The organism is Bacteroidales bacterium (assembly GCA_035299085.1).
Taxonomy (GTDB): domain Bacteria; phylum Bacteroidota; class Bacteroidia; order Bacteroidales; family UBA10428; genus UBA5072.
In genome coordinates this window covers 1-57,671 of sequence record DATGXG010000038.1, presented here as the reverse complement: position 1 = coordinate 57,671, position 57,671 = coordinate 1, and the positions used below count along the sequence as shown (strand labels likewise).

General features: G+C 41.9%; 51 protein-coding genes (1 of these 51 running past the window's edge). 23 read left to right on the top strand and 28 right to left on the bottom strand.

Translation table 11 applies throughout. The features are described from left to right. On the top strand, nucleotides 1–168 hold the end of the coding sequence (locus tag VK179_12440; GenBank protein ID HLO59546.1) for a nuclear transport factor 2 family protein. It extends 297 nt beyond the left edge of the window; the window shows 168 of its 465 coding nt (coding positions 298–465); its start codon lies off the left edge, out of view; its stop codon occupies nucleotides 166–168. A gap of 217 nt (nucleotides 169–385) precedes the next feature. Here the strand turns inward: VK179_12440 and VK179_12435 are convergent, their stop codons facing one another. Beyond that, a complete protein-coding gene (locus tag VK179_12435) occupies nucleotides 386–790 on the bottom strand; it encodes a phage portal protein (protein ID HLO59545.1) in 405 nt (134 codons plus the stop codon). A gap of 107 nt (nucleotides 791–897) precedes the next feature. Here VK179_12435 and VK179_12430 point away from each other — a divergent pair, with 107 nt between their 5' ends. Further along, entirely contained in the window at nucleotides 898–1,479 is a 582-nt protein-coding gene (locus VK179_12430; protein ID HLO59544.1) for a cupin domain-containing protein, read from the top strand. 1,065 nt (nucleotides 1,480–2,544) lie between these two features. Here the strand turns inward: VK179_12430 and VK179_12425 are convergent. From VK179_12425 to VK179_12395, 7 genes are all read right to left on the bottom strand, one after another. Then, nucleotides 2,545–3,711: a S41 family peptidase gene (locus VK179_12425; GenBank protein HLO59543.1), complete on the bottom strand. Its 1,167-nt coding sequence runs from the start codon at nucleotides 3,709–3,711 to the stop codon at nucleotides 2,545–2,547. A 3-nt stretch (nucleotides 3,712–3,714) separates the two neighbouring features. Continuing rightward, nucleotides 3,715–4,536, bottom strand: a complete 822-nt coding sequence (locus tag VK179_12420) for a hypothetical protein (GenBank protein HLO59542.1) — start codon at nucleotides 4,534–4,536, stop codon at nucleotides 3,715–3,717. A 180-nt stretch (nucleotides 4,537–4,716) separates the two neighbouring features. Continuing rightward, entirely contained in the window at nucleotides 4,717–4,866 is a 150-nt protein-coding gene (locus VK179_12415; protein HLO59541.1) for a hypothetical protein, read from the bottom strand. Nucleotides 4,867–4,991: 125 nt separating this feature from the next. Further along, nucleotides 4,992–5,339 carry a hypothetical protein gene (locus tag VK179_12410; GenBank protein ID HLO59540.1) on the bottom strand — a complete coding sequence of 116 codons (348 nt, stop codon included), beginning with the start codon at nucleotides 5,337–5,339 and terminating at the stop codon, nucleotides 4,992–4,994. 48 nt (nucleotides 5,340–5,387) lie between these two features. Then, complete coding sequence (locus VK179_12405; protein HLO59539.1) at nucleotides 5,388–5,846, bottom strand: RES family NAD+ phosphorylase; 459 nt, start codon at nucleotides 5,844–5,846, stop codon at nucleotides 5,388–5,390. Nucleotides 5,847–5,857: 11 nt separating this feature from the next. Next, nucleotides 5,858–6,352, bottom strand: coding sequence for an antitoxin Xre/MbcA/ParS toxin-binding domain-containing protein (locus VK179_12400; protein HLO59538.1), 495 nt, complete (start codon nucleotides 6,350–6,352; stop codon nucleotides 5,858–5,860). A gap of 67 nt (nucleotides 6,353–6,419) precedes the next feature. Continuing rightward, nucleotides 6,420–7,340, bottom strand: a complete 921-nt coding sequence (locus VK179_12395; GenBank protein HLO59537.1) for an EamA family transporter — start codon at nucleotides 7,338–7,340, stop codon at nucleotides 6,420–6,422. Between the two features lie 162 nt (nucleotides 7,341–7,502). On the opposite strand from VK179_12395, the gene VK179_12390 reads away from it, so the two are divergent. The 5 genes from VK179_12390 (at nucleotide 7,503) to VK179_12370 (ending at nucleotide 12,561) form a co-directional block, all read left to right on the top strand. Beyond that, nucleotides 7,503–9,026: a carboxypeptidase-like regulatory domain-containing protein gene (locus tag VK179_12390; GenBank protein ID HLO59536.1), complete on the top strand. Its 1,524-nt coding sequence runs from the start codon at nucleotides 7,503–7,505 to the stop codon at nucleotides 9,024–9,026. Between the two features lie 41 nt (nucleotides 9,027–9,067). Next, on the top strand, nucleotides 9,068–9,625 hold the full coding sequence (locus VK179_12385; GenBank protein HLO59535.1) for a zinc ribbon domain-containing protein: 558 nt from the start codon (nucleotides 9,068–9,070) through the stop codon (nucleotides 9,623–9,625). A 287-nt stretch (nucleotides 9,626–9,912) separates the two neighbouring features. Then, complete coding sequence (locus VK179_12380; protein HLO59534.1) at nucleotides 9,913–10,362, top strand: Rrf2 family transcriptional regulator; 450 nt, start codon at nucleotides 9,913–9,915, stop codon at nucleotides 10,360–10,362. A gap of 4 nt (nucleotides 10,363–10,366) precedes the next feature. Beyond that, entirely contained in the window at nucleotides 10,367–10,915 is a 549-nt protein-coding gene (locus VK179_12375; protein HLO59533.1) for a hypothetical protein, read from the top strand. A gap of 17 nt (nucleotides 10,916–10,932) precedes the next feature. Then, on the top strand, nucleotides 10,933–12,561 hold the full coding sequence (locus VK179_12370) for a cbb3-type cytochrome c oxidase subunit I (protein ID HLO59532.1): 1,629 nt from the start codon (nucleotides 10,933–10,935) through the stop codon (nucleotides 12,559–12,561). 42 nt (nucleotides 12,562–12,603) lie between these two features. Here the strand turns inward: VK179_12370 and VK179_12365 are convergent, their stop codons facing one another. The 3 genes from VK179_12365 to VK179_12355 all read right to left on the bottom strand — a co-directional run bounded on the left by VK179_12365 (nucleotide 12,604) and on the right by VK179_12355 (nucleotide 14,955). Continuing rightward, nucleotides 12,604–13,509, bottom strand: coding sequence for an alpha/beta hydrolase (locus VK179_12365; protein ID HLO59531.1), 906 nt, complete (start codon nucleotides 13,507–13,509; stop codon nucleotides 12,604–12,606). A gap of 18 nt (nucleotides 13,510–13,527) precedes the next feature. Further along, nucleotides 13,528–13,875: a hypothetical protein gene (locus VK179_12360; protein ID HLO59530.1), complete on the bottom strand. Its 348-nt coding sequence runs from the start codon at nucleotides 13,873–13,875 to the stop codon at nucleotides 13,528–13,530. 225 nt (nucleotides 13,876–14,100) lie between these two features. After that, nucleotides 14,101–14,955, bottom strand: coding sequence for an N-acetylmuramoyl-L-alanine amidase-like domain-containing protein (locus VK179_12355; GenBank protein ID HLO59529.1), 855 nt, complete (start codon nucleotides 14,953–14,955; stop codon nucleotides 14,101–14,103). 275 nt (nucleotides 14,956–15,230) lie between these two features. Between VK179_12355 and VK179_12350 the strand changes: the two genes are divergently transcribed. Then, nucleotides 15,231–17,144: a CocE/NonD family hydrolase gene (locus tag VK179_12350; GenBank protein HLO59528.1), complete on the top strand. Its 1,914-nt coding sequence runs from the start codon at nucleotides 15,231–15,233 to the stop codon at nucleotides 17,142–17,144. Between the two features lie 335 nt (nucleotides 17,145–17,479). Here the strand turns inward: VK179_12350 and VK179_12345 are convergent, their stop codons facing one another. The 4 genes from VK179_12345 to tnpA all read right to left on the bottom strand — a co-directional run bounded on the left by VK179_12345 (nucleotide 17,480) and on the right by tnpA (nucleotide 20,972). Further along, nucleotides 17,480–18,745 carry an Nramp family divalent metal transporter gene (locus VK179_12345; protein ID HLO59527.1) on the bottom strand — a complete coding sequence of 422 codons (1,266 nt, stop codon included), beginning with the start codon at nucleotides 18,743–18,745 and terminating at the stop codon, nucleotides 17,480–17,482. Nucleotides 18,746–18,835: 90 nt separating this feature from the next. Beyond that, entirely contained in the window at nucleotides 18,836–19,360 is a 525-nt protein-coding gene (locus tag VK179_12340; protein HLO59526.1) for a hypothetical protein, read from the bottom strand. Nucleotides 19,361–19,408: 48 nt separating this feature from the next. Beyond that, nucleotides 19,409–20,182, bottom strand: a complete 774-nt coding sequence (locus VK179_12335) for a hypothetical protein (GenBank protein ID HLO59525.1) — start codon at nucleotides 20,180–20,182, stop codon at nucleotides 19,409–19,411. Nucleotides 20,183–20,510: 328 nt separating this feature from the next. After that, the gene (gene tnpA, locus VK179_12330; protein HLO59524.1) at nucleotides 20,511–20,972 is read right to left on the bottom strand and encodes an IS200/IS605 family transposase; all 462 of its coding nucleotides are present in this window, start codon (nucleotides 20,970–20,972) and stop codon (nucleotides 20,511–20,513) included. Nucleotides 20,973–21,388: 416 nt separating this feature from the next. On the opposite strand from tnpA, the gene VK179_12325 reads away from it, so the two are divergent. After that, the gene (locus tag VK179_12325) at nucleotides 21,389–22,342 is read left to right on the top strand and encodes an NADP-dependent oxidoreductase (protein HLO59523.1); all 954 of its coding nucleotides are present in this window, start codon (nucleotides 21,389–21,391) and stop codon (nucleotides 22,340–22,342) included. 60 nt (nucleotides 22,343–22,402) lie between these two features. Here the strand turns inward: VK179_12325 and VK179_12320 are convergent, their stop codons facing one another. Both VK179_12320 and VK179_12315 read right to left on the bottom strand, forming a co-directional pair. Next, nucleotides 22,403–23,026, bottom strand: coding sequence for a hypothetical protein (locus tag VK179_12320; protein HLO59522.1), 624 nt, complete (start codon nucleotides 23,024–23,026; stop codon nucleotides 22,403–22,405). A gap of 10 nt (nucleotides 23,027–23,036) precedes the next feature. After that, nucleotides 23,037–24,170, bottom strand: a complete 1,134-nt coding sequence (locus VK179_12315; GenBank protein ID HLO59521.1) for a zinc-dependent alcohol dehydrogenase — start codon at nucleotides 24,168–24,170, stop codon at nucleotides 23,037–23,039. A 126-nt stretch (nucleotides 24,171–24,296) separates the two neighbouring features. On the opposite strand from VK179_12315, the gene VK179_12310 reads away from it, so the two are divergent. Together VK179_12310 and VK179_12305 are read left to right on the top strand one after the other, a co-directional pair. Further along, a complete protein-coding gene (locus VK179_12310) occupies nucleotides 24,297–25,109 on the top strand; it encodes an ion transporter (GenBank protein HLO59520.1) in 813 nt (270 codons plus the stop codon). An 11-nt stretch (nucleotides 25,110–25,120) separates the two neighbouring features. Then, nucleotides 25,121–25,963: a DUF1338 domain-containing protein gene (locus VK179_12305; GenBank protein HLO59519.1), complete on the top strand. Its 843-nt coding sequence runs from the start codon at nucleotides 25,121–25,123 to the stop codon at nucleotides 25,961–25,963. On the opposite strand, the gene VK179_12300 is transcribed toward VK179_12305, so the two are convergent. Next, on the bottom strand, nucleotides 25,964–26,584 hold the full coding sequence (locus VK179_12300) for a hypothetical protein (protein ID HLO59518.1): 621 nt from the start codon (nucleotides 26,582–26,584) through the stop codon (nucleotides 25,964–25,966). It abuts the gene before it with no gap. Between the two features lie 249 nt (nucleotides 26,585–26,833). Here VK179_12300 and VK179_12295 point away from each other — a divergent pair, with 249 nt between their 5' ends. From VK179_12295 to VK179_12285, 3 genes are all read left to right on the top strand, one after another. Next, nucleotides 26,834–27,550 carry an SRPBCC family protein gene (locus tag VK179_12295; protein HLO59517.1) on the top strand — a complete coding sequence of 239 codons (717 nt, stop codon included), beginning with the start codon at nucleotides 26,834–26,836 and terminating at the stop codon, nucleotides 27,548–27,550. Between the two features lie 347 nt (nucleotides 27,551–27,897). Beyond that, on the top strand, nucleotides 27,898–29,124 hold the full coding sequence (locus tag VK179_12290) for an SBBP repeat-containing protein (GenBank protein HLO59516.1): 1,227 nt from the start codon (nucleotides 27,898–27,900) through the stop codon (nucleotides 29,122–29,124). A 600-nt stretch (nucleotides 29,125–29,724) separates the two neighbouring features. Further along, entirely contained in the window at nucleotides 29,725–30,360 is a 636-nt protein-coding gene (locus VK179_12285; protein ID HLO59515.1) for a hypothetical protein, read from the top strand. 201 nt (nucleotides 30,361–30,561) lie between these two features. Here the strand turns inward: VK179_12285 and VK179_12280 are convergent, their stop codons facing one another. Further along, nucleotides 30,562–31,821: a glycosyl hydrolase family 8 gene (locus VK179_12280; GenBank protein HLO59514.1), complete on the bottom strand. Its 1,260-nt coding sequence runs from the start codon at nucleotides 31,819–31,821 to the stop codon at nucleotides 30,562–30,564. A 106-nt stretch (nucleotides 31,822–31,927) separates the two neighbouring features. Here VK179_12280 and VK179_12275 point away from each other — a divergent pair, with 106 nt between their 5' ends. After that, nucleotides 31,928–34,903, top strand: a complete 2,976-nt coding sequence (locus tag VK179_12275; protein HLO59513.1) for an insulinase family protein — start codon at nucleotides 31,928–31,930, stop codon at nucleotides 34,901–34,903. A 57-nt stretch (nucleotides 34,904–34,960) separates the two neighbouring features. Here VK179_12275 and VK179_12270 read toward each other — a convergent pair whose 3' ends face one another. The 3 genes from VK179_12270 to VK179_12260 all read right to left on the bottom strand — a co-directional run bounded on the left by VK179_12270 (nucleotide 34,961) and on the right by VK179_12260 (nucleotide 40,025). After that, nucleotides 34,961–35,578: a hypothetical protein gene (locus VK179_12270; protein HLO59512.1), complete on the bottom strand. Its 618-nt coding sequence runs from the start codon at nucleotides 35,576–35,578 to the stop codon at nucleotides 34,961–34,963. A gap of 54 nt (nucleotides 35,579–35,632) precedes the next feature. Continuing rightward, the gene (locus tag VK179_12265; protein ID HLO59511.1) at nucleotides 35,633–36,763 is read right to left on the bottom strand and encodes a carbohydrate porin; all 1,131 of its coding nucleotides are present in this window, start codon (nucleotides 36,761–36,763) and stop codon (nucleotides 35,633–35,635) included. An 85-nt stretch (nucleotides 36,764–36,848) separates the two neighbouring features. Further along, entirely contained in the window at nucleotides 36,849–40,025 is a 3,177-nt protein-coding gene (locus VK179_12260; GenBank protein HLO59510.1) for a two-component regulator propeller domain-containing protein, read from the bottom strand. 66 nt (nucleotides 40,026–40,091) lie between these two features. On the opposite strand from VK179_12260, the gene mnmH reads away from it, so the two are divergent. Further along, entirely contained in the window at nucleotides 40,092–41,138 is a 1,047-nt protein-coding gene (mnmH, locus tag VK179_12255) for a tRNA 2-selenouridine(34) synthase MnmH (protein ID HLO59509.1), read from the top strand. An 11-nt stretch (nucleotides 41,139–41,149) separates the two neighbouring features. Next, nucleotides 41,150–42,172, top strand: coding sequence for a selenide, water dikinase SelD (gene selD / locus VK179_12250; protein ID HLO59508.1), 1,023 nt, complete (start codon nucleotides 41,150–41,152; stop codon nucleotides 42,170–42,172). Between the two features lie 103 nt (nucleotides 42,173–42,275). Here selD and VK179_12245 read toward each other — a convergent pair whose 3' ends face one another. The 5 genes from VK179_12245 to larC all read right to left on the bottom strand — a co-directional run bounded on the left by VK179_12245 (nucleotide 42,276) and on the right by larC (nucleotide 46,376). Continuing rightward, a complete protein-coding gene (locus VK179_12245) occupies nucleotides 42,276–42,656 on the bottom strand; it encodes an Hsp20/alpha crystallin family protein (protein ID HLO59507.1) in 381 nt (126 codons plus the stop codon). Between the two features lie 316 nt (nucleotides 42,657–42,972). Next, a complete protein-coding gene (locus VK179_12240; GenBank protein ID HLO59506.1) occupies nucleotides 42,973–43,593 on the bottom strand; it encodes a WbqC family protein in 621 nt (206 codons plus the stop codon). After that, nucleotides 43,593–44,339 carry a nickel pincer cofactor biosynthesis protein LarB gene (gene larB, locus VK179_12235; GenBank protein ID HLO59505.1) on the bottom strand — a complete coding sequence of 249 codons (747 nt, stop codon included), beginning with the start codon at nucleotides 44,337–44,339 and terminating at the stop codon, nucleotides 43,593–43,595. Before larB ends, VK179_12240 begins: the two co-directional genes overlap by 1 nt. Next, the gene (gene larE / locus VK179_12230; protein HLO59504.1) at nucleotides 44,336–45,154 is read right to left on the bottom strand and encodes an ATP-dependent sacrificial sulfur transferase LarE; all 819 of its coding nucleotides are present in this window, start codon (nucleotides 45,152–45,154) and stop codon (nucleotides 44,336–44,338) included. Before larE ends, larB begins: the two co-directional genes overlap by 4 nt. Then, the gene (gene larC, locus VK179_12225) at nucleotides 45,135–46,376 is read right to left on the bottom strand and encodes a nickel pincer cofactor biosynthesis protein LarC (GenBank protein HLO59503.1); all 1,242 of its coding nucleotides are present in this window, start codon (nucleotides 46,374–46,376) and stop codon (nucleotides 45,135–45,137) included. The genes larE and larC overlap by 20 nt, the downstream gene beginning before the upstream one ends. Before the next feature lie 199 nt (nucleotides 46,377–46,575). On the opposite strand from larC, the gene VK179_12220 reads away from it, so the two are divergent. The 3 genes from VK179_12220 (at nucleotide 46,576) to rplS (ending at nucleotide 49,635) form a co-directional block, all read left to right on the top strand. Further along, nucleotides 46,576–47,505 carry a DUF362 domain-containing protein gene (locus tag VK179_12220; protein HLO59502.1) on the top strand — a complete coding sequence of 310 codons (930 nt, stop codon included), beginning with the start codon at nucleotides 46,576–46,578 and terminating at the stop codon, nucleotides 47,503–47,505. Further along, nucleotides 47,502–49,076 carry a 4Fe-4S binding protein gene (locus tag VK179_12215; GenBank protein HLO59501.1) on the top strand — a complete coding sequence of 525 codons (1,575 nt, stop codon included), beginning with the start codon at nucleotides 47,502–47,504 and terminating at the stop codon, nucleotides 49,074–49,076. Before VK179_12220 ends, VK179_12215 begins: the two co-directional genes overlap by 4 nt. A 175-nt stretch (nucleotides 49,077–49,251) precedes the next feature. Further along, the gene (gene rplS / locus VK179_12210) at nucleotides 49,252–49,635 is read left to right on the top strand and encodes a 50S ribosomal protein L19 (protein HLO59500.1); all 384 of its coding nucleotides are present in this window, start codon (nucleotides 49,252–49,254) and stop codon (nucleotides 49,633–49,635) included. 244 nt (nucleotides 49,636–49,879) lie between these two features. Here rplS and VK179_12205 read toward each other — a convergent pair whose 3' ends face one another. Further along, complete coding sequence (locus VK179_12205; protein ID HLO59499.1) at nucleotides 49,880–52,657, bottom strand: AsmA-like C-terminal region-containing protein; 2,778 nt, start codon at nucleotides 52,655–52,657, stop codon at nucleotides 49,880–49,882. Nucleotides 52,658–52,837: 180 nt separating this feature from the next. Between VK179_12205 and VK179_12200 the strand changes: the two genes are divergently transcribed. The 3 genes from VK179_12200 to VK179_12190 are packed head-to-tail and all read left to right on the top strand — an operon-like array spanning nucleotide 52,838 to nucleotide 57,534. Further along, nucleotides 52,838–53,665 carry an ROK family protein gene (locus tag VK179_12200; GenBank protein HLO59498.1) on the top strand — a complete coding sequence of 276 codons (828 nt, stop codon included), beginning with the start codon at nucleotides 52,838–52,840 and terminating at the stop codon, nucleotides 53,663–53,665. A gap of 12 nt (nucleotides 53,666–53,677) precedes the next feature. Next, a complete protein-coding gene (locus VK179_12195) occupies nucleotides 53,678–56,293 on the top strand; it encodes a beta galactosidase jelly roll domain-containing protein (protein HLO59497.1) in 2,616 nt (871 codons plus the stop codon). After that, nucleotides 56,290–57,534, top strand: coding sequence for an MFS transporter (locus tag VK179_12190; protein HLO59496.1), 1,245 nt, complete (start codon nucleotides 56,290–56,292; stop codon nucleotides 57,532–57,534). The genes VK179_12195 and VK179_12190 overlap by 4 nt, the downstream gene beginning before the upstream one ends. Nucleotides 57,535–57,671 lie beyond the last annotated feature (137 nt).

Below are 57,671 nucleotides of genomic sequence, written 5' to 3'. Positions count from 1 at the left end.
ATCGCTGCCGACGGCGACCTGGTTTACCTGCACGTCAGAAGCAAAATGGGAAATAAAACAGTGGCCGTGGTGGATATCTTCAGGATCGAAAATGGCAAAATCGCTGAACACTGGGATGTAATCCAGGAAGTCCCTGAGAAGTCAGCCAATCCGCATCCGATGTTTTAAAAGGGCCGGATTAACTTATCGGATTGAAATGCATTCAATAACCAAACAGATCTACGAATATTATAGGGGATTGATTGCACAATTTAGAAATGATGGTGGAATCTATTCTCCAACTCCTTCATCTCCACCATCGAATATAAGCAGTGGTGCCCTTGGTTTTTTCAGAGCTTCTTGTGTTCAATTTGTTGAAGTAACTTTACCTTATCCACCCAATTAATTAGCTATTCTTGAAATTGTTATAATCATAGTAGTCGCCTTTTGGTAGCATGGATTCTTGTTCCTCTTGTATTTCCTTTTCTAACTGTACCAATTCTTCCTTTGGATCATCAATAATTGGATTCAGTTCGACAGCCCTTTTGCGGCTCATTGACGCCTTACCTTCCGTTGCTTTGGATAAGTTGTCAAGCATTTCACGAATGTTTTTAGGCCTGATATCTTGAAATTCATAGGTTACCTCCAAATCATTGAATCTCGGATCTATCCTTGCTTTTTGACCTATTTCAGCATCGACAGTTTTATTCATTTCTTTGAGTAGATTAATGCGATGCAGCAGGCCTTCTGTTAAAACGCAGCCTAACAAGCGGTCATAGCCAATAACATTTGTTTTTCTTCCATCACCCATCACAGTTTGATTGCCTTTCGAGCTTTTATTCGGAATTTATAGATTGTCGTGTAACTTTCTTTTCCATAGATTGTTTCACTTGGCATACAATTAAATTTCACAAAAAAATGAAACGCAGGCTATTTCTTCAATTTCCCGTTCTTGCAACAGTATTGATTTCTACAAATCAAATCTATGCAAAGGACAAACCCAATAAAACCTATTCTAAAGAAAGACCAAAAAAAGGCTTTAAAGTAAGTTCTGGAAAAGACAGGTTTCAGAAGGAACTTAATATTATGGGTGGTCAATTTAACCGTATTGTATCTTCCCAAGATACCGATGGTGATTTGTTAATTTACAATACTTTTCGACAAGAAAAGGGCGGCCCGGCATTTCATCTTCATCATGAACAAGACGAATGGTTCTATGTGATCAAAGGAGAATTCACCGTAAAAGTTGGTGAGGACACTTTTACTATAAAACCTGGAGACTCTGCATTTGCACCAAGGACGATACCTCATGCTTTTGCCAAAATTAATGAAGGCGAAGGACAACTTTTAGTGTTGTTTCAACCGGCCGGTTCAATGGAGGATTTTTTTGAACAAATAAGTAAGCTCGGTAGTAACATTCCAAAAGATCAGGAACAAGTGCTTAAGAATTTGTATGAAACACATGGAATGCAAGTTGTGGGACCACCTCTTAAATTCTAAGTAAATAGCCTTTCCTCAAACCGCTCATTCACCAGTTAAAAGGCACATATCGCAAAACCTCAGGCATTGTGCTTTCATAACCAAGACAGAAAATCCATAACAACGATGACAAGCAATTACAGCGACAAATCATTTATGAAGTCAATTGCATCTTTATTTTTTGTTATTATCTCTGCAAATACTTTTCCTGATTAATACGGATCTTCGATATGCGATTCTTGAATACCTGATTGTGTCTTTTCTTATGATCGCGATGATGAAAACAGTGATCCGCTGTACAATGCGCTGAAAGTATGGTTTAAAGACGCCCCGAAAGAAAAAGTCGATTTTCAGCGGATTGCAGCCGACGGCGATTTGGTATACCTTCACGTCAGAAGCAAAATGGGAAATAAAACGGTGGCGGTTGTCGATATCTTCAGAGTTGAAAATGGCAAAATCGTCGAACACTGGGATGTAATCCAGGAAGTTCCAGATAAATCAGCGAATCCGCATCCGATGTTTTGATCAGAAGAGGTTTTATCTGACGATTTTTCGTAAACCACTGATATCCTGTTTTTAGCCACGAATTCACGAATTGAAGACAAATAAAAATTAATAACAAATGGACTCGAATGGCTGAAGGCTTTGCCTTCAGGCGACAATATAGAAAATGGAGTACTACCTGATATACTGTCCGTCCCCATACCATAAGTACAACGCCTACTGACCCTGATGCCCGCCTCTGAAAAAACGCGTTAAGAAAATTAATTCACGAAGCGTTAAGAAAGAAAAGCTGTCTGATCCCGATCTAGAATCTGTAGGATTTCAGGACACTGAAATTCACAGAATTCTTGATCGGGAGAGTTCTTTTCTTTTAGCGCAGTGAATTAATTTTTAGCGATTTTTTCAGCAGCGGCGGCATTTTTTGGTCACTTTTTTTTGCTGCAGAAAAAAAGTGACTCAGGGTTCGGGGCGGATAGCCCCGATAGAATAAATCCAGATATTAACAACTGATCGTCTTATCATTGGGTGATCCTTTAAAAGGTGTTCTTACTATTAATGACGGCGCCTGATGCAGGCAGTGCTTCAATCAAAGCACCGTGGGTTGGCCAGGACAAAACGGGATGCCATTGAGCGGTGGCAGAGCGGGGAGGAAGGAGAAAATGATATGCACCTGTCTAACTCATAAATGGCCCTGTCCAAGGGATTGTCATGACCATCTTTTGCCCTCTGCAGATTATCGGGCACATAATAATCCGGAACAATACCATGCCCTTCGATATATTTTCCATCAGCAGTTGTGTATAATAAACCTTCAGGAGTATAAACCACCTGCGAACCTATCCGGAATGTCCATCCGTTTGGCAAAATCCGGCTATGTACCTGCGAAAACGCCCCGCATGTCGTATCGCCAATTAAAACCACTTTTTTCTGTGATTGTAAGCCTTTAATAAAAAATTCCGATGAACTCGAAGAATAACTGTTGGCAATAATGGCTACAGGCTTATTCTTGCACCCAATTGATGACGGATGTGTATAATGGTCAAACATCTCAGATAAATCACTGTGACGCTTACCATTGCGAAATCTCGACTTCAGGTAAAGCTTCTTCTCGGTACAAAACAGATCTAAAGCATGCTGGAAATTTTTAGTGGTGCCACCCCCGTTAAACCTGATGTCAATGACAACAGCATCACAATCATTGAATTCCCGGGCCGCCTGCTCAACAAAACTTCTTAAGTATGCTGTTGAAAACGTGGGAATATGAAGATATCCGATAACAAGTGAATCATATAAAATCCTTCCTTTTAAAAATCTGTCCCCGGGTTCGCCACTACTGGCTCCTTGTTCCAGATAATTGTCTTTAATGCAATCAAAAATGTAGTGAGTTAAGCGAGTGTCCTGGGTACAGGTATCTCTAAAGAAAGATTTACTTCTTCGGTTCCATGATCTGTATTTCCTTCCCTCAGCATTAATATCGGCATGTCCGTCATTTAAGGCATCCAGAAGTTTACAAATAGACTTAAACAACTGGTCATTATCGGAAGCGGCATTGAGATTTTCACCACAAACCACTTTCAGCGAGTCCCAATTAATCCGTTTTGCATTAAACGCTCCATAAAAACAGTCAAATTCAGTCCAGAATGCATCAAATACCTCCGGCGGTGAATCATTGAACTCTTCCTGAATCATATTGCTCTCGCATGAAATACAAATAATTATAAGTGAAATAAAAGCCAGAAAATTCCTCATGAACTAAAAAATAAATGTGAGACCGGCACTGTAAATGCCACTTACTGATCTTAAAGGTCTTGGTACCCGGTCCGAAATATAACGGTACTGATACCTTGCATCAAAAGCAACTTGTTGTGAAAACCGGTATTGATAATGAACTAAACTATTCAGAACTTTCAGGCTACCAAAGGATTGAACTTTAAGATTGTCTTCAATATGCTCCATTTGGCTGATATGATCACCTGTCTGGGGATTGGAAATATAATAAGGTTCGCGTAAAGCAAGAGATATTACAGGAATTGTGATATCCAATCCAAAATAATGCTTCTTCTTTCTATATTGCAATTCAACACCGGGAGCAACAGAGCTTAGAAATATCTCGGGATCATCTTCCTTTAAAGTGTAATTACTTGCATTCATACAATTCATTAAAACATACACTGATAAATTACCTTGTAAAACCAGGCGTTGATAGGAGTAATCAACATCAACCAGTAAACTTTTCATTTGCTTATACCTTTGTTCTACCAATCCTTCGGTATAAATGAAATTTTCAGGTCTTCTTGTTATTTCAGAATACTGAACGGTAATCAAATGCCTGTGTCTGGTAGAAGTTAATGCAAACGAAAGGCCCCAAAACATATGATCACCGTAAAATTTCTGGAAGGAATACATCTCATCTATGGATGCAAGGTTCCAGAGGCCGCCAAAAACCGAAATTTCCACTGGTGACTTTACAGAATCATTTAAAGATTGATTGGCATAGCATGAGCATCCAAAAGCAAACAGAACAAACAGGAAAACCAGAGTATTTTTGCAGACATTCTCTGACGTATATTTCATTGCGAGGGAAATGGAATCAAATTCGTTCACAAGATGAGCATTAATAACGGTTAGGGTGAATTAAAACAGGTAATATTCCTCAACATCACGTTTGATATATGATTCCTATATATCCTGGTTGCGGAAGTAAAAAAAGGCTGCCTGGTCAGGCAGCCTTTTAAATATTTGAAAGATCTAAAATTACTTCAATAATATATTCATCAGCCAGGCCGCCAATGCTAAACCGACCAATAGCCCTATGAACATTAATGCATTTTTTACTTTGCTTCCGTTTTCAGGCACAGAAGGATCATTGGTAACGTTAGTGTTGTCCGAATCATTATTTTTCATACTGATTGAAATTAAATGTTGTGAAATAATCGGGATAAATACCCTTCGACTCCCTTCGACTCCCATCGACAAGCTCAGGGTAAACGCTCAGGGTGACGTCGTAAAAAGACGCCCGGGGACAACATCTAAATCAGCAGAACACAAATAAGATCAAGACAAGGGTAAATGGTGTGTTTTGTTTCAGGAGTTTGATTTTTGCAAAAATAATAGTGAAGAGGCAGGTTGCTGTATAAGGGTGATTGATGCTGGTAGCCGTGACCCTTAACAAGGTTCAGAACGGAATGAGACAGAGTTCTCTCGTTCGGATTAGTTGAATTAAAATCAGCATTGAAATGATTGTTTTCAAAACACAGGTTTTTCAGGTTGGCCGATTTATCGGAAATTTCCTGGGAATAAGCGGGTCTGAAAGACAGAGGAATGATAACCAGGATAAAAAAAATACGCAGTAATATGCTGTTTCTGAACCTTTCCATACAGCCGCAATATTACAATTATTTTTTATACCAAATGCCTGTATGTGATCAGATTAATTTAATCCGTACATCATATATAAAATCCTCTGTCGATACTATTCTAAAGCTTTTGCTGTCAGGATGTAAAGGATTCAATATGTAGTTGAATTCATTTAGAATAATAGTAGAAGGTATTTTAAGAACCGGTTTGATCTGACTTTTAAGGAAACGGGTTCCGAATTCTTTTGTCGACGATGGAGCAGGCACTTTCATCCAGTCACCGGGCAGATCTTTCAAGTTCACATCATGAATCCCTTCATCAGGAATTTCAATGGAAGTGATAGCTAATCCCCTTGGAATATCTTCTATATTTACATTAACCGTATATTCAAGAAGCGCAAGGGCACGGCTTTCGGATGTATACACACAGGGCGTCAAAATCTCATTCCATCTTCCGCCAAACAGGCGGGCTCCTTCACCGGACAAATCCCGTGAAAACCTGGTCTTGCTTATTCTGTATACAATCATGTGATGCAAGACTAGGAATAAACGCCTTGTTCAATCCTGCCGATCAGGCTCCTTACTTCCTCTCTGCCAAACTGATTATCAATTACATCATAGGGAGTTTTTCCGCCAAGAGCCCTGACAGGTCTGAACATCCAGTTTTTGAATTTCTCTTCATCCTCAAAAACTGTAAACCCATAGGAATATATATCAGCCAGACTGATCATTCTCTCACTGATGGCCGGACTGTATTTCTGGTCCCCTTTTTTCCTGATAAGCGTTGCTTTAGTTACGGCAAGGGCTTTTGAAAGCTTTTCATAATCCAGGTCCGTTCTTTCCTTCAGCCTGTTTAACTCGTTTTTTCCCAATCCCGATTTCGCCCTTTCCATTTTCTCAAAAGCCGTCATCTGCATTTCAGGTTTTTCATTTCTTTCAATAAACATGATGGTACTCAGATGCTGTTGTTTTTTGCGTTTAAAAGTGACAGCGCCCTGTTCTTCAGTTTGTTTGATTACTTTTACCTTGCGCATAGTATAATATTTACCTGATTACGGTATAAAATTATACTTTTTTTACCTGTTTTCCGAATTAACCGTACTAAATTTGACGAGCTTTCTTCTTTTCCCTATATTGATCGTGAAGCACCAGGTAAACCGATACAATGATGATAGCTGAAGCGATCACCAGGGCGGCTGTTATTTTCTCATCGGCAATGAGCCAGCCAAGGATCACTGCAATGATTGGATTCACGAAGGTATGGGTTGATATGCGGGTGACCGACGTATGCCTGAGTAGCCATATGTAGGCACTGAATGCGATCACAGAACCGAAAATGACCAGGTATAACAAACCAAGCACTGATTTTAACGATACCTGGCTGAAGTGAAAGCGGGAAGGTTCACCGATAATAAAACTGGCGATCAGTACAAGAATGCCTCCGAAGATTAATTCCATTCCTGAGGATAAAAGAGGAGATTTCGGAACGTTGGCAACTCTTGAATAAACAGCGCCCGAACTCCATGAAAAGGCACTCATCAGGATGAAAGCAGAATACAGGAGGTTGTTATTGGAAGTGCTGATGTCATTGGTGGCCGTAATGAGATAAATAATGCCTGCAAAACCGAGAAACAACCCGAACACTCCTGTGCGTCTGACCCGTATATCTTTGAGGAAAAACCATTCAATACCGATAACCCACAGGGGTTCAGAAGCAATAAGCACAGCAGCCGTACCCGAAGGAACAAATTTCTGAGCATAGGAAAGCAATCCATGCCCGATTAAGAAGAACAAGGCACCGATTGTAAATAACGGAATAATTTGTTCCCGCTTAATTTTCTCCTTGTTCTTTAAACGGTTGATACTGAAAAGGATGATTCCGGCTGTCAATGATCTTGCGGCAATCATCATCAGGGGTGGAATGGTCTCTACTGCATAGCGGATAGCCAGGTAAGTGGAACCCCAGATAACATAAATGGCTGTAAAAGCCAGTAGGTTTTTAAGATTGGGTGTTTTCATCATCCACCGAAATTATTAAATATTCTTCAGATTGTTTTTAACAAAACCTGACAGCGTCGGAGACCTGTCAGCGTTTAAACGGAAGGTATGGAATAACGTATCGGTTAATTTATTAGATTTGATTCACCCACAAGTTCCACGCACTTAAAATGAACAACTGATGCAATGAATCAGTATTTTTTTATTTGTTTGATCCTTGTTGTTTTTTGGTGTAACCGGTTAAATGCTCAGACATCTGATTATATTGAAGGGAAAGTTATTAACGGATACACCTCAGAGCCAATTCCCTTTGCATGCATTCTTTTGATAAAAAACAAATTGGGAATATACGCCAATGCAGAGGGTGACTTCAGAATATCACAAAAAACACAGCTCCGGTCCGATAGCCTTCTCTTGACATGTATAGGATATAAAAGCCTGTCGATCTCATTGGCCTCATTAAATGTAAATGAGGTAAATATCATTCCTTTAATTCCATTGGCTCATATTTTTGATGATGTAACGGTTGTTGCACACAGCAAAATTCTTGGTTCAACAACAATCATAAGCAGGGCGATCAAAAATATAAGAAAGAATTTTCCAGAAACTTCTTATTCATATATTTCTTATTACAGAGATTATCAGAAAAGCGAAAAGGAATATTTCAATCTTAATGAAGCCATAGTTCAAACATTGGATAATGGTTTTAAAACAAGTTCAAAAGCGAATATGTATCGTTTATTGGATTATAAAAAAAATACCAATTTAACACGGTTGAATATATCTCCTTATTATGATACAATAGGACAGTTCAATAAAACTATTCCAAAGGCAAGACTAGGTGATCAATATGGAAATGAATTATTTGTTCTAATGGTTCATGATGCGATACGAAATTATAATGCAAGATCATTTTCTTTTATAAACATTTTTTCAAAGGATTTTCTGGATAATCATGATTTCTCAAAACCCGAACTAACCTTTAGTAATGATGTTAAACTATACAAAATACAATTTACGGCAAAGCATTTCATTTTAGGTGATTCTTTAAGTGCTAATGGTACAATTTTTATCCAACCAAGCGATTACTCAATTCATAAACTTGAATACGCATGCCAGTATCTTAAGCCCCCAAAAGTGAAAAAGGACATTTTTCATATTACAATTGAATATGGATATGAAAGCGCTATAAATAAAATAATGCATTTGAAATATATCTCCTTTAATAATTCTTTTTCAATTACCGATCAGGATGATACAACGTATTTCAGAATTAAGGATTCAAAATGGAATAGTCAGTCTGTTTCATCAGTAATAATCCTGACTTTTAATAAACTGATCGATTCAAAGACAGCATTAAATAAAGATAATTATACAATTCTAACCGGAAATAAGAAAGCCGAAATAAAAAATATAGTGGTCAATAGGGCAATGCTTTTCATTACTTTAAAAGGAAGCAACCTGAAGTTGAGTTCTGCTTCAATAACTTTAAAAAATCTGAAGGATATAAACGGTAATATTCTTAATAAAAAGAAAGAAATTGAGTTTAATCAGTTCAGAGAATTGTTTGTACAGGAATATAACCGAAAATTAGCTTTCAGAGATAGCTGTTTCATGGAGCAGTTACCTATTGAAGATAACTGCATATCCCATGAAAGCGTTCCTGGTAAGTATTGGATGAATACTCCAAAATACTTCACAATAAAATAGATTCAAAATAATTACTAACTTGGAATCGATAAACAAAGCTTATGGATAAATTGTATTGCAATAAATGCGGGGCTGAAAACAAAGCCAATGCGAGATACTGTTTTCAGTGTGGTTATGAACTTCCCAAAACAGAGCCGTTAAAAGAAGAATCCGGTATGATTGAGAATAAACAGCGTTCATTTAAAAACAAAAAAATACTGGGCGGTGCGCTTGGTGTTGTTCTGGCGGTTGTATCCTCTTTTGCAGTACAACAGATATTTTTCAGGGTTCCCTCATACGATAAAATAATGATGAAGGAGGCCAGCGAATTGAACAAATCATGTCCGGTAATGGTGGACAAGATCACCCGCCTTGATAATGCATTAGCCTTACCCAACAAGACGTTTCAGTACAATTATACGTTAATCGGAATTGATAAATCGCAGCTCAGTGTTGACACCCTTAAGAAATATCTTGTGCCGCAAATTCTGAATAATGTGAGAACCAGCCCGGATATGAAAAAACAACGGGAAAATAAAGTTTCACTTGTCTATTATTATAAGGACGAAAAAGGGCAGTTTATTTACAAATATGTTGTAACGCCGGATATGTATAAGTAGCAGCTCCGCTAGGAGCGAAATTATGGTAGATAATAGAATGATTAAATAATCAAAAAGCTCCGCTAGGAGCGACGCCCTAACGGGCCTGTTGCTTAAACCTTCGGTTTAAGCCTGCTTTCGGCGAAATTTAATTTATAATATTGCGTTTATAACTAGCAACTTAAGTTAACAGCCTAATCGCCTAACAGGCCAACAGACTACAGACTACAGACTTCAGACTTCAGACTATTTTTTGCTTTTCTCAAAAAAATCCATACTTTTATATAATACATCAAGGTATTATTAGAATGCTGTTTAATAAAACTACCGAATACGCCTTCCGGATTTTTGCTTTTATGGCAATGGACCGCGAAAAACTATACCGTGCCGATGAAATCTATGAACAATTGAATATTCCCGAAAGATACCTCAAGCGGCTTCTTACCGGTTTATCAAAAACCGGGTTGATGGAAAGTGTCCAGGGAAACAAGGGTGGATTCCGGTTAAACAAAAATCCTGAAACTATTTCATTGCTTGATATTGCAAATGCCACAGATTCTTACCAGGATAAAAGCCTTTGTTTTTTCGGTTTCAAAGAATGCAGATTCGGCAAAACCAAGTGCTATATGCATGAAAAATGGATTGGTATAATTGAGGGAATTGAAAACCTGCTGAGATCAACAAAACTTTCGGATCTGACCGATCATGAAACCCAAAAATATATCACTGAGAAAATGCAATTACTTAATAAAAATTAAAATTATGGTTAATTCTGAATTAGTTCTTAACGGGCAGACGTATGCATATACAATCTATGCCATCGTCGTCATTCTGTTTATTCTTGGGTTCGCCTACCAGGTTACAAAACCCGGGAAAGCGGGAGTGCTCAAAACAAGCCTGTTTGTCGTGCTTGTCGTATGCCTTACCGTATTGGGCGTTTCGCTGCACATTACTACCAGTAAAACAATCCCCTGGGTGCCAATGGATTTGAATCGCGCTGATATTAAGCCCGACAAGGTTTTTAATATCACCGTTGTAAAGCATCAGTTTCAGCTTCCTTCCGACAAACTCGAAATGAAGAAGGGTGACATTGTTGTCTTTGATGTGACTTCAAATGACCTGACTTACGGATTCGGAATTTTCAGGCAGAATAAAACCATGGTATGCCAGATGCAGGTGGTGCCGGGACATAAAAATGACCTCATGTGGAAATTCGAGGAATCAGGTACCTACACCATCCGGTCGACCGAATATTCAGGTCCCGAAGGACACCAGATGATTTTGAAAGATGTGGTAATTGTAAACGAATAATTTAATATTTCAAGCTTATGAATTTTAAAGATACTTTGTTAAACGGGAATGAAGGCCTGTTCAAACCTGCCAGCCTCACTCCGATGCAAAAGCTTGCACTCCGGTTTGTTGTCACAGGTATTCTCTTTTATGGCCTTACTGCCCTTGAAGGTATGATTATGAGGGTATACCAGGTAAAACCGATACCCACGTTCAACAGTGAACATTATTTTTCACTGCTGACGGCTCATCCTCTGGTCGGGATATTCGGATCATCCTATTCCATAGTTTTCGGGGCTTTCTTATTCCTTGTCCCGTTCTTTATGAAGAAACCTTTGTGGAGCATTAAAATGGGCAACTGGACTTTTATCCTGGTGGCCGGTGGAACCTTTGTTTTCTGGTTTTCTGATTTTCTAACCCATTTTGCCCCGTTGTACACTTTATATTGGCCATTACCCGCCGATTTTACCCAGTTCAACCCTTTAAGCGGATCCTTTTTTATTCTGGGAATTGCCATTGTAATGGTGGGAACCTTATTGTTCGTATTCAATATTTTTAAAACCATAACCTACACACCTGAAGGCTATGAAAAGGTTCCTGGTTGTGCCATGCTTGCATCGGCAACGGGTTTCTCATGGAAGGAAAGCATATTCAGAAGGAAAAGCAAAAGAAGGGAAAACCTGGTTTCACTACCGGTTGCCGCTGTAGCCAGGGGCACTGTGGATACCCTGCTGAATGCACTGATCATTACATTCACCGGCGTCCTGATCCTTGTTTACATGATTGCAGCGGTTATGGGATTTAATCTTGAACACAGCGCCATTGATGCCTTACTTTATAAGAACTGGTTCTGGTGGGGCCTGGACCTGATCGCTGACGGGTTGGTTCTGATTTTTGTTGCCGGTACCTGGTATATCCTTGCCACAATGATTTCGGGCAAAGAACTCTATATGGCAAGAATTGCAAGGCTGGCTTTATGGGTAGAGCTGGTAGTTTCATGGACCGTGTGGTCGCATCATTTGCTTTCGGACCAGGCGCAGCCCGGTTATCTGAAAGTGGTATCCGGTGAACTGGTTACCGCATTTGAATTAATCACACAAGGATTGGCTTTCTTTATCACATTAATCACACTCTGGAGCGCGAGACCGTTAAAAATGACAAATCCCCTGAAATTCTTACTTGGAGGATTACTCGGATTCGGACTGGCTGTTCCTGCAGGCATCATACAGGCAGATATCGGGCTGAACCGCATCCTGCACAATACACAATGGATTGTCGGGCCCCATGTTCATGTTGCTATACTGGTCGGCTTGACAATGACCCTGTATTCGGCAATCTATTTACTCCTTCCTATACTTACCAATGGCGCTAAACTTTACAGCCAGAAGCTTGCCAATTTCCATTTCTGGGCCCATCTGACCGGCGGTATCGGAATGGGGGCTTTTATGGGAATGGCCGGTTTAAAGGGAATGTTGCGCAGGACCATTTATTATGAAGGGGAATACAGGATATACATGATCCTTGCCGGAATTTGCGGAGCTTTGCTTTTCCTGGCGTTTTTAGCTTTCCTGTATAACATCATCATGACCGTAGGTATTAAAGGTGTGTTTGGTATTTTCACACCCGCAGAATCAGACACAAAAGAACTTTTACCGGAAAATAAGTAAAAACCGGACTTTTAAGAGAAACCGCAGGGAGATCGTTATTCATCACTCTGCGGTTTTTGTTGCTGCATTATTCACATGATCAGCAATGAGATCTGTGAAGTGAGACCAAAGTTCCCGGGGAAATCCATGTCCCATACCTTCAAAAAGTTCAAGCCTGGCGCCGGGAATAGCTTCAGCGGTCGCTATTCCACCGCTTACATGAATCATTTTGTCGGCTTTGCCATGAATAACAAGGGTTGGAACCTTTAACTTCCGAAGCCGTTCTGTGCGGTCTCCTGTTTTTATAACCGACACGGCCTGCCTAAGCATACCCAAAGGATCATGATCCCTCTCCCAGGCAATGTTAAAACGTTCACGGGCTCCTTCTTCATCAAAAGGATAAACAGGTGAACCTACCGCTTTAACTCCTTTTATCTGCCATTCAATATATTCTTCCCTGTTATTGGGATCGGGCGGAGTACCGACAGACGATAAGGTGGCAAAATCGGTCTGGCCCACACCGGAGGCTCCTGTTGTGGACATCATGGAGGTAAGCGATTTTACACGTTGCGGATATTCAATGGCCACTGTTTGTGCGATCATTCCGCCCATGGATGCCCCCACAAGGTGAACACTATCAAACCCGAGAGCTCGTATAAGGCCAATAGTATCCGCTGCCATATCAGAAAGACTGTATGAAACAGTTGAAAAATCACCCCGCATCGTTGCAGCAAAATCGGGTACCGGAGCATTATTGAAGTGGGTTGACAACCCTGCATCGCGATTATCGAAACGGATTACCTGCAAACCATGGTTTGCCAGTTGCCTGCAGAATTCATCAGGCCAGGTGATCATTTGGGCCCCCCCACCCATAATAAGGAATACAGGAGTTGCAGACAGATCACCAAATCGCTCATATGCCATATTTATCCCCGAAGGACCTACATTCTTTGCTATATCAACGCTCATAATTAATTTCAGAATCAGTTATAATGTTTTCTTCCGGAAATATGCCCCGGATGAAGGCAGGAACAACAATAATGAGACAGCGATTAAAAAGGCAATATGCACAAGAAGTTCCGAAGTACTATGGAATGCACTCAGAATTACATGATATAAAAGCCAGGCAACGGCCAGCCAACGCGACCAGTTAAACCGGAGTAGTAAAAGAATTCCGCAAATTACAGCCAGAACCCGGATTGCCACTGCGAGAAGAGATTCGTTTAGTCCCATTTGAGGATCGTTGAAATCCCGCCAGTGATAAACAACACCCATTATACCGGCGAATATAAAAAGTACGGCAACAAGGAGAACAGGAACGGGAGGTTTTTTCATTTTATTGTTTTTTTTACAATAACAAATAACTTAAATAATTGTAAATAAGTTAAACAAATAAACGGTGTGCCTGTGCGGGGATGCACCACGGAGCAGGCACAGAGAACCACTGAGAGAATATATTTTTGCTCTGTGAAACTCTGTGGTACCTCTGTGAACCTCTGTGTAAATGTGTTGTCATTTCACCGGGTTATCCTTTAAAAGGTGTTCTTACTTGTAATGACTTTATAATTGAGGCCGCTGTATCCTTGCTACGATGATACCGAGATACGATGCCTTTTTAAAAGCGAATTCTGATAACGTGATATCTGAAATTTCAACCTTTTTATCCAATGAGGAGGCATGCATCAGGTGCAGTTCATTGTTTAAATGAATTGCGATTCCTACATGGGCTACTTCCATCCCTTGAAGCGTGGTTGCAAAAGCTACCAGGTCTCCGTCATGAATTTTTGATTCTGCCTTTTTTATTTCTTCTTTAGGAATAAAATATTTATCCATTAAAGTCAGCTCCTCCTCGGCCTTCCTGATTGCACGAAAAGCGCTGTCATTCTTAAGATGCGGATTTTTGTCCCTTTGAGCCGACATGGCTTCAATCTTCTTGTCAAAAGATATTCCCCCGATTTCCTTTGTAATATTCTCAAGAATTCCTTTTTGTTCATTATCCCTGATCCAATCGTAAAAATAATGCAACCGCGATCCGTAACCGTTCATTATCCCGTTTCTGTAACGAATATATTTCAATTCCCTGCAAAAATCACTGAAGCCGGCTTTATCGGATTTGATTATTATGGCGAGAGCCAGGGTGCTTTCAAGGAAAGTGACACAATCCAGTCCAGTTAAGTTAATAACCAGATTTTCATTTTCCGGTTCGTCGAGAACGCCACCCACATAAGGAGTGCCCAGGAATTGCTTTCCTGTTTCAAGGATTATTCGGTCAATTGAGGAATCTGAAAGATGTGTTTGTTTGGAAAAATTAATGATGGAATTAAATATTTTTATGTCACCCGGGGAGCAAATTTCCTGAGATATCAGCTGAAAATGCATAATGGTAATAAGCAGGAAAAACAGGAATAGTTTCATGAAAACAGGATGAACATACCTACAAATTTACAATACTGGTTGGCATTTCAATGAAAAGTTGGGGAAAAATGAAGATATCCGTCAACACCTCACCCCCGGCCCCTCTCCTTGGAGGAGAGGGGAGAAGGAACACAGAATGATTTATCTGATTATACCAAAATTAATCTTAAACCGTTCTTTCCCTTCTCTCTGCAAGGAGAGCGGCAGGGGTGAGGTATTGAATAAGACCAACAGATCAACCGATAAATTATTATCTTTATTTAAAATATTCACCTGTGAAAAAAATTATTCCAAGCATCCTTTTCCTTGCCTGCATTACTGCGGTGCAGGCCCAAAATGCTGACAGTATTTGGGCTGTAACGCATTATGCCAAAATGGAAAAATACATTACCATGCGTGACGGGGTAAAGTTATTTACCTCGATCTATTATCCGAAAGATAATACGGAGAATCACCCGATACTTATAACACGAACCCCTTATTCATGCTCGCCCTATGGAGAAGATAAGATGAACAATGCCTGGAACAGTTACATGATTGCTTATATGCATGAGGGATACATCCTGGTAACGCAGGATGTACGGGGCCGATGGATGAGTGAAGGGCAGTTTGTGAATGTCAGGCCGTTTATTCCGGTTAAAAAAGAAGGCGATACGGATGAGTCAACCGATTCATGGGATACAATTGATTGGCTTATTAAAAACATACCCCATAATAATGGGAAAGTCGGTGTTTTTGGCATTTCCTATCCCGGATTCTTTTCCACGATGGCTGCAGCCTCCAACCATCCTGCACTTGTTGCCGTAAGTCCCCAGGCGCCGGTTACCAACTGGTTCATTGGCGATGATTTTCACCATAACGGTGCATTTTTTCTTATGGATGCCTTTAATTTTTATTCACCGCAGGGAGGTGGCTTCGGTCTGCCGCATCCGTACCCGACCGATTCAGCTCCTGCATCACTGGGTGTACCTGTACATGATAATTATAAGTATTTTCTTGAAACCGGTCCATTACCTGAGTTCGCAAAGCTTTGCGGTGATTCGGTTCAATTCTGGAAAGATTTATATGCACATGCCGATTATGACGACTGGTGGAAAGCCCGTGATGCCAGGAATGCAACCAAAGAACTACATCCTGCCATGCTTTGGGTAGGAGGTTTATTTGATGCCGAGGATAACTGGGGTGCCTGGAACTCATATAAAGCGGCTGAAAAAAGCAACCCGGGTAAAGAATTCAACCGGATTGTGATGGGCCCCTGGTACCATAATCAATGGGCTTTTAACGACGGAACCCACCTGGGGAATATACCGTTTGACCAGAATACTTCGACCTGGTACCAGCAGAACATCGAAATACCGTTTTTCAATTATTACCTGAAAGGGAAGGGCAGTGTTTCATCGATTGCCGAGGCCAACATTTTTATTACAGGCGAAAACAAATGGCAACAATTTAATGAATGGCCACCGGCAGATGCCAGAGAAACAGAAGTTTTCTTTCAAAGCCAAGGCGGTCTCGGGGTAAACTTCCCATGGACGAGTGATGAGTTTGAAGAGTATGTTAGTGACCCTTCAAAACCGGTGCCTTATACCGAAGATGTACATTTTAACCGGACAAGGAATTACATGACTGATGACCAGCGGTTTGCAGAAAGGCGACCTGATGTAATCGCTTTTCAAAGTGATATTCTTTCAGAAGACCTGACTGTGACCGGTGTGGTAAAGGCGGATCTCTTTGTGTCAATCACAGGTACCGACGCTGATTTTGTTGTAAAGCTCATTGACGTGTTTCCCGACAGCCTTTCGTATAATGATGTGAACATCTATGATCCTGTCGATCATCCGCAGGTTTACCCGATGGGAGGTTATGAAATGCTCGTTCATGGAGAAATTTTCAGGGGAAGGTACCGTCACAGTTATGAAGTTCCTGAAGCTTTTACTCCCGGTAAAATTGAAGAGGTGGCATTTTCTATTGCTGATGTGGCGCATTGTTTTAAAAAAGGGCACAGGGTTATGGTTCAGGTTCAGAGTAGCTGGTTTCCGCTTGCTGACAGGAATCCCCAGACTTTTGTAAATATTTACGAAGCCACACCGGAAGACTTTCAGAAGTGCTTCATCCGAATTTACCATGATGCTGAGCATCCGAGTAAAGTAGTGCTGCCGGTTTTATCGGGGTTTCACCCCGAACCCTGAGTTACTTTTTTTCAGCAGCAATTTTTTTAACGCGTTTTTTCAGAGGCGGACGGAACGGTCCTCAGGCGTTATCTCTATGTTCAATGAAGCGGATAGTCAATAACACCATCTCACTGCTTTGTTATAAATTGCAAACGGTAATCGAAGCACCGTGGGTGGGCCAGGACAAAACGGGGAGCCGTCGTGGCTGTGAATGCTGCAAGGCTGGAATTTCTTAGAAACGAGCTTGCAACCGTTTGTTAGAAATTCCTGCCTTGCAGCAGAGCGCGTTGGGAGTCGTTTTGTCTGGTCTTTTCTTTGTTCCTTTCTTTTTGACAGGAAAAAGAAAGGAAAATCTACCGCACCAAACTCACCAGCAGCGCGATATTGAATGCAGTCACAATCACACCCAGGCCGTAAAGTATGATCTTTGCAGAAGTTGAATTTTTATGTTTACCCATCACCTTTTCCGACGAGGTAAGGTAAACCTGCAGAAAGATGGTAAACGGCAATTGTATGCTCAGACACATTTGTGAAATAATGAGTCCTTTAAACGGGTTCGAAATAACCAGAATAATAAGGAGAGCAAGGATCAGGGATATTAAAACCCCCAGTCGTGAATGGTTATCCTTAATATCGTAAGGTTCCTTGTACATGCCAGCGAATATGGTACCAGCTGCCATTCCCGATGTGATGCTTGAAGACAGGCCTGAAAACAACAGGGCTACTGCAAATATTACAGCGGCATGATTGTTTAACAGGGGGGCCAGAAGGGCATTTGCCTGCTCAAGATGAGTAACCGGCGTTTTGCTTTTAAAAAATGCAGCTGCAGCCAGGATGATCATGGCGCTGTTGATGGCCCAGCCAATAATCATGGATATCAGCGTATCGAGGTATTCATACCTGAGCTGTCTTTTAATAACAGTGTCGTTTTCAAGGTTCCACTGCCTGCTCTGGATAATTTCTGAATGCAGGTAAAGGTTATGAGGCATGACCACCGCACCCAGCACGCTCATGATGATGATGATGGATCCCGAAGGAAAAGAAGGAACAACCCAGCCTCTTATAGCGGAATCCCAGTCGACATTAACAAGCGAAAGCTCATATAAAAACGACAATCCGATCACCGAGACAAAAGCGATGATCCATTTCTCAATCATTTTATATGAATTCGTAAACAGCATTACGAAAACGAATAGGGTTACAAGCAATGCACCGGCTCTGACAGGAACGTTGAACAGCATCTTCAGGGCAATTGCTCCTCCGAGAATTTCGGCAAGAGAGGTGGAAACAGAGGCGAGCATTGCCGATGAAAGAAGAAAACGGGCAAAACGCCTTTTTACATAGATGGCTGCTGCTTCTGAAAGGCATAGTCCGGTTGCAATCCCCAGGTGCGCTACGTTATGTTGCAACAAAATGAGCATGATGGTGGAAAGAGTTACCATCCACAGAAGCGCGTATCCATAGTTCGATCCTGCAGCCAGGTTGGAAGCCCAGTTTCCGGGATCAATGAAACCGACGGTAACCAGTAAACCCGGGCCTATGAATTTGAGTATCTCAAGCGCCTGGAAGCGTGCCTTGTAGTCTTTGCGATCAATATTTCGTAGGAGACTGCCGAACATTGTGTAGCTGTTTAGGGGTTTAGGGGTTTAGATGTTTTAAGGGTTTAAAAGTTTAGAAGTTCAGAGGTTGGATATTCAAAGAACCAGTAATCAGGGCAGGGATAGGGTTTTTCGGTCGAGGTTAACGATAAAAAACCGCTGGTTTTTTGCATAGAAATCTCCTTCTCCAACGCTCATTACGCGGTCGAAGCAATTGAAATATTGTTTGCCCTCCTTTCGACGAGACAGCAAAACAAGCGCTGAGCGTTCACCCTGAAGATTGAAGAACCCGAGATACTGCCTGTCAAACTCCTTCAGATAAGCTGATAAATGATCGACAGGCTGGTAGGTCCTTGATACCCGGGAATCATTTTTGAACGCCTCGTTGTATTGCTGAAGAAGGATTTTTTCAACCCTGTTAACCTGGTCTATCGTGAGCCTGAACGTTTTAATACTGTAATCGACGATGTCGCCGTGGTAGCCTCCGGGGAATATATATCCCACGTATCCTTTATACCGGATAAGATAGGATGTATCGGCTGTAACAGATGAATCTGCATTACACTGCGGAAAAGTCGGTTGAAAACATGATAATGGACCAAAAAATAAAATGAAAATCCGAATTTTTATCCTCATGGCCGGATTGAATTTATTGAGGAGGTTAAGTTAGGAAAAAGCACTTCCTTATGCACGCCTGGGGATATAGTTTTTATTGAACGTGTAGGTGAGGCTGATATTCCATACAAAATCATCGCTGCCTTTAATGTGAGTTTCAATGGCTTTGTTTATCAGCGATGAAACAGAGAATGGCAGTTTATTATGAGCCAGGGTGAGGGTATAAGTGAAGTAATAGCCATAGGTATTCGCGGTGTTTAAATAATATAGCTGGGGGTAAAATTTCAGGTAAAAGTTTGTTCCTGTTCCGATATGGTTAAAGCCGGCGTTGATAGTAAGGAAGTGTGTGTTGTTCACCGCATGTTTATCGATGCCATGGGAATATAGGTAATAGATTCCGATGCTTGTATTTTTTGAAATGAAATAATTGGGAACGATTTCTCCGGCAAGGTAGCGCCTGACGGTCATAACCTCTTCAGTGGTTTCGCCGGATGTGACTTTTACCGGCTTAAATGAAAAGGCAGGATGGATACCGCCTGTAAACTGAAATTTACTCTTAAGCGGAACTTTATACCGCAACCAGAATACAAAAGACCATGGTTTCCCTTCCATCGATATCCGAAACTGCGGATCAAAGGAAATATTCCGGCCCATTGACATTTCAATAAGAGCTGCGGGTTTACCAAGGGTGAAGGTTGGAATCATAGAAATCCCTTTTGTGGTTGCTGAAACCGATGTCCGAAAATGGCTTACCCGTGGAATGGTATCATTTGATTCGGAAAAAGCGGAGAGAGAAGTGCAAAAAAAAGAAATGAATATAAGCAGGATCGTAATTTTATTCATTCAGGTAATAAATGGTTGAAAGTGCAAAGGAAATATTTTTAGTCGAATTTGTCACGCAATTTTATATGTATTAATTTGGTTTCTACCATAATGCCGGTCCTACGGACCTGTCAGCTCCGGAGGAGCGGCATTATGGTAGATAATGTTTATTTAGCACCTCACAAGCTCCATCGGAGCGGCATTATGGTAAAATAGTAATTCTGTGTATGATTACATCGGTTTCAACCATAATGCCGGTCCTGTCAGCTCCGGAGGAGCGGCATTATGGTAGAATAATGTTTATTTAGCCCCTCACAAGCTCCATCGGAGAGGCATTATAGTTAAATTCTCAATCATAAAATTCAAATACATATTTCATATCATATTCTTTTTCAAATATTTCAAGCAATTTCAAATACTCTTCTTTGAATGAAGTCAATCGATGATGCTGTTCCTGATTGACGATATATTGAATTACATTATGACGTTGTGATCTCGAATAAGAAAATGCTGCATAACCTGTTTGCCAGGCAAATTTTCCTCGGAACCATTTTTGTTCATTAACCCATTTTGATGAATTTGTTTTTATTGTATTTATCAAATCAGAAATTGAAATGACCGGGTTTAATTCAAAAAATATGTGAACATGATCAGAAAAGCCATTAATTGCCAGTGAATAATTTTTTTCGTTTTTTAATATTCCTGATATATATGCGTAGAGTTCATTACGCATGTTCGAATTCAGGAGATTTTCCCTGCCTTTTACTGAGAAGATGGCATGGACGTTTATTTGAGTATAAGTGTTTGCCATGGTTTTGGATGTTTAGTTTTTAATTTGTTAATTACCATAATGCCGGTCCTACGGACCTGGTGGTTGTTGTGCGAATTGGTTACTACCATAATGCCGGTCCTACGGACCTGGTGGTTGTTGTGCGAATTGGTTTCTACCATAATACCGGTCCTACGGACCTGGTGGGTTATTAATTACATTGGTTACTACCATAATGCCGGTCCTACGGACCTGCCAGCTCCGGAGGAGCGACATTATGGTAGAAGAGAGTTAATTTAACACCTCACCAAGCTCCGGAGGAGCGGCATTATGGTAAAAATATTCACAGTTTCTTAAAACAGAACCTAACTTTTATTCAATAAAACTTAATAAAAATAATCATTAATCTAATTTCGATCAATTTTGTATCCATAATTGTTCTCATAAAAAGTACCCAAATGAAAGCTATACTACTGCAAAAAAACGGGGGAGTTGAAAACCTGATATTGTCGGAGGTGACTGATCCTGTGCTGAAGCCCGGAGAAGTTATGATCCAGGTAAAAGCAATCGGAATTAACCCCATCGACGCTACTGTCCGAAGGGATAACCAGCGTATGACGGCGGTGTTAAAGCCCGTAGAAGATCAGAAAGAGATTATCCTCGGATGGGATGTCTCCGGAACAATCGTTGAAACAGGAAATGAATTGCATAAATGGCAAGGCAAAGATGTTTTTGGCATGGTCAATTTTCCGGGGCAGGGTAAGGCTTATGCGGAACTGGTTGCAGCACCCGTAAGTCAATTGGCTGAAAAACCCGCGAACATTGCGCATGAGGAAGCTGCCGCCGCATCCCTGGCTGCTCTTACAGCCTGGCAGGCACTAGTTAGTAATGCGGGTGTCACAAAAGGCGACAAGGTTCTTATCCACGCCGCTGCAGGCGGAGTTGGGCATTACGCCGTGCAGATAGCTAAAAGCTTCGGAGCCTATGTTATAGGTACTGCCTCCGGGGCCAACCGTGATTTTGTTCTTGGAATCGGCGCTGATGAATTTATCGATTACAATAAACAGCGGTTTGAAGAGACAATAACCGATGCCGACGTAGTACTGGATTCCATCGATGACAGAAACCACCTGCTCAGATCAATACAGGCGCTAAAAAGCGGTGGCCGACTGGTAAGCATTAAAACCAATTTTGATGATGAAATCAATCGCTGGTTCAGTGAAAAGAAAATATCTCCTTACCGGATACTTGTGAAATCAAACGGTGATGATATGCGCCAGATAGCTTCATTGCTAGCCGATGGTCGCATTAAATCACATATTTCGGCCATTTTTCGTTTTGAAGAATTGCCAAAGGCACATGAACAAATTGAATCACAAAGAACGAGGGGTAAGATAGTGGTGAAGGTCTGAAAATACATAGAGACGCACAATTGTGCGTCTCTACAACCTCTCTTCAGATGAAATCTTTGATCAGGTCTTCGACAATTTCCTCTTTCTCGAGAAATATATTATCGCTGCCGTTGTAATGACTGCGCCGGTAAACACCTTCGCTGCAAACCCTTTCCGGTTGTGCTTCCATTCGGCTTTACCTCCGAGTTCAGCAAAAACATTGGGAACTTTGAGACGGCTCAAATCGTGAAATACTCCTTCAACGGCATTAACCCTGTCAGCCAGGATCAGCGGTAACCAATGATAATAACTGGATTCACTGAATCTGAAAGCCAGTCGCCTCAGTAAACCACTTAAACCCGACGGGGGAACTGAAGTACCGTAAACAGCGCTTAATCCCGGCCTTTCAATGGAATGCAATACTTCAATGTCCGATTCCTGCATGGGCGGTTTCTCATAATTAAGCCGGTTATGATCATCACCCGTATATTTTTTCATCGGGTAATTCGGTTCATTCCGGGGATCGGCATCAATGCCCCATCCTTTAATGTGGGCATATTTCTGAGCAAGCTTATCTTTTTCCGAAAGCTCTTTGTTTCCTTCGTTTCCTGGCTTGTTCTGAGTCTGCTTGTTCTGAGTCTGCTTGTTTTGATCCTGCTTATTCTGATTCTGCCTGTTTTCTGTAATTATATCGTTGTTTTTCATATCGCTTTATTTAAGATGCTAATAGAACTGGTTTAATACACTGGTCGAGCTTGGCTGAAAAAATGTGATAGGCATCTGAAATTTCCTGAAGCGGTATCCTGTGTGTGATGATACCCTTCGGGTTCAGCCTCCCTTCCTTAACATGATTGATCAGTTTCGGGAGTAACCTTTTAACCGAGGCCTGGTCGGCCCTAATAGTCAGACCTTTATTCACCACATTGCCAATAGGTATCAGGTTATCGGTAGGACCATATACTCCTACAATGGATACGATGCCTCCTTTTTTTACCGAGTTAATGGCCCAGTGAAGAGCTGTAGCTGAACCGGCCTGTAACATCAGCTTTCTGCCGGTTATTGTTTGCATAGCATTTCCGGCTGCTTCACAACCCACTGCGTCGATACATACATCAGCTCCAAACCAGTAGGTTGTTTTTTTTACAAACATCACCACGTCGCCCAGCGATTTGAAGTTATATGCCTCACATTGGGCATAATTTTTCACAAATTCAAGCCGGTAATCCAGGTGATCAATCACTATAACCCTTCCTGCACCAAAAAGCCATGAACATTTGGCAGCCATAATACCCACAGGGCCCGCACCGAAAACAACCACAGTATCTCCGGGTTTTATTCCGCCCATCTCCGCGGCCTGGTAACCGGTCGGAACCACGTCAGTTAACAAAACGGCATCATCATAATCCATTCCTTTGGGAATGACAACCGGTCCCACATCGGCATACGGCACCCTGGCATATTCAGCCTGTCCTCCGTCATATCCTCCTGCAGTATGCGAATACCCAAAGATACCTCCCACAGCAGTAGCTTCAGGGTTTGACTCATGGCAGTTGCCGAATAATTCCTGCCTGCAGAATGCACACGAACCGCATGCAATATTGAATGGTACAATCACCGCATCGCCCACTTTGAGCTTTTTTACTGAACTTCCTGTCTCTTCTACAATTCCGATGAATTCATGGCCGAATGTTGATCCGACGCGTGTATCCGGCACGAGTCCGTGATACAGGTGCAAATCAGAGCCGCAAATACAGGTGCGGACTACGCGTACGATAGCGTCATTCGGATGTTGAATTTCAGGAACCGGTTTCTGGTCAACGCGTACCCTGTAAGGGCCGCGATAATTCATAGCTAGCATATAACTGTTTTTAAGTTTTTACCGATCTTTCTATAAAATGGCGGATTTTCAAAAAGTGTGCCGTGAACAGGATACAACATTCTATTAGCTCCGATGTTAGAGTGCAAAGAACTGATCATGGAAATGAGGGATCATAAAAAACCGCATAAAAAGCAGGTTCATGATGAAAGGATGCGGTTGCTAAACACGATCAGCAGGCTTACGGATACACCGCTTCTGATTCTCGGGATTATTTGGCTTGTACTGCTTATACTTGAGCTGCTTAATAAAACAACTCCGCTGATAAAGGGACTGGGTATTGTAATCTGGATCATTTTCATAATTGATTTCGTTATCCGTTTTACCCTTTCACCCCTGAAAACGGCTTTTCTTAAGAAAAACGTGGTAACTGCAATTTCACTTATAGTTCCTGCATTGAGAATACTGCGGTTTGCCAGGATTTTGCGGCTGATCCGGTTAAGCCGGGGTATCAGTCTTGTGAAAGTGCTTGGCAGCCTGAACAGGGGAATGAATGCGCTGGCCGGAATCATGAAACGCAGGGCCTTTGGATATGTGGTTGTTTTTACTCTGATCGTAATGTTTGTTGGCGCTGCAGGTGTATATGCTTTTGAAAAGGACCAGGACAAAGCGTTTGCATCGTACAGCAGCTCATTATGGCATACGGCTATGCTCATCATGAACATGGGAACCGATTGGCCTAAAACGCCCGAGGGAAGAGCATTATATCTTGTTATAGCGATCTTCAGTATGGCGGTTCTGGGTTATATAACCGCAACACTGGCCACGTTTTTTATTGATCGTGATGCCGGGAAATCGAAAGATTCTTCAAAACAAATAGAAGAGCTGAAGAAACAGGTGGCTGCATTGACAAATGAAATCAGGCGAAACAGATATCAATACCGCCCGAAGCAAAACAAACCACAATCCTGATCAACATGTTTATGACCGGTTTGTTACTATTTGAAAACCAAAATGTGATGGAACTGAATGCCATTTTTAACCGCCTTTGGAATGACTATACCCGTTTGAATCCTTCTGCGGGCAAAATTCATAAATTATTTGAGAATGAAGGCGAAACCGTTGTGAACGACCATATCGCCTTCAGAACACTGAACGATCCGAGGATAAACATTGACATTATAGCCACACCCTTTGTGAAAAATGGTTATAAGGAAGCCGGGGAGTACGTTTTTGAAGATAAGCACCTTTTTGCCAAACACTATGAACTGTCCGACAAAGATCCCCGCATTTTTATCAGCCAGCTTATCCTGGAAGACATGCCTGTATTTGTTAAGGAGGCATTAACAGGGCTTTTGGATCAGGCTGAGAATAAGCTTGCCCGATGTGAAGATCTGATTTTTTCAGGTAATATATTTGAACCGCTCTCCTATGATATTTACAACAGGTTCAGGGAAGTGTCGGAATACGCTGCCTGGTTTTATGTGTTTGGTTTCAGGGCCAATCATTTCACGGTTAGTGTGAATGATCTTCATAAAAACAATTCGATTGAAAAAGTTAATCAGCTTTTAATGGATAACGGCTTTAAGCTGAATACATCAGGAGGCTCCATTAAAGGAACCGAACAGGATATGCTCAGGCAGTCGAGTACACTGGCTGATGTTGTGACCATTCATTTCTCCGAAGGCGATTACAATATACCGTGTTGTTATTATGAATTCGCTCAGCGTTACAGGCAACCTGACGGCAATGTATTTGGAGGTTTCGTTGCTAAATCGGCCGACAAAATTTTTGAAAGCACAAATAATTATGTAGCCGGAAAATGATTAAAACTGCCAGCTTATTCCTGCACCCGGGTAAAGAATGCTGAAATTCCGGTTAAAGTTACTGTTCAGCTCACCGCCGGATGGCTTTTCAAGCCGTGTGAATTCATATTTAAACTGCAGAAACCAGTTTACAGGCCGGCCATTACGGCTGGCAATGCGGAGAGATCCCTGGAAATTATAACCGTTTGAAGCTTTCTTGTTTTCAATATGGATAATATTTCCGTACTGGTCCTCGATTTCCAGGTCAGGTCCTTTGTACCTCCAGCGTGAATAGCCTGCTCCTGCCTGGGGAATCAGGCTCATTTTCCCCACACTGAATTCCTGTTGAACGAATATTCCAGGAATATACCCTGAAGCTGTAATTTCTGATTCCTTAAGCTTAAGTATGGATATATTAAAATCAATGCCTCCTGCTGTACTGCCTGCCTTAAAAAGATCATACTCAATTTCGGCATCAATTATACCTGAATATCCTTTCCCTCCTAATAAATTACTGTTCATGAAATTATCACCCGTTGTAATTGGATAGGAAACTGCAATTCGCACAGAACGGGTAAGGAATTGACACGAACCATTCAGACCTTCAGTAAGCACTATCAATAATATTAGTATCCTCTTCATAGGTTCTGCTTTTTTAATTCAACATTTCAGCAAAGCAGAGGTTTAAAAGCCAATGTAGAATGTAAAGGTCAACATGGGGTTAAAATTTCTCAAAATATTTCCTGAAACTTAAGACCATATGGATGTTATCTGCTGAACTCTTTTAAATGCTCTCATTTTCAAGCGGAATGGCATTTGATTTTATTTAAACAGGATGGACCTGGTATTTGGCATAGTTTTTTCGTGAGGGCAAATAAAGACTAGTAAATTATGGAGACTGCACAAATATTGAACAAAGCAAAAAACGCCTTTAACGTTCCGGTTCCGGAACAAAATGTAGGCAGAACGGAACGGATTATTTCATCTGCATTGGGTGTGTTATTAGGAATATCCGCCACACGAAGGTTTTTACGCGGCGGTTGGTCGTTGATGCTGCCGGCTGCATACCTTGTATACAGGGGCGCTTCGGGATATTGTCCGATTAACGCCTATGTAGGCAGAAACACTGCAGAAGGTGCAAGACCGTTTGTGTTTAAAAAGAATATCACCATAATGCGGGATAAATCCGAAGTATATAACTACTGGAGGAATCTTGAAAATCTTCCGAATATAATGACGCACATTCACAGCGTTCAGAAGATAAATGATAAGCAATACCATTGGGAAGCTATGTTCAATGATCAGAAATTCAACTGGAATGCACAGATCACGGAAGAAATTCCTGATCAGAGGATTTCATGGCAGTCGCTTGAATCGGCTGACATTGAGAATAGCGGAACCATAGAATTTTTTGATGCTCCGGATAACAGAGGTACCGAATTGAAGGTATGGATTAATTATACGCCTGCACAAACCGAACTCGGTAAAATCATTGCAGGGTTTTTAAATCCGGTATTTAAAAGGGTTGTTAAACAGGACCTGAAGGAATTTAAGCGTAAAATGGAATCAGGCGATATACCCGTTAATAAACCCTTCGTTCATGTGTAATTTATAATCCGGATGCAAACGGCTGAAAAAGTATGAAAATACACGGCAGGTATTTCAGTCGACTGCATCCGGATGTTATTTGAAATTTTACAAGAGCCTTTTTAGGGTGCCTTTTGCTGATTTTGGAGCTTTTCTAAAACCCGGATCCCGGATTGATTATCAATCCGGGATTTTTTTAATAGGGCGTGCCTCATGCCGTAAATAGCCCCGGTCTGAAGGCCGGGGCTACTAAACACCCCGGAATACTGTTCGGTATGAAAAATTATGGAATCTACCGGCGTTATGCATCCATATGCTGGTTACTTTTATTATTTTACCACTATTATCATTTTTAAAACTTTCATATTATGAGATTTCAGGCACTTATCATCACCTCATTCACTTTAATTCCACTTTCACTTCATGCACAACCAGATTTTGTATGGGGAAAGCAATTCGGGACCAGCCAGGAAGAATATGTTATGAACCATGTTGCGGATAATTGCGGCTATCTTTATATCGGGGGCAAGACTTCCGGTAGTTTCAACGGTGCTAACCGCGGTAAAAATGATGCTTTTATTGTAAAGGTTGATGGTGAAGGCAATTTAGTATGGCAAAGGCAATTTGGTTCGTCCGGAGATGAAGACGAACAATGGTGTGCAATTGATCCGACCGGTGATATTTACGTTACCGGATCCACAACTGGAAACCTTAATGGTGTAAACAGAGGCCGTGAAGATGTGTTTGTTACCAAATTCAGTAGTGAAGGTCATCTATTATGGACTGTGCAATGCGGTACTGACAGCACCGATGTAGGTCAGTCGGTGGTTGCTGAAGGAGAATTTATTTATGTTACCGGAACCACATCAGGAGCATTTGGGAAAAATAACCCGGGCAAATCAGATTGTTTTTTAATGAAACTGAATAAGAGTGGTGAAATTATTTTTATAAAGCAATTTGGTACGGATGCCGATGATTTTGCAACAAGTATTTCGCTTTTTGATAATACCATATTTATTTGTGGTAATACATGGGGCGATTTGGGGGGTAAGAATGCCGGTTTCATTGATTGCTTTACAAGTGAATTCGATCTTTCGGGAAATCCCCTGATTTCGCATCAGTTCGGAACACCTGGATTTGATATTGCCATGAATATACTGGCTGAGGCCGACGGAATGTATGTTTGTGGTTCCACTTCAGATAACCTCGGAGCTGAACAACTGGGAGAAGGCGATGCCTTTCTGTTAAAAATGAAACAGACAGGTGAAATAATCTGGAAGAGCCAATTCGGAACCAACCTCCATGATGGCGCCCGCTGCATCGCTGCAAATAGTAAATTTCCCGATCTTGTTCTTGTAAGCGGTTTACAGCATCTTGCACCGGCCCAGGGTTTCATCAGGGCATTTAAAAAGGATGGAACTTTTTTGTGGGAGCATACGGTTACCGATATTTATGGCGAAATGAACAGTTCAGGAAAAAGTGTGATTCTGCATGATTCAGGCATAATAACTCATATTGGACTTACCAGTTCCGAAATCTTTGATCCTTTGATTGGCGTTACCGATTTTTATATCGCTGGTTATCAATTAAGATAAAGCATGATTTCGAGAAATTGTATATCTTTACAGTTATCTATTGCATACTATGAAACAAAGCGAAGGCCATAAAATCAGAACCGGATTCATCATGTTATTCGGTTTGTTTTGCATGGCTTTTGTTTGCTTCAGCAATCACAGTAAATGCATTGAACAGGAATCTGTCAGCACTTCTATTCATATTAATGCCGACAGATTGCAGCAAAATGTGAGTTTAGCTGCCCATTACGCCTTAATAAATGTGCAGATCCCTGTTGCTGTCCCTGTTTTTTTTTCAGAAAATCACATTAATTGCCTGTTTAACAGATCTTTGCAGGACAGCAGGCGGAATGATATTTTATTAAAGACCCTTCACTATCGTTCCTTTATACAGAAAACAATATTACCCTGTATAAGGTCTGTTTGTCCGGTTTCCCCGGATGATCCGGATTTAAGTTAAGATATTGCATCGCATGCAATGCAGATGGTATGCAATCTGCACAAGGTCTGCAATTGAACAGATGCGATGAATCCCGTCTCCAGATGATGTATTTGATAATGAGACGCGATGAATCGCGTCTCTACATGGGATCACAATTATTTTAATTTAAATCAATTACAATGAAAGCAATAATCTATTTTATACTGGCAATATTTATTATTGAGTTACTTCCTTTGAACAAGCTTACAGCAGCTGATTATGTTCAGATTGTTGTGCAATCGTCCGACCCTTCCATTTCTGCTTCAGATCTGGGTAAAGCAGCAGTAATTATGGCCGATCGCCTGGCCGAAGCAGGTATGAAGCCTGTGCAGGTTGATTTGAAAGGAACCATGCAAATTCAGATTACATTACAATCTTCGGCAAACCTTAAAATTGCTGAATATCTTGTTACCCGCCAGGGAGCCATAGAATTCAGGGCGAATGATACACCGGTTATGATACAGGCAGATATTGACAGGATGGTTTTACTTAAAAATGGTGATGAAAACGGGTTGTCCATTCAGTTTAAACCGGGATCAGTTAATAAATGGGCGGAGGTTACAAAGCGGAATGTAAACCGGAAAATCGCCGTGGTGATGGATGGTAAAGTGATTTATGATCCTGTGCTCAGGGAACCCATAACCGGCGGGAATTGCGTAATTACCGGAACCTTCACCGACGAAGAGCTCGGGTGCATGGCGGCCGTTGGAAACCATGGCCCGCTGCCTGCGGGGTTTGTGGTGGTGGATAGCCCGTCATTGCGAGGAGCTAAATAGTTAAATGATTATAGAAGTAAGTAATTGCGACGAAGCAATCTGCCAAAACAGGCAGGGCCCTGTAAAAAGCGATGGATTGCTTCGTCGTTAATTCCATTGGTACCCTTTTCGGAGAAATTCCTGTGCGGGCAGATTGCTTCGTCGACAAAACTTTTGATAATAATCAATATTCTGTCTGGCTCCTCGCAATGACGATCAAACTCACTTCCAAATCCTGAACTTACCTGAGCAGTGCAACAGGTTAAGCATATACAATGTACCGTCATAATAACGGTCGCCGAAATTCTGCGGAAGGGGTGTATTCCAGAAATCTTCAACAAAATCCTTTGCAACGGAATGATCAGCGGCCAGGCTTACCGATGCATTCGCTGAAATCAGTCCTGCCCGGTGCCAGGGAGCTATTACTTCCCCGGTGGTTTTGAACAATGACCCGTATTTGGTTACACCAAAAGAGGCGAAGAAAGACTGAATCCGGTTAGCCAGTATCTTTTCATTCGGATCTTTCTGCCACCATGACCAGTCGACCGACCAGTTTACAGCAGTTCTCCATGAGTCATATGCGAAATTGTGAGCATTCGGGTTCCAGGCCACGATTTTCGGGCTTCCATTAAAATTGGCATAATCCGATGAAAGTCCGGTTTGCCTGTCACAGGCCCTGTTAAAGAATTTCCTGCTTGTATCTGCTGCTGCAGCCCAGAAATTCCGGTCGGCCACCGGACCCCATCTGGCCCATAATTCATAAAAGGCAGGCAAATGATAGGATGGATCTGTAAAGTCATTACCGCCATCCGGCACAAAGAGGATCATACCGGCTTTTTCATTTACCATCGGTCCAACGACTGTCATCATCCTTCCGGCTTTGCCTTTCTTAACCGGGTGATGGCGCATTGTGGTGAGAATACGGTCAGCCCATTCCTTATAGTTGTATATTCCCTCTCCGCTTCCCCAGCGATGATGGGCAAAATAGAGCGACATTACAAAATATTCCTCACCGTCGGGTGCAGGTGTTTCTGCATTCGGAGTTCCATCCCTTTTCATCGACCAGGCGAAATAGCCTTCGCATGGATGCTCGGGCGAAGAAATATACATATGTGAAACGGCCCAGTTCCAGAGGGCATTGAATTCCTCTTTTTTATCAAGCTGAACGCAGATCATCATACCGTAAGACATACCTTCGCTGCGGACGTCGTTATGCAACACATCGCACAGGTAAGCCATTTTTCCGTTTTGATTCGAACCTGCCCCGAAATATAAAGCCTGTGCTGTATCACCATGAAACATTTGTTGAAAGGCAGTTTCAACTTTAGTATCAATTTCTTTCTGCGAATGGCCATTTTCAAGGAATAGATTTCTGTATTTTCCGGTAGAATAAGCTCCGGTACCGTCTTCGGGAATGCCTTTATCGGCATAGGTTGTAAAATGCACCAGAAATAAAGTGCTTAAGAGGATAAGGAATTTCATTTATTTTTCTTTTTATGATATAAAAATACCAACACCGGTCAGATTTTCCAAAAGTTTTTCTTTATACATTAGCGAATCCTCTCAATAATCTAAAACTATCGCACTTATGAGACCCACTTTTGTTTACCGTATTGTATTAACACTTTTAATCGTACCCTTGATGCTATCATCGTGTAAAGAAGCCTCTTATCCCGGCTACCGCCTTGTGGAGAAGAAATTTGTGAAGGAAGTAAATGCTGACTGCTATCTTTTTGAGCATATAAAAAGCGGTGCTCATGTGTTAAAAATAGCCGCCGACGATCCCAACAAGACGTTCAGCATTGCATTCAGCACTATCCCGGTTAGTGATGGCGGAACGCCGCATATTATGGAACATTCTGTCCTTAACGGTTCAAAGAATTTTCCTGTGAAGAGCCCCTTTGACATACTGTTGAAAGGATCGCTGAATACCTTCCTGAATGCCATGACCGCTGATGATTTTACGGTTTACCCGGTCGCCAGCATGAATGACAAAGATTACTTCAACCTTATGCATGTATATCTTGATGCCGTGTTCAATCCGCTCATTTATACTGAAAAGCGGATATTCATGCAGGAAGGATGGCATTATGAGCTGACCGATAAGAATTCACCGCTTCAATATAAAGGTGTTGTTTACAATGAAATGAAAGGTGCATTTTCAAATGCGGAGCGCGAAATGTGGTACCAGATACAGAAGAACCTGTTCCCTGACAATGGTTACCGTTTTTCTTCGGGCGGGTACCCTACAGCAATTCCCTCTCTTACCTACGAAGATTTTATTGCCTTTCATAAAAAGAATTATCATCCTTCAAACAGCTACATATTCCTGTATGGAGATGCTGACCTGGCCAGGGAACTTGAATTCATCGACAAGGAATACCTGCAGAATTATGATAAGACCGAACCTCCTGCAAAGACTCAGCCGAATGCTCCTTTCACTGAAATAAAGGATCTGACAGCCGATTATTCAGTAATCGAAGGCGCTCCCTTAGAAAAACAAACGTACCTTGCTATGAACTGGGTGGTGGGTTCAGGTGCTGATCCTGTAACCAACAGTTGCCTTGAACTCCTGGGTAGCGTGCTTGTTGACCAGGAATCAGCCCCTATTCGGAAAGCCTTGCAGGAAGCAGGTATTGGCAGCGATGTATATTCTTCAAACAATACCCTGCTGCAGAATATTTTTTCCATTGTGGTGCAGAACGCAGATCCTGCCGATAAGGATAAATTCCGCGAAGTGGTGACGAATACACTTAAAAAAGTGGTTACTGAAAAAATAGACAGGGAAACTCTGAAAGGCGCCATCAATCGCATGGAATTCAGACTGCGTGAAGGCAATGATGCACAAAAAGGCCTGACTTATGATATGAGGTTGCTCAATTCATGGATGTATACCGGTGATCCGTTTGCTCCGCTTGAATATGAAAAAACGCTTGCTGTTGTTAAGCAATCCCTCACAGGAACTCTTCTGGAGGATATGATTCAGAAAGAACTGATCGATAATAAATATGGCCTTATTCTCACCCTCAAACCAAAACAGGGACTGGAACAGGAAATTTCAAATAAAATAACAGACGAATTAGCAGAGGCTAAAAAGAAAATGACGGATGCCGTGCTTGATTCAGTTGTTTCTGGTACTCAGAACCTCATTGCCTTCCAGAAAAAAGAAGACAGTCCCGAAGCTGTTGCCACTATTCCCATGCTCAAACTTGCAGATATTAAAAAAGAAGCTACCTGGTATGAGCCGGTGTATGATAAAGTAGGTACGGTGCCCCATGTATATTTTGACGTGTTCACAAATGGTGTCATCTACATGAATTACTGGTTCAATTTAGAAGTCCTTACCGAGGACAAGCTGCCTTATGCCGTTCTGCTCACCCAGCTTCTTGGAAAAATGGATGCAGCCAATTACACCTATGGACAGCTTGATAACGCCTTGAATATCAATACTGGCGGTTATAGTGCTTCACTGGCGTCATATATGCCGAAGCACGATGATAACAGTCTTCAGCCGTATATGAAGATCAATATAAAAACAACTCCGGATAAACTGGATACTTCTCTTGTGTTACTCGGTGATATTCTTACAAAAACCAACCTGGATAACAAGGATCGTTTGGGTGAACTGCTGAAACGTCTGCAGTCGCAACTTGAATCCAATGTTAACCAGAACGGATATGGTATTGCTGCTACCCGTCTTGAGTCATATTGTTCAAGGCACGGCGTGTTTGCCGAGAAAACAAGAGGACTCGATTACTACTGGTTTGTAACTGATTTAAGCCGCAATTACAATGAAAAATCAGATGAAATTATAAGGAATCTGAAAGAAGCCTACAATCTGCTGTTTACAAAAGCCAATATGATTGGTGGAGTAACCTGTGACAAAGAGGATTTCAAACAGTATTCAGCAAAGTTCGAAACCTTCTCAAAAATGTTGTCCGATAATCCTGTTTCATGCAATAACTGGAAACTCGAACCAAAGGAAATGAACGAAGGTATTCTTACTGCTTCTAAAGTTCAGTATGTTTTACAGGGATTTGATTATGAAAAACTCGGACTACCCTGGAACGGCAAGTGGTATGTGCTGAATCAGATCATGTCAACTGACTGGCTTCAGACCCAGGTGAGGGTAGTCGGCGGTGCGTACGGTGGTTTCAGCAGTATCAGTAAAAATGGTACGGTAACTTTTGCATCCTATCGTGATCCAAACTTGTCGGAAACCCTGAATAATTTTAAGGGTACAGTTAATTATCTTTCGAATTTTAATGCTGATTCAACGGCCATGACTCGGTATATTATCGGTACAATTGCCGACCTTGATTATCCGCTTACCCCGTCACAGAAAGGCGATCAGGCGTTCAGATGGTTCTTTGAGCAGGTAACTAAGGAAGAATTGCAGGCCGACAGGGATGCTGTTCTTGCAACTTCAGCAGCTGATATAAAGGGAATGAGTGCTGACATCAGCAAGATCATTGATAAACAGGTTTATTGTGTGTATGGCAATGACGCCAAGGTTTCGCAGAATAAGGCGTTGTTTAAGGCACTCGTGAAGCTTCAGAAATAGCTTCATCAGAGGAGAAAGGAGAGAGGTGAGAGGAGAGACTTACTCACCTCTCTCCTCTCATTTCTCACTTCTCACCTTCTTTATAACCAGGTGATCACACATTTCAGTTAAATCATTCGGCCATATACCGTCCCATGTAACCTCAATGGCAATAAGCTTTTTAGAATGATAATTTTCAGAGATCACTTCAATAAAATACCGGAATGTTTCTTCATGTTTCAGGTTCCCTTTGAACGAGTTCAATATGGGTGTAACAGTAGGCTTGAATTCAGTTGAGCTGTCAATTACGTAACCAAAATCAGCTATCCTTTCAGTCACAATATCGACGCCTTCTGGTGATGTTTCAGCCGGTGACCATACATAACGCGGAGGGACTGAGAACGGCACATTGATAAACTCCCCGTTTTCAAGCTTTGAAATTTTCGAAAGAAAGATCCTGCAATTCTTTATTATAATTTTTCCTGTGTTGATAACCCTCAGGTGATAATAAATCACACGGTGTCCGTTGTCAAGAATGGTAAGTTCGCCGTTTTTATCAAGGATTTCAATGTTGATGCGGCCGGGAAATAATTTTTCCGTTATTGTCTTTCCAAAAAGAGCTATAAGAATAATAGTCAGCAGTAATAACGATGTCAGTGCCTGAATAATAAGGCTCCAGATTTCAAAATTTGTCATATTCATTAACTTAACACCGGTTGTACGGCAAAAATAACCAACAGTTATAGTAAATCAGGGAAATATTAATCCGAACCTCAATGTGGCTGCAAGGCAGTTGCTTAATTTTGCCCCTGTTCCGGCAGGATTAATTATATACTGCATATCGGGTTGTATAAAAAAGTGAGAAAATACTGGAAGTTGCCAGGTAGATTCAATTGCAAGTTCATTGCCCGGGAAACCTTTCACAACTCCATAAGCCAGGGCAATTCCGGCATTATCGGTTCCGTTCCTGAAAAAAAGTCCGCTCACATTGATACCATATCCACCATAAAGTCTGCAGGGATTAAAGTGTTCAGGGCTAAGACCTAACTGGAGGAACATCTTAACCGATCGCTGTTGATTGTGCCAGATATCTTTTTCTCCAAGCAGGTAGATTCCGTAATTATTCCTATGCACGGAGTTGCTATCAAATAAATTGTAATCATCATCAAAGAAATGCTGATGACGATAAACTCCCGCTTTCAGCAGTAAAGGCAAATTTTCAGCGAAAAATGATTTCTGGAGTTCAAGAAAGAACAAAAATCCATCTTTCCGGGTGAAATCCCATTTCAGGTTATGGGGGTTCTTTTCAAAATCGGTGGGTTCGCCGTCAAAAACCGCCCCCAGTAAAGATAAAGAAGGGCTGATGTCCGTTTTGGCGAAGATTCCCATTGAGGTGAGCGGGAATATAGGTGCCGGAACGTTCGTGGAAACTGTGGGCAGAATGCCGAACGAACTGTTGAGAAATATGGAGGCAGCAGGGATATTTGCAATATTAACATTTAAATCCTGCAAGCCCATGCAAAGATCCGTATGTTCCCAGCTTTGCTTAAACCACAATTCCTGCAGATAAGTATGATTTCCGGCTTCAATATTGGAAAAAACCTGGTAATCGCCTGTGAGAGTAACTGATGGCTCACCGCCATGGGTATTGGCTGCATTAATAAAAAAGAATCCCCTTTTACCGATCCTCAGTTGAAGTTTCAGGTTTACAATGCCCAGGTAGGTTGATCCCTGGCTGATACCGCCTGCCAGATTGCTGACAACATCGCCGGTGTAAGAGAAACCCGCAGAAAATCTTTTTGCACTGTCATCAGGCTGGGCAATAATCAACGGCTCAAAACCCATATAAAGAAAAAAGAAAACCAGGCACTTTAATCGCATATGGATAAAGTTTATAGTTTGAAGTTTGATGTTTGAATAATATCATCAAACCTCAAACATCAAACCATAAAATTAGCCAATTTCTTTATGCCGAAGGTAGGGTGAAAGTAAAGGTGCTTCCTTTACCGGGTTCGCTTAAAATGAAGAACTCTCCTTTATTGGTTTTGATAAATTCTTTACACAAGGATAATCCTAAACCGGTACCTGTTTCACCATTTGTTCCGTATTCGGAATGGATGATAGTTTCGGAAAGTATTTCATCGATTTTATCCTGATTCATACCCGGGCCTGAATCAATGAAGGATACAGAAACGGATTTGTGGTTAGGAGTAGCTGTAATGGATATAGTCCCATCCCTGAAACTGAACTTCAGCGCATTATTGAAAAGGTTGCGGACAATGGTTTTGAGCATTTCAATATCGGCTATAACGGCAAGATCATCATCGCAACCTACATTAGCCTTTATATTCTTTACATTTAAAGGCTCTTTATTTAATTCAACCACTTCCTGGATAATACTTTGCAGTTTCACCATTTCCGGGTTGCACTTAATCTGATTTGTCTGCGATCGGGACCAGACAAGGAGATTGTTGAGCAAAAGGAAAACTTTGCGTGACGATTCATGGATCATCCGTATATAGGTGATCTTTTCCTTTTCGGTCAGTTGATTGTAGTTTTCCTTTAGTACTTCTGAAAATCCGATAATTGTGTTAAAAGGACTGACAAGATCATGTGAAATCAGTGAAAACAACCGGTCTTTTGTGTTATTGTACCTTTGCAATTCTTTATTCACTTCAAGCAAATGATCAGCCTGTAAATTTAGTTCGGCAGTCTTTTCCTTTACAGCCTTTTCAAGAAGCACTCTCTGTTTGTGAAGGTTTGCCGTTCTTTTGCTTACATAAAGCAAAACAGCTCCGAATATGGCCAGAACCAGGAAGATTCTGAACCATACGGTTCTGTACCACGGAGGCATTATCATCAGTTCAAGTTCTGTACCAACAGTATTCCATATTCCATCATTATTGCAGGCCCTGACTTGAAGTGTATATTTTCCGGGATCGAGGTTTGTGTAGGTTGCATATCGTGAAATTCCGGTATGCCAGGTGTTTTCAAATCCCTTCATCCGGTAAGCGTACATATTCTCTTCAGGATTTATAAAGTTCAAGGCCGCAAATGTGAAAGAAATAACCTTATCAGTATATTTCAGCCTGATCTTACTGGTATAGGTAATTTGCTTTTTTAATTCATCCGTGTTAAAAGGAGTCAGGAATTTATTATATACCTGGATACCTGTAATAACCACTGCAGGAGGTATTGTATTTAATTTGATTCTATAGGGATTAAACATATCAATTCCATGCATACCACCGAAATAAAGCTGGTTCGTGTTATTCCTGTAAACCTTCTGAAACGAAAATTCGGAGGATTGCAATCCGTCAGAGGTATTAAAATTGTGCACCTCATTCCCTGAAGTAAGACTTGATATTCCCGATAATGTACAGACCCATATGGTGCTGTCTGTACTGGTTATTCCCGTTACATAATCGTTTTCAAAAAGTCCCTGGAACCTTGTAAAATTATTGGAGCCGGCGTTATACCGGTTAAGTCCGTTTGATGTTCCCGCCCATATAATATGCTGATCATCTTCATAAACAGAAGTAACTAATTCCGATGTCAGGGTTGTTGTGTCTTTTACGCTAGAAAGATAATTTTGAAATTTTTGTTCTCCTTTTTTGAGCAAATTGAGACCCCACGCGGTGGCCACCCATATATTGTCATTATGATCAACAACAATGCTGAAAGGCCAATCATTGGAAAGTTGGTTATCAGCATTGTTAAAATGTATGAACCGGTTATTCTTCCGGTCGAATTTATCAACTCCTTTACCATGCACCGCCAGCCAAAGGTTTCCCTCCTGATCTTCATCGATTGATCGGATATCATTTCCTGCCGGTGATGACGGATTCAATGGATCGTTCATGAACGATGTGAAATTGTCCTTATCCTTTTCATATCTCTGGAGACCCCCGTTGTAAGAACCTATCCACATGGTGCCCTGGCTATCGCGAAAAATACAGTTTACCGATCCTTTGCCAATGCTTTTTTTATCATTGTCATGATGTTTGTAGGAGCGGATTTTATCAGCACTCCAATCGAATACATCCACACCGCCTTCATGATAGCCCATCCACAGGTTTCCGTTAGTTTCCTCATTCACTGCATTGACCTTTGGATTTGATGTGTGCCAGGATTTGTTTAAATTGTTGTCATAGTGCTGGAAACCTTTCAGATTCATACTGATTCCAAGGCCTCCGGGTCGATGGTAAATCCAGTAATTACCCTGTCGGTCAGGGAAAATGCCATAGACATTCGATTTTATACTTGTTTCATCGCCGGAAACCGGGTAATAACCTAAGAAATCACCATATTCAGGCTGAAAAATCTTGAGGCCTGTATAATCTATAGTCCAGATCCGGTGATGTTGGTCAATTGTGATAAAAAGGGCAAGTGATTCATCATAACTTTTGAAAGGAAACCGTATGACCTTATTGCTTGAAATGTCCATTTTCTGAATTCCGCCGCCCATGCAAGCCATCCATAACTCATTATCCTGCATGGCCAGACTTGCTATATTGATATTTTTCAAAATAGTGTCCCGGCCGGTTTTTCCTATTGTTGTTTTTACCAGGCCTTTATTAGATGACAAACTAATCCAGAGCCTGTTTTTATTATCAATCATAAAATCGTTTATGCCTGCATCCCCTGATTCAAATACCTGTTCAAGTATTTTGCTTTTTTCATTATATCGGAAGATCTGGTTTTGATTGCGTGTAAGGATATTACCCTCTGCATCGGTTGTAATCCTCTTAAAATCGTAGGATGCCAGCGGATTAACATCTCGCCGGCCTGCAACATATACAAAATTGTCCTTTTCCCTGTTATACCAGCAAAGACCGGCGGATGTGGAAACCCATAAACGGTTTTTATTATCAGCAAAAAGGTAATTAACTGTATTACCTGTGAGTGAAGTACTGTCATCTCTTATATGCCTGTATACGGTAAATCTGTAGCCGTCATATTTGAAAAGCCCGTCAAGTGTGGCAACCCAAATGAAACCAGTTGAATCCTGTGCAACAAAATTGATATTAGAATTGGTAAGTCCATCCGACTTATCAAAATACTTTACGCTTAAAGCAGGAGGTTGCCCGAATAGTCGCCAAGAACCCACCAGAAAAACCAACAATATAGTAATAAACCTCATCAGCGGCGGAATTTATCCAGGATATGTCAGGATGCAGTATGTTTTTTGTTGTGAATAGATATCTTTATGATTCTTGTTTTACGCAAAATGAGTGATTTAAGTTTGAATATTGAACCATTTCTTTTGTTATCGGCACGATTACCTGTGATTGATGTACGGTCGCCTGCAGAATATCATCATGCTCATTTCCCCGGAGCTGTAAGCATGCCGCTTTTCAGTAATGAAGAAAGATCGGTAATCGGTACACTCTATCTGCAAAAAGGCTCAAAGGAAGCAATGGTGAAAGGGCTCGAGTATATCGGACCCAGGATGAAAGATTATGCATTAGCCGGAAGCCGGATTGCTCCGGGCGGAGAAGCCTTGATGTATTGCTGGCGCGGTGGAATGCGCAGCAACAGCATGGCATGGCTCATGAATACAGTGGGTATCAGGACAAGCATATTAACCGGCGGTTATAAAACATTCAGGAAGTATGTCCTTGACTATTTCAGGAAGAATTTAAACCTGGTAGTAATCGGAGGTATGACAGGCAGTGGCAAGACAGCAGTTCTTGAATCGCTTGAAAGTAATGGGGCGCAGGTTATTCATCTTGAAAGACTCGCCCGTCATAAAGGATCCGTTTTCGGTTCCGTAAATATGCCTGAACAACCTTCATCGGAGCAATTTGAAAACGAATTGTTTGCCGGATTATACAAGCTCGATTATCAAAAGCCCGTATTTATCGAAGACGAGAGCCTTGCCATCGGAAAAGTTTTTATTCCGCGTGATTTATATGATCAGATGTCAGTGGCACGTTTTATTAACCTTGAAGTCAGCGTGGAAGCCAGGATAGAAATGTTGCTCGACAATTATACAGGAGGGGATACAACTCAGTTGGTAGACGGTGTGAGAAAACTCGAAAAGAGGCTCGGGAAAGAAAAAGCAGACAGGGCAATTGAAATGATCAAATCGAATAATCTGGCCGATGCCATTGCTATTGTTTTGAAGTACTACGATAAAATTTACAGCAGAAGTATGAGCCAGCATCAAAGAAAGGAAGCTCATGTAATGACAATCAACACATTTTCCGCTGAAGATATAGCCGACAGCATTATGAATACTATTGGAACATAATATTTTTACATATGAACGAAATACGACTAACCCAATTCAGTCCGGGCGCCGGTTGTGGCTGCAAAATTTCACCGGCTGATCTTAAGGAGATCATTAAAAGGGTTCCTGAATCATCTTCATTCGGAACATTACTTGTAGGTTGTGATACAAGTGATGATGCTGCTGTAATGGATATGGGCAATGGAACCGCTGTAATCAGTACGACAGATTTCTTTACGCCGATTACAGATGATCCCTGGGATTTTGGAAGAATAGCAGCAACGAATGCCATAAGCGATATATATGCCATGGGCGGAAAACCGTTGATGGCCATATCAATTCTCGGATGGCCGTTGGCAAAACTACCTGCATCGGTTGCTTCAAGGGTCATTGAAGGGGCATCGGAGGCATGTAAAGCGACCGGCATTCCTTTAGCCGGCGGTCACAGTATTGATATTTCCGATCCTGTGTTCGGACTTGCGGTAACCGGTATCGTTGAAAAGGAAAATATAAAAAGAAATAATACAGCCGGGGATGGCAATAAGTTATACCTGACAAAGCCTTTAGGTATAGGTATATACAGTACTGCGGCTAAAAAGGGAATACTGGATCAGGACGACTATCTTGCCTCGGTTTCATGGATGACCAGGCTAAATGATGCCGGATATGAACTGGGCAAAATGTCAAACGTGAAGGCCATGACAGATGTTACCGGTTTCGGTTTATCGGGCCACCTGCTTGAAATGTGTGAAGGAAGCAACCTGAAAGCCGTTGTTCGGTTTAGCAGCATTCCTGTTCTTCAAAAAACACAGTATTACATAGAGAAAAACTGCATACCGGGAGGGACCTACCGCAACTGGAAAAGCAACGGGCATAAAATCGGCGAATTGACCGAATTTCAGAAACTGATCCTTGCTGATCCTCAAACCAGCGGAGGCTTGCTCATTGCAGCCGATCCCGATCCTGCATTTGAAAATTTTGCCCGCCGGAATAATTTCATCGAAATCGGTTCACTTGAACCCTATAATGGCGGAAGTTATTTAGTAGTGGAGTGAACGAAAATTACCACCCCGACGGGGTGGGTATACCCCGACAGGGTGGTCAAACCACCCTGTCGAGGTGTACCCACCTCGACAGGGTGGAAAGGGTTGAATTTTTTTAGTTAACTGCAATTTCGTAAGCCGGCTTTTTAATGTAAGCTTCTTTCTTAGGAAGAGTGAGGAACAGTACGCCGTTTTCATATTTTGCAGCGATGTTGTCAGTATTCACTCTTTCACCGGTACGAAAAACTCTTTCACTACCGTAGTAGTCAAATTCACGGCTTTTATAATTTTCACCGTTTTCATTTTTGCCTTCCACACTTACACGTAACAGTCCGTTTTCATATTTAATATGAATATCTTCTTTATTTACGCCCGGCAGAGCCATCTCAATCCTGAATTCGGTTTCACCTTCAAATACATTGGAAGCAGGAACACAATTGCATTTTTCATCACGGTTTGCCAGGTTGTACGGGTTGTAAAAAGTTAAGTAAGCCATATCTCTAAATTTTATTGGTTATACATTGATTTTCTGATTAACCAATTTTCAAATTCAGTGCCAACTGAAAAACCGGACATTATGGCTGGAAAATTAGTTTGCATATGTCATTACGGCATAGTTTTATGGTTGCGATTTTATTTCCGGGCATATATGAGGCTTAAACCGCAGGTTTAAGCAAGGAGTTATTTACCATAATACCGCTCCTAACGGAGCTTTTGGGGATTCATGAATCTATTATCTACCATAATACCGCTCCTAACGGAGCTGGGCAGGAACAGAGCGCGACAGAATATGTGTGCTAAAATGCTTGATATTAGCGGGATTTAGCGGGAAAACATTTTTGAAGTATTGAAAGGGTTTCCGGACCTTCGTTAAAGAGGAGATCAATGATGCTTAAGTTGGGCCGGAAACCATATCTTTCACTGAAGGCCTGCTGGTAAGGTACCGGATGAAAACTTTCATCCCTCAGATCTGATTTGGGCTGTATGATCTTCCTGTAATCCGGGTCGGTAACAGGAGTCCAGTCTTCAGTAAATTTAACCGGCGTGGTTAAACCGATCCAACTGAACAGTAACTTCAACAGTTGCGTGTTCAGCTCAATAAGCCTGACGGTGGGCTGCTGAATCACCGTTTCTAGCTCATCAGCATAATACTCATAAAAAGGAGAAAGCCTGTACGCCGATTCAATGGCTTTGCAGTGAACCCTCTGCCAGTTGGTGGCATAATCAATTTCAACTTCACCAATAGGCATTTTCTGAAAATGAGTCTTCTTAACAGGAATCACAAGCGACTGTACACCGTTTGCACCATATATGCAACAACGGTTACGATATGACTGTTTCTGGTAATTTTCGTGTATCTCAATTAACGGTGAACCTGAAACAAACTTGCTTATATATTGAACAGGCGGGAGGTATGAAGTTGTAAGGATCATCAGAGTTTATTGATCATGCTGGCCAGGAAGCCGGCACCGAACCCGTTGTCTATATTCACAACACTTGTTCCGCTTGCGCAGCTCGTAAGCATGCCCAGTAACGCGGAAAGTCCCCCGAAATTAGCCCCGTAACCAACACTTGTGGGGACAGCGATAACCGGTTTGTCCACTATGCCACCTACCACGCTTGGCAAAGCGCCTTCCATGCCGGCAACCACAATATTCACACGTGCCTGCCTGATGAGATCCATTTTATTATATAACCGGTGAATACCGGCGACACCCACATCCACAATTCTTTCAACCCGGTTCCCGAATATTTCGGCTGTTATGGCGGCTTCTTCTGCGACGGGCAAATCGGAAGTGCCTGCTGTTATAACGGCGATATACGTTGGCGGGGCGGGCATTTCTTTTTTTCGGATGGATATAGTGCGTGCGATTGGATTATAAACTGCTTCAGGACATATGGACTGCACTTTCCTGTACATTTCATCGGTGACCCTGGTAGCTAATATATTATTATCACGGGTAAGCATGTATTCTATTATACCTGCCACCTGGTCCGGTGTTTTTCCCTGGCCGAATATAACTTCCGGGTAACCTGTCCGCAGTTCCCTGTGATTATCGATTGTAGCATAACCGAGTTCTTTCAATGACAGGTCGCGGATCTGAGCCAATGCCTCATTAATATCCACTTTTCCTTCCTTCACCTCATGAAGGAGTCTGCTTAAGTTTTCCTGGTTCATGACAGGGGTTTTTTAATTGCTTCATCATAACTTCCACTTCTGTAACCTTCTATATCAAGCGTTACAAATTTGTAGCCCAGTTCATGAAAATGAGCTGCAAGTCGTGACGTTTCTGCTTTCTGAATGAATTCAACAATCCGGCCTGATTCAATTTCAATGCGGGCTATATCTCCGTGATTCCTGACCCTGGAATTGGCAAATCCTATATGCGCCATGAATTGTTCTGCCCTGTCGATCCTTTCAAGTTCTAATGGATTGATATTATAATTATAGGGTAAGCGCGTAAGAAGGCAGGCATATGAAGGTTTTTCCGCAGTAATAAGTCCCATCTCCCTTGAAAGAACGCGGATATCCGCCTTTGTAAGTTCCGCATCAACCAACGGACTTACAATCCCCAGTTCGCGTAAGGCTTCCATGCCCGGGCGATGGACATTTAAATCATCGGCATTGCTTCCATCGACAAGCCTGAAAAATCCGCGTTTGCGGGCGGTGTCTTTTAAAATGCCGAACAAATGCTTTTTACACAAATAGCACCTGTTTTCCGGGTTATTCAGAATCTCCGGAATAATTGTGGTGTCTGCAATTTCATGGTTGATATGATGCTCCTTGCAGAAGTTAACAGCTTCCTCAATTTCGCGCGGAGGGATAAAAGGTGTATTTACCGTCAAAGCAAGAACCTGGTTCCCTGTAACACTTTTAGCAGCTGCAAGTAAAAACGTGCTGTCCACACCTCCTGAAAATGCGACGGCAACCGAACCGAAGTCCCGCAGAATATTTTCAAGTGCCGCATACTTCTCACGCAGGTTCATTGGCATCCCTGTGTTTTGTCAATGCTTTTTCAACCTCCTGGTAAACATGGCTCACCGGAATCTTTTTTTCGCGGGCGATTTTAATACAGTCATCATATTCCGGTTTCGACTTGATGCAAACTCCCTGGAAGAAGGCCGATTTAACCCTTACTTCACCGAAGCGTGTTGTAACATGCTCGGTTTTGCGTTCGAGCATTGTTTTATCAATTGTATATTTTCTGACGCCAATTGTTGAAGTCTCCCTGAACAGTACCTCATTCACCCGGTTTTCGGCTTCAGGAGTGCACAGAACGGAAAGCTTTACGGCAGGACGTGATTTTTTCATTATTATCGGAGTAATGAAAACATCTTTAGCGCCTGCAGAAAACAGGGAATCAATGATGTAATCGTAGAACTCAGGGTTCATATCGTCGATATTGCATTCGACAATAAATGAAGGTACTGTTTCAGTTTCGTCAGCCCCGGAGCTGTCACACATGAATGTTCTCAGAACATTCGGAATAGTTGAATCCTTAGTTCCGATACCATAACCGGTTTTGAGAATTCTGAAGTCGGTCTTATCTGTAAATTTATTCACACATGCGGCCAGAATGGCTGCCCCTGTGGGTGTGGTGGCTTCATAATCAACTGTGCCTTTGCGTATCGGGATGCCTGACAGAATTTCTGCAGTGGCCGGTGCAGGTACAGGGTAGATACCGTGGGCACAATTTACTGTACCACCGCCGAGCTCGACAGTTGAACACTGAATTTCATCCGGCCCCAGGAAATTAAGGCATAAAGCGGCTCCAACGATATCAACAATGGAATCAATTGCTCCTACCTCGTGAAACTGAACCTCTTCAACAGACTTATTATGAATTTTGGCTTCTGCCTGTGCGACTTTCGAAAATATCCGGATACTTAATTCCTTAACTTCAGGACCAAGTTTCGAACGTTCAATCATTTCCCTGATTTCCTTCCATGAATGGTGGTGATGGTGTTCACCATGTCCGTGATCGTGGTGGTGATGACCATGCATTTGAGAATGCTCCTGATCGGGCAACACCTGTACTCTGGTCCCTGATATTCCTTTCCTTATATCCCGTGTTACAATAAATTCATAACCATGTACGGGCAGCTTATCCAGTTCTGATTTAAACCATGCTATATCCACGCCTAGATCAATCAAAGCCCCCAGGTTCATATCTCCGGATATGCCGGCAAAGCAATCGTAATAAAGAATTTTCATTTGTTAATTTTCGCTGGTGAAATTAGGAATATTTTATCTTATTTTTTAGCAATCGTTTCAAACAACGTTAACCAGGGATTTTCAAGCTTCAGGCAGTTATTTAGATTCTTTCCAAATTTTTCAATACCGGAGAAAGTATGTAGCAAATTAGATATTTTTGACGGTGTGTTGTAATGGTTAGTAATTAATTCAATACAAAATGAAAAGAAGAGATTTTATCAGAAATTCTGTAGGTTTTGGAGTGTTATCCAGCGCAGCGCTTTCGATGGGCAATTTTGACAGGCTGATGGCTGAGGAAACCGATGCATTACAGCTGCCATACGATATGGTTGCTATTAAGGGCGGTGAAGCAGCTGAAATGTTTGAAAAGGGAATTGCATCGCTGGGTGGTATGAAACAGTTTGTAAAACCGAACCAGACTGTCGTTGTGAAACCAAATATAGGTTGGGATTCTGCACCTGAGCGTGCCGCAAACACCAATCCCCTGCTTGTTGCAGCCATTGTTGAAAGCTGCAAAAGGGCTGGTGCAAAGGCAGTATATGTATTTGACAATACTTGTGCCGAAGGTGTCCGCTGCTATAAAATGAGCGGTATCGAAGATGCTGTTAAAAAGGCCGGCGGTACAATGGTTTCAGGAAGAACTGAAGGATATTACCAGGAAGTTTCATTACCGAATGCCAAACGTTTGAAGACTGCCAGGGTTCATGAGCTTATTATAAAATCGGACGTTTTTATCAATGTGCCGGTTCTGAAAAATCACGGTGGCTCCACGTTATCGGTGGCCATGAAGAATATGATGGGCGTGGTGTGGGACAGGGAATTCTGGCACAGCAACGATTTGCACCAGTGTATTGCTGATTTCACCACTTACCGCAAACCCGATCTGAATGTGATAGATGCTTACCGTGTAATGAAACGCAATGGTCCCCGCGGTGTTTCTGTTGCTGATGTAGCCACCATGAAATACCAGATCATAGGTAAAGATATAGTTGCCATTGATACTGCCGCTGCTAAAGTTTTCGGAATTGATCCGAAGCAGGTGAAGCATATTGCCCTGGCGGAACAGCTCGGTTCAGGCACCACAAACATCGATGGTTTGAAAGTGAACAGAATAAGCATGGGCGCATGAAGCAAAAGCATTTAAAAATTTTCAGGGTTGTCTTTTCTCTTCTGCTTCTGTTAGGTATTACCAGTTTATTCGTTGATTTCAGGGAACTCATACCCACAGCATGGGCCGACAGGCTGTTATTCCTGCAGTTTGTTCCGTCGGTTATACAATTCATTACGGTACCAGCTGTATTGTCGGCAGGGTTTATCATCATTCTTGTACTTACAGCACTTTTTGGCAGGGTGTATTGTTCGTTTATTTGTCCCCTTGGGATTTTCCAGGATATTGTGTCATGGATATCCAAAAAGGCAAAGGTCATCAAACGCTATAAGTTCAGGAAGGCCCTCAATTACCTCAGGTACCCGGTTCTCGCGCTTGTTGTTATTTCCCTGCTTTTCGGAAGCATGTTCGTGTTGAATCTTCTTGATCCATACAGCAGTTTTGGCAGGATTTTCTCTGATATTGTCCGGCCCGGAATTATCGCTGCCAATAACGGACTGGCTTCCCTGTTTGAAAAATTCGACATGTATTTTCTGTACAGGCTTAATCTGGATCTTGTAACCTGGAAAACAGTTTTCATTCCTGCCGTATTGGTTATTGCTGTTGTTGTCCTGGCCTTTTATTATGGCCGTCTTTATTGCAATGCCATTTGTCCTGTAGGAACCGTGCTTGGATTTCTTTCAAGGTTTTCCGTTTTCAGAATCAGAATGGATAAAGCCACCTGTACCAAGTGCGGGAAATGTGCCTTTGCGTGTAAATCGACCTGCATTAACATTAAAACCCAGGAGGTAGATAATTCGCGTTGTGTAGCCTGTTATAACTGTATTGATGTTTGTCCCGAGAACAGTATAAAATACATGACAGGAAAAGGCAGCGCCAAAGCGGCTTTCAAGCCCGTTGCTGTTACAACCGACGATTCCAAGCGTGAATTCATCGGAAAGACTCTTGTGTACGCTGTTGCATTAACCGGTTTATCAGAAAAGGTTTTTTCTGCAGAAACAGAAGACAGGCCGGCAGGAAAGATAAAGAATCCGAAAAAATACCCTGTCACACCTCCGGGCTCAGTAAGTATCAGGCATTTCACCGACAGGTGCACGGCATGTCATCTTTGCATTTCGGTTTGCCCCACAAAAACATTGCAGCCATCTTTCCTCGAGTATGGTTTCACGGGAATGTCACAGCCACATATGGATTACGGTATTGAATACTGCAATTTCGAGTGTACAAAATGCGGTGAGGTTTGTCCCACCGGTGCCATTCTGCCCATCACTGTTGAGGAGAAGAAACTGGAGCAATTGGGTAAGGTGAATTTTGTAAAGACAAAGTGTATAGTCTACACCGATAACACTTCATGTGGCTCATGCTCCGAACATTGTCCGACTCAGGCTGTGAAGATGGTACCGTACAAGGATGATCTCACAATTCCTGAAACCGATACGGATATCTGTATCGGTTGTGGTGCGTGCGAATTCGCATGCCCGGTGAAACCTCACACTGCCATATTTGTAGATGGCAACACCGTTCACCAGGTGGCCAAAGCACCGAAAGTAGAAGAGCTGAAACAGGAATCATCGGATGATTTTTTGTTTTGAATTAATAGCCCCGGCCTTAAGGCCGGAGATGACTAATTTATACATTGCGTCCCGGCCTTAAGGCCGGCTATTCATGAGCCTCGACGAATACTGCATAAAATTTGTGTTTTTTGAAAAATAATTTGTAATATTGCGACCTGAATTTTTAAGGACGAACGATAAATTTTTACACACCATGGATTTAATTAAAGTTGCTGAAAATCAATTCACCGCAAAGAAAGAATATCCTGAATTCAAAGCCGGTGACACTATAACGGTTCATTATAAAATTGTTGAAGGAAACAAGGAAAGGATACAGCAGTATCGTGGTGTTGTCCTTCAGAGAAAAGGCGCAGGAGCATCAGCAACCTTCACCGTCCGCAAAATGTCGGGCAACGTGGGTGTTGAAAGAATTTTCCCCGTGTTTTCACCTTTCATTGATAAAATCGAATTAAACAAGCACGGTCGTGTTCGTCGCGCAAAGATTTTCTACCTGCGTAATCTTACCGGTAAGAAAGCCCGCATCCAGGAAAAGAGAATGAAACTGGTTGAAGGTGCTATATCAGCGGCAAAAGAATAGTTTCGACTTGTTTCGTGCCGAACCGAACTTGTCCTTATTAAGTCGGATTTGTAGCATGATAAAAACATAAAATATAAAAAGCGGGTTTAGGCCCGCTTTTTTTTTGGATGGGCCTGAAGGCCCGTAATTTAATGTTGGATCACGGACCCCGGCATGAATGCCGGGGCTATTCAATTGCTGGCCTGAAGGCTTGTGAAATGTTTTGGTACTTCATTCCCCGGCATGAATGCCGGGGCTATTTATATTACTCCGCCAGCAATTTATTACTCTGGTCCTGGGCGGCTTTGATTACAGCGTTGGCTTTGGCATCGGCTTCCTTGATCACTTTCTGAGCTGATGTTTCGCCTTCCTGCTTAATCTTCTTAGCCGTTTCCTCGGCCAGTTTTTTCGATATCGGATCTTTTGCCTTCTTCACCAGGTTATCCGCATTGGTATTAGCTTCTTTTCGGATTACATCGGCGCCTGCAGCAGCCTTAGCCCTTATCTGGTCTGCTTCTTTCTGAGCCTGTGCCATTATTTTATCCACTTCAGCCTGGGCAGCAGCTCTTGCCTGTTCTTTCTTGGCATCCACCTGTTCCTGGACAGCCTGTTTCACTTCTTCCTTAATGGCATCTTTTGCCGACGCCGAATTTTCAGCCATGTCCAGGCCAATCTTCGGATCTTTAAAGTTACCGGTTACTTTCGCCTTAATGTTCAGTGTCTGCAACGGGTCAATCTTTAACCCGGCACCTGAAGCCTTGCTGATGAGGTTGTCAACTGCTTTGTTTGCTGCGGCACCCAATTCTTCACGCGGAATATTGATGCCAATGGTGTAATTCATATTCTGATCCAATCCCTGGTCGCCGCCGATCAGCAATTTCGCTCCACCTACACTGGTTTCAAAAGGACTTACCATCAGTTTGCCATCACGGATATTAAAATCGACTCCGAGCTTTTTAAGGATCATATTATCAAATGCCTTTGTATTCAAGGCATTGCCCAACTTATTGAATGTTGCAGAACTCTTGATTCCCAATGCATCCGATGAAACTTTTCCTTTACCTACAATGGACTGAAGCAGGGGCATCATATTCTTATCGAGTATGGATGAAAATTTCATGCCAAGAGAAACCTTACCGACTGCCTTGCTCGCAATGGGTGCAAATTTCTGCAACGTAGTGAATGCTGAAAAAGCGGAAGGCACATCAATGGCTGATGCAGTGAAATCGAAATCAACCATCGGATTTTTAACATCCTTTGTATTGTATTCACCATTGAGTTTCATCGAACCATCGAGCATGTTCAGGCTTACACCGTCGAGTATTACCCTGCTGTCTTTTACAAGTATGGTTCCTATAGTGTTTTCAATTTCAAGCTTATCATAATACATTTTATCGATGCGTGAAACCAGCTTGAAATCAACATTTGCAGGAACTTCAAATACAGTGAGAGGAACGGTGTCCGATTCAGTTGTGGTTTCTTCAGTATCCGTCAGGAATTCATTCAGGTCAAGGACACCTGATGTGAAGATGAAATTACCTTTAATGGTTTCGTCTTTAAAAACATAAGGAAGGAAATCTTCCAGCTTTCCTGAAAGGTGAAGATCACTTTTCCCCATTGTGGCATCAAAATTCTTCACATCCAGGTATTGGGGTGAAAAGGCCAGTGATGACTTTGCAATAGTGAGATCTTTTGGAAGATCGGGACTCTTATACAGAAAATCGGTAATCTCAACTGCCCCGTCAGCCCTGAACTTATCGTATTGGTTGTTTTCAATATACGACATATTACCCATGAAATCGAGCGAGGCTTTAATTTTACCGGTAAGCGTGGTACTGTCGAGCGGTATGACATCATTGATTGTTGCCAGGTCAAGATCCATTTTCAAATTACCGTTCAGATACATATCACTCATCGGTGTTTTTATGTTCAGACTCATATCCACAGGGTTCCCGCCCAACTCGACATGAAATTTATTGATGTCTACCGTGGTGTTATCATATTGCACGCCGTCAAAGAACAGGTTCATATCCACGGCAATGTTATCTGCTGATTTCGGCAGGTCAGGATATTTGAATTTACCATTTTGCACAAGCATATTAAGAACCACATTGGGCATGCTTTTTTCATTATAGGTACCTTTAACGCTGCCTTCCATCTTTACATTTCCCGATGCCTGCAATCCTTTGTAATCAGCCATATAAATGGCCGGGACCAGGGAAAGCAGTGATTTGAAATCAGCTTTATCCATGCCGTATTTAATATCCATCGTGATGTCTTCATCATTTGGCATTGCCATATTTCCTTCGAATCGCACAAGAAGATCATTCAATGTGAGCGCATTTTCCTTAAGCACATATTTTGAATTCTTCAGATCGGCGTCCACATCCATATTCAGCGTAACTGCCACATCTTTCATATAACGTATGCCTTCATAGACAAAATTGAAGAATTTGGCATTAGACTGGAAGGACAGGGTAGTGAAGTCCTCTGAAAGATCCCCGTTCATGACGAAATTGAGATCATCCAGTGCGGCGTTCATTTTACTGCTGTCGTCGTCATACCGCACATAGGCATGATTGATCGTGAATTTTTTAAGCTGTACCTTCATTGTGGATGAAGATGTATCGGTTTCCGCTTCATCTCCGGTATCTTTCATTATATCCCAGTTCACTTTACCGTCAGGCCTTACCCATGCATGAACGCGGGGATTTTCTATCGAAATCTTCCTGATTTTTATGTTCTCCATTTTAATGGCGCTGATCAGATCGGCCACAACCTCAACCGATTGCGCCTGGAACAGTGTATCACCTTCAAAATCGTTGACACCGGCAATGTAAAAGTTCTTTAATCCGACAGAAACGTTCGGAAATGAACGGATCAATGACAATGACAGATCGAAATCCGTTTTAGCATTCAGGGTGCTGTTTATTTCATCCTTGGCGAGTTTCAGGATCTTGCCCTTGAAAAGCACAGGAACAGAAACAATCAGTACCAATAACACAAGAATTACAATACCTGTTATCTTCAGAATCTTTTTCATGATAGGTGCAATTAGACGGTTATTCAATTTAACTGTTAAGACAAATTTATCACAATCGTAAATAGAATTCTTTTTACGTCAATAATATTACGATAGTTTTTATAATTTAGAAACCCGATATCTTTTTTATACCAAACAGGTATTCCATTTTCACTATTATTAATCTTTTAAAATTATACTATGGTTATTGCAGTTGATGTAGGCGGAACCAATCTGAGGGCCGGCAGACTTGACCAGGATAAGATCATTGTTCAGAAAGCCATTCCGCTGAGAGATAAGGAAGTATTACAGAAAACGATTGATCAGCTTGTGGGACTTATCCGTTCGGTTATGGATAAGGATATTACAGGGATAGGAATCGGTGTTCCTTCTGTTGTAGACCTGGAAAATGGCATTGTGACTGATGTTACCAACATAGCCTCGTGGAAAAGAGTGGAATTGAAGCGTATCCTTGAAGAAGAATTCAAAATTCCCGTTCGGGTTAACAATGATGTGAACTGTTTCATTCTGGGAGAGCATCGTCATGGTGTTGTGAAGGGTTTTAAAACAGTTGTTGGTTTGGCCATGGGAACGGGACTCGGCGGCGGTGTGATTATCAATAATGAATTATACGCTGGTAAAAATTGCGGTGCCGGTGAATTCGGGCTGGTACCTTACCTTGATGATTGCATTGAAAATTATTGCAGCAGCTGGTTTTTCCATAATAAGTACAATACGACCGCACTGACTGCTTTTCAGAAGGCCGGAGAAGGTGATGACGAAGCACTGAAGAGTTGGAAAGAATTCGGGGTGCACCTGGGCAATGCCATTAAAACGGTTATGTACACTTATGATCCGGAAGCCATAGTGCTTGGAGGATCATTAAGCAACGGGTATAAGTATTTTAAAGATTCAATGCACGAAGTGATGAACACCCTTGCTTTTCCTGAATCGGTAAAGAAACTGAAACTTTTTGTATCCGATAATCCCAATATAGCTCTTCTTGGTGCTGCATCTCTCATCCAATAAATAAATCATCCTATGAAAAGTCTGCGCTCAATTAACCTGCTGTATATTTCGGTAATAGCGGTTGTTTTGGTTTCCTGTTCGGGGAAACAGTCATCCCTTCATGAAAGGATCAGTCTTGCTGATAACTGGAAAGTACAGAAATCGGGAGCTCTGAATGAAACGACAGGGTCAGCTCTTTCTGCTACCGGTGTGAATACTGATTCATGGTATGCAGCCAGTGTGCCTTCAACCATAATGGGTGTGCTCACAGCAAACGGCCTTTACAAGGACATTTTTAAGGCTGACAGTATAAAAAATGTGGATACCGCGCAATTCAGGCAATCGTGGTGGTACCGCACCGAATTCGCACTCCCGGCGGTTAACGAAAAGCAGCATATCCGGTTGTTTTTTGACGGGATCAGCTTTTATGCCAATATCTGGCTCAACGGAAAACAGATTGCTTCAAAGGATTCAACTTATGGTATTTTCAGAACATTTTCCTTTGATATTACAAAAGTAGTGAACAAGGAAACCAATGTTCTGGCTGTTGAAGTGTTCAGGCAGAACAAAGGGGACCTGGGTCATGGTTTTGTCGACTGGAATCCCGCACCTCCTGACCGCAATATGGGTTTGTGGAGGCCTGTATACATTGATATTACAGGCGATGTAGCGATTAAAAACACATTTATACATTCAGATGTCAATACCCAGACCCTTAATGAAGCGTCTCTTACCCTGACGACAGAGGTCACGAATTCTTCCGGTAAGAAAGTAAGCGGTGATCTAAAAGCAAAGGGTGATGGAATTGAATTCAGCATACCGGTAAAACTGGAGCCCGGTGAAAGTAAAAAGATTACAGTAACACCAAAGGAAGCGGAATCACTTCATATTACGAATCCAAGATTGTGGTGGTGCAATGGAATGGGGAATCCTGAATTGTATAAACTGTCACTTCAGTTTAATTCCAATAATTCGGTTTCCGATCAGAAAGATATAACATTCGGTATCCGCACGATTGAAGCCTATACTAACGCCGGCGGACATAAAGGATTTAAGCTGAATGGCAGGGAAGTGCTCATCAGGGGAGCGGGATGGACAGATGACCTGTTTTTCAGGGATACTCCGGAATCGGATGAAATCCAGGTTCAGTATGTGAAAGACATGAATCTGAATACAATCCGCTTTGAGAATGTATGGGGAAAAACAAGTAATATCTATGATTTGTGTGACCGTTACGGACTGCTTGTTATGGTTGGCTGGAGCTGCCAGTGGGAGTGGGAAAACTACCTGGGCAAACCCTGCGATGATTTCGGCGGAATTTCTTCGGAAAAAGATATGAACCTGGCTGTAGAATACCTGAATGACCAGATCAGGCTTCTTCAGAACCATCCTTCGGTTTTCGTCTGGATGCTGGGAAGCGATATGTTACCTCGACCGGCACTTGAAAAGAGATACCGCGACCTGATCTCGTCAATTGACGACCGTCCTTACCTGGGCGCAGCCAGTTGGAGGAAGAGTGAAGTAAGCGGAAACACAGGTGTTAAAATGAAAGGCCCCTATAATTATGTGGGACCCTCATACTGGTATATCGATTCAGTAAACGGCGGTGCATACGGATTCAATACTGAAACAGGTCCCGGACCGCAGATTCCGGTTTTGGAATCTCTTGAAAAGATGATTCCTGCCAATAAACTTTGGCCAATCAATGACATGTGGAATTTCCATTGCAATCCTTCCGAAAGCTTCGGAGATCTTTCAATATTTAATGGGGTCCTGAATCGCAGGTACGGACAAGCCTACAACCTAAAAAACTATTTACTCAAAGCCGATGCCCAGGGGTATGAGGCAATGAAAGCCATGTTTGAGGCTTTCAGGGTTAATAAGCCAAATACAACCGGAATAGTACAGTGGATGCTGAATTCGGCATGGCCCTCGTTTTACTGGCAGCTTTACGATTATTACCTGTTGCCTACATCAGCCTATTTTGCCGCAAAGAAAGCAAATGAACCGCTTCAGCTTGTATATAATTACGGTAACAACCAGGTTTACGTGGTTAATGAATCATTGAAATCACTTGCCAGGGCGAAAGCCGGTATAAAAATGACCGACCTTAACGGAAAGGAGATTCTGACAGATGAAGTGGCTGTTAATGTCGATCCTGATCAATCGGCATTTGTATACAAACTACCCGACTTCAAAAACATCGTTTTCCTTTCATTAACCCTGTCGGATGAGAGCAATAATGTCATAGCATCGAATTTCTACTGGCTTCCGGGCGGACCTGATATATATGACTGGCAAAAGACTGAATGGTATTACACTCCCATCAAAACCAGCGCCGATTTAAAACCCCTGAACTACCTGCAGCCTGTGGCACTTGAGATTTCAGCTGACCTTAAGGAGAACAGGACCATTGAGGCAACCGTTAAGAATCCGTCAAAAAATGTGGCTTTTCTTGTAAGTTTTACTGTTAAGGATACAGCCTCTCACACAGTTTTCCCAGTATTCTGGAATGACAATTATATAAGCCTGTTACCGGGTGAGACAAAAATTATCCAATGCAAACTGCCGGAAAAGATTTCAGGGGATTACACGCTTGATTATTCGGGATGGAATGTGAATGAACAACATATAAAAATGAAGCTATGAAAAGAAATACGGTAATGGTCATTCTTGTACTGGTGACCTTTTTTGTGATCTCATTTCTTACCAATATTTTAGGGGCCATTAACCCGAATGCCCAGGCAGATTTCAATCTTAGCCTGTCGCTTGTCGGATTTCTTCCTTTCTCTATTTTTCTGGCATATGGTGTGATGTCGATACCTGCCGGTCTTCTTGTTGAGAAATACACTGAGAAGCCGGTGATGATAGGTGCATTTATCCTTGTTTTTTGTGCAGCCCTTTTGTTTTCGGTATTTCCGGGTTTTCGCATATTTCTTGTCTCGCTTTTTACAATCGGGCTTGGTTTTGCCATGCTCCAGGTTATCATTAACCCGTTGCTCAGAACATCGGGAGGAGAAGCCAATTTTGCTTTTTATTCCGCTATGGCACAGCTTGTATTCGGACTGGCATCCTTTCTCAGTCCCCAGTTGCACTCATACCTGATGCAGAATGTGCATTCGGGTCATGCTACAGGCCTGGCTAAAATGCTTGAAAACATGGTACCTGCCGGATTGAAATGGGTTTCAATCTACTGGGTTTTCACTGCTATTACTTTTCTGATGATCCTTTTCATCACATCCCTGAAATTTCCGAAGGTCGAACTCACCGATGAAGAGCGTATTGAAGTGGGCAGTACACTGCGGTCGTTGCTGCGGAATCGCACTGTGATCCTGTTTTTCATTGGCCTTTTTGCCTATGTGGGTACTGAACAGGGCATTTCATACTGGATTTCAAAATTTTTGCAGACCTATCATGGTTTGGATCCCGATATCCAGGGTGCCCATGCCGTATCGTATTTCTGGGGGCTGATGACAGTGGGCTGTTTCCTGGGGATGTTCCTTCTTAAGATTTTCGACAGCAAAAAAGTGTTGTTTGCATTTGCCATAATGACGGCTTTGGTCCTTCTTACTGCCTTGTTCGGAAGCATGAAGGTAGCCATTGTGGCATTCCCGGTTTGCGGCTTTACCATTTCAGTTATGTACCCGATCATTTTTTCGCTTGGATTGAATTCAATACCCAAACATCACGGAACTTTCGCCGGTATCATGTGCACCGGTATTGTGGGAGGAGCAATCGTACCTCTGGTAATCGGAGGAATAGCACAGTTAATAGGCCTCAGGTTTGCCATGCTTTTCATTCTTGTAACCCTTGGTTACATTTTTAGCATCAGCATCTGGGCTAAACCAATTATTAAAAATAAAACGGTTTTCAGCGAGCCGAAAATTTGAGAATAAGTTCGTCATTGCGAGGAGCGTGACAAAACCATGATTATAATTAAATAGTAATAGTCGACGAAGCAATCTGCCAGAACAGGCAGAACCTTGCCAAGACAGACAATTCAAAAAGGTAGTTTGTCTTGGTAATG

Bases quoted from the DNA above. Each gene is read 5' to 3' on its own strand.
- VK179_12435 (HLO59545.1), bottom strand. From the start codon at position 790: ATGGGTGATGGAAGAAAAACAAATGTTATTGGCTATGACCGCTTGTTA.
- VK179_12430 (HLO59544.1), top strand. From the start codon at position 898: ATGAAACGCAGGCTATTTCTTCAATTTCCCGTTCTTGCAACAGTATTG.
- VK179_12425 (HLO59543.1), bottom strand. From the start codon at position 3,711: ATGAGGAATTTTCTGGCTTTTATTTCACTTATAATTATTTGTATTTCA.
- VK179_12420 (HLO59542.1), bottom strand. From the start codon at position 4,536: ATGAAATATACGTCAGAGAATGTCTGCAAAAATACTCTGGTTTTCCTG.
- VK179_12415 (HLO59541.1), bottom strand. From the start codon at position 4,866: ATGAAAAATAATGATTCGGACAACACTAACGTTACCAATGATCCTTCT.
- VK179_12410 (HLO59540.1), bottom strand. From the start codon at position 5,339: ATGGAAAGGTTCAGAAACAGCATATTACTGCGTATTTTTTTTATCCTG.
- VK179_12405 (HLO59539.1), bottom strand. From the start codon at position 5,846: ATGATTGTATACAGAATAAGCAAGACCAGGTTTTCACGGGATTTGTCC.
- VK179_12400 (HLO59538.1), bottom strand. From the start codon at position 6,352: ATGCGCAAGGTAAAAGTAATCAAACAAACTGAAGAACAGGGCGCTGTC.
- VK179_12395 (HLO59537.1), bottom strand. From the start codon at position 7,340: ATGATGAAAACACCCAATCTTAAAAACCTACTGGCTTTTACAGCCATT.
- VK179_12390 (HLO59536.1), top strand. From the start codon at position 7,503: ATGAATCAGTATTTTTTTATTTGTTTGATCCTTGTTGTTTTTTGGTGT.
- VK179_12385 (HLO59535.1), top strand. From the start codon at position 9,068: ATGGATAAATTGTATTGCAATAAATGCGGGGCTGAAAACAAAGCCAAT.
- VK179_12380 (HLO59534.1), top strand. From the start codon at position 9,913: ATGCTGTTTAATAAAACTACCGAATACGCCTTCCGGATTTTTGCTTTT.
- VK179_12375 (HLO59533.1), top strand. From the start codon at position 10,367: ATGGTTAATTCTGAATTAGTTCTTAACGGGCAGACGTATGCATATACA.
- VK179_12370 (HLO59532.1), top strand. From the start codon at position 10,933: ATGAATTTTAAAGATACTTTGTTAAACGGGAATGAAGGCCTGTTCAAA.
- VK179_12365 (HLO59531.1), bottom strand. From the start codon at position 13,509: ATGAGCGTTGATATAGCAAAGAATGTAGGTCCTTCGGGGATAAATATG.
- VK179_12360 (HLO59530.1), bottom strand. From the start codon at position 13,875: ATGAAAAAACCTCCCGTTCCTGTTCTCCTTGTTGCCGTACTTTTTATA.
- VK179_12355 (HLO59529.1), bottom strand. From the start codon at position 14,955: ATGAAACTATTCCTGTTTTTCCTGCTTATTACCATTATGCATTTTCAG.
- VK179_12345 (HLO59527.1), bottom strand. From the start codon at position 18,745: ATGTTCGGCAGTCTCCTACGAAATATTGATCGCAAAGACTACAAGGCA.
- VK179_12340 (HLO59526.1), bottom strand. From the start codon at position 19,360: ATGAGGATAAAAATTCGGATTTTCATTTTATTTTTTGGTCCATTATCA.
- VK179_12335 (HLO59525.1), bottom strand. From the start codon at position 20,182: ATGAATAAAATTACGATCCTGCTTATATTCATTTCTTTTTTTTGCACT.
- tnpA (HLO59524.1), bottom strand. From the start codon at position 20,972: ATGGCAAACACTTATACTCAAATAAACGTCCATGCCATCTTCTCAGTA.
- VK179_12325 (HLO59523.1), top strand. From the start codon at position 21,389: ATGAAAGCTATACTACTGCAAAAAAACGGGGGAGTTGAAAACCTGATA.
- VK179_12320 (HLO59522.1), bottom strand. From the start codon at position 23,026: ATGAAAAACAACGATATAATTACAGAAAACAGGCAGAATCAGAATAAG.
- VK179_12315 (HLO59521.1), bottom strand. From the start codon at position 24,170: ATGAATTATCGCGGCCCTTACAGGGTACGCGTTGACCAGAAACCGGTT.
- VK179_12310 (HLO59520.1), top strand. From the start codon at position 24,297: ATGGAAATGAGGGATCATAAAAAACCGCATAAAAAGCAGGTTCATGAT.
- VK179_12305 (HLO59519.1), top strand. From the start codon at position 25,121: ATGACCGGTTTGTTACTATTTGAAAACCAAAATGTGATGGAACTGAAT.
- VK179_12300 (HLO59518.1), bottom strand. From the start codon at position 26,584: ATGAAGAGGATACTAATATTATTGATAGTGCTTACTGAAGGTCTGAAT.
- VK179_12295 (HLO59517.1), top strand. From the start codon at position 26,834: ATGGAGACTGCACAAATATTGAACAAAGCAAAAAACGCCTTTAACGTT.
- VK179_12290 (HLO59516.1), top strand. From the start codon at position 27,898: ATGAGATTTCAGGCACTTATCATCACCTCATTCACTTTAATTCCACTT.
- VK179_12285 (HLO59515.1), top strand. From the start codon at position 29,725: ATGAAAGCAATAATCTATTTTATACTGGCAATATTTATTATTGAGTTA.
- VK179_12280 (HLO59514.1), bottom strand. From the start codon at position 31,821: ATGAAATTCCTTATCCTCTTAAGCACTTTATTTCTGGTGCATTTTACA.
- VK179_12275 (HLO59513.1), top strand. From the start codon at position 31,928: ATGAGACCCACTTTTGTTTACCGTATTGTATTAACACTTTTAATCGTA.
- VK179_12270 (HLO59512.1), bottom strand. From the start codon at position 35,578: ATGACAAATTTTGAAATCTGGAGCCTTATTATTCAGGCACTGACATCG.
- VK179_12265 (HLO59511.1), bottom strand. From the start codon at position 36,763: ATGCGATTAAAGTGCCTGGTTTTCTTTTTTCTTTATATGGGTTTTGAG.
- VK179_12260 (HLO59510.1), bottom strand. From the start codon at position 40,025: ATGAGGTTTATTACTATATTGTTGGTTTTTCTGGTGGGTTCTTGGCGA.
- mnmH (HLO59509.1), top strand. From the start codon at position 40,092: ATGATTCTTGTTTTACGCAAAATGAGTGATTTAAGTTTGAATATTGAA.
- selD (HLO59508.1), top strand. From the start codon at position 41,150: ATGAACGAAATACGACTAACCCAATTCAGTCCGGGCGCCGGTTGTGGC.
- VK179_12245 (HLO59507.1), bottom strand. From the start codon at position 42,656: ATGGCTTACTTAACTTTTTACAACCCGTACAACCTGGCAAACCGTGAT.
- VK179_12240 (HLO59506.1), bottom strand. From the start codon at position 43,593: ATGATCCTTACAACTTCATACCTCCCGCCTGTTCAATATATAAGCAAG.
- larB (HLO59505.1), bottom strand. From the start codon at position 44,339: ATGAACCAGGAAAACTTAAGCAGACTCCTTCATGAGGTGAAGGAAGGA.
- larE (HLO59504.1), bottom strand. From the start codon at position 45,154: ATGCCAATGAACCTGCGTGAGAAGTATGCGGCACTTGAAAATATTCTG.
- larC (HLO59503.1), bottom strand. From the start codon at position 46,376: ATGAAAATTCTTTATTACGATTGCTTTGCCGGCATATCCGGAGATATG.
- VK179_12220 (HLO59502.1), top strand. From the start codon at position 46,576: ATGAAAAGAAGAGATTTTATCAGAAATTCTGTAGGTTTTGGAGTGTTA.
- VK179_12215 (HLO59501.1), top strand. From the start codon at position 47,502: ATGAAGCAAAAGCATTTAAAAATTTTCAGGGTTGTCTTTTCTCTTCTG.
- rplS (HLO59500.1), top strand. From the start codon at position 49,252: ATGGATTTAATTAAAGTTGCTGAAAATCAATTCACCGCAAAGAAAGAA.
- VK179_12205 (HLO59499.1), bottom strand. From the start codon at position 52,657: ATGAAAAAGATTCTGAAGATAACAGGTATTGTAATTCTTGTGTTATTG.
- VK179_12200 (HLO59498.1), top strand. From the start codon at position 52,838: ATGGTTATTGCAGTTGATGTAGGCGGAACCAATCTGAGGGCCGGCAGA.
- VK179_12195 (HLO59497.1), top strand. From the start codon at position 53,678: ATGAAAAGTCTGCGCTCAATTAACCTGCTGTATATTTCGGTAATAGCG.
- VK179_12190 (HLO59496.1), top strand. From the start codon at position 56,290: ATGAAAAGAAATACGGTAATGGTCATTCTTGTACTGGTGACCTTTTTT.